Source organism: Ideonella margarita, from assembly GCF_038066635.1.
Lineage (GTDB): Bacteria > Pseudomonadota > Gammaproteobacteria > Burkholderiales > Burkholderiaceae_C > Ideonella > Ideonella margarita.
This window is the reverse complement of sequence record NZ_JBBUTI010000011.1, coordinates 55,130-112,800: the sequence shown is the minus strand read 5'-3', so window position 1 is coordinate 112,800 and position 57,671 is coordinate 55,130. Positions and strand designations below refer to the sequence as shown.

Sequence of the window (57,671 nt, the reverse complement as noted above, 5' to 3'; positions counted from 1 at the left end):
CGGCCCGGGCGCGATTATCGGTGTCTGAGACGCAGTGCACAGGCGTGTTGCCTACAATCACGGCTTGACCACACAACACTTTCTGCGCCTGCAGGGAACTCTGCATCCGCACATGACTCGATCATCCTCCATGTGGCAACGACGACATTGGCTGGCCGCTGCCGGCGGCCTCGCACTCACCCCCGCTCTGCCAGCCCTGGCGCAATTCAGGGTTGAGATCTCCGGCGTCGGCGCCACGCAGCTGCCGATCGCCTTGCTGCGCTTCCGCGATGAAGCGTCGGCGCCCCAGGCGATTTCCCCGGTGATCCGGGCCGACCTGGAGCGCAGCGGCCTGTTCCGCTTCGTCGACACCCCGCTGCAGATCGACGAAACCGGCCTGCCGATGTATGCCGACCTGCGCAGCCGCGGCGCCGATGCGCTGGTGGCCGGCTCTGCCACCAAGCTGGTCGATGGCCGGTTTGATGTGCGCTACAAGCTCTGGGACGTGGTGAAGGGTGCCGACCAGGGCGGTCAGAGCATGGCCGTGCCGCCGGCTGACCTGCGCCTGGCGGCCCACCGCATCGCTGATGCCCTGTATGAAAAGCTGACGGGTGAGAAGGGCGTGTTTGCCACGCGCATCGCCTACGTCACCAAAGGCGGTGGCCGATACACCCTGCGCATTGCCGACGCCGATGGCGAAGGCGGCCAAGTCGCCCTGACCAGCCCCGATCCCATCATCTCGCCCGCCTGGTCGCCTGATGGCAAAGAGCTGGCCTACGTGTCGTTCGAAACCCGCAAGGCCGTGGTCTGGGTGCAAGACACCTCCACTGGCGCACGCCGCCAGGTGGCGAACTACAAGGGCTCGAACTCGGCCCCGGCCTGGTCGCCGGATGGCCGCACGCTGGCCGTGACGCTGTCGATGGAAGGCGGCTCGCAACTCTTCCTGCTGAACCGCGATGGCAGCCAGCCGCGACGCTTCACCCAGAGCCAGGCCATCGACACGGAACCCGTGTTCAGCCCGGACGGCAAATTCGTGTACTTCGTGTCTGACCGTGGCGGCTCGCCGCAGATCTACAAGCAGGCCGTGGCCGGCGGTGGTGCCGAGCGCGTCACCTTCAACGGCAGCTACAACATCAGCCCGGCCATCAGCCCGGACGGCCGCACCCTGGCCTTCGTGCAGCGCCAGGGTGGCAGCACCTTCCGCGTGATGACGCTGGACCTGGCCAGTGGCAACAGCCAGGCCGTGAGCGACACCAGCGATGACGAAAGCCCGAGCTTTTCACCGAACGGCCGGTTCATCATCTACGCCACCCGTGCACAGGGCCGCGAAGTGCTGATGACCACCACGCTGGATGGCAAGGTCAAAACCCGCCTGCTGACCAGCGGGCAAGACATCCGTGAGCCGGTCTGGGGCCCCTTCGGGCGCTGATCAGCCGGTCACTCCATTTGATCCAATTCGATTCGCTTCGATTCAATTCTTTCCTCTCCAAAAGGGACTCCACCATGATCAAGACCTCCTCTTCCCGCCTGGGTTTGGCTTCCGCACTGCTGGTGGCCCTGCTGGCTGCCGGTTGCGCCTCCAGCGTCAAGCTGGACGGCCCGGCCCCGGTTGAAAACCGTGACGCCAACGCAGGCGCCAATGCCAACGCCGGTGCCAACGCAGCGGGCAATGCCCAGAGCAATGTGGCTACGGTTGATCTGGGCGCCAAGTCGGCGGCCAACGGCGGCGCTGACCGCATCGTCTACTTCGACTTCGACAGCTTCGTGGTGAAGGACGAGTACCGCGGCGTGGTGGAAACCAATGCCAAGCAACTCAATGCCAATCGCCAGAAGCGCGTGAGCGTGGAAGGCCACACCGACGACCGTGGTGGCCGCGAATACAACCTGGCCCTGGGCCAGAAGCGTGCCGAGGCGGTGCAGAAGTCGCTGACGTTGCTGGGCGTGCAAGCCTCGCAAGTGGAAGCCGTGAGCTTCGGCGAAGAGCGTCCGGCGGCCACCGGTGCCGACGAAGCCGCCTGGGCCAAGAACCGCCGTGCTGAACTGAAGGACCGTTGAGATCATGTCGGCACGCAGCCTGATGCGCCACGCCGCCCCGGCCTTGCTGGCTTTGGCGGCCCTGGTGGCCATGACCCCGGCGCGGGCCGGCTTGTTTGACGACGACGAGGCGCGCAAGGCCATCCTGGACTTGCGCACCCGCCTGACGCAGGGCGACGAGCAGCGCGTGGCCATGGCCGCGCAGCTCAAGCAGCTGACCGAGCAACTGCAGCAGTTGCAGCGCAGCCTGCTGGACCTGAACAACCAGCAGGAGCAGACCAAGGCCGAGGTGGCGCGCTTGCGTGGCCAGGACGAGCAGCTCGCCCGCGACGTGGCCGAGATGCAGCGCAAGCAGAAGGACATCGTGGTGGGCGTGGAAGACCGCATCCGCAAGCTGGAGCCCCAGCCGGTGTCACTCGATGGCCGTGACTTCACGGCAGATGCCGATGAGAAGCGCGCCTACGAAGACGCGATGGCCGGTCTGCGCAATGCCGATTTCGACAAGGCTGCGGCTGCCCTGCAGGCCTTCCTGAAGCGCTATCCGGCCAGCGGCTACGTAGATTCCGCGCGTTATTGGCTGGGCAACGCCCAGTATGGCCAGCGCAACTACAAGGACGCCATCGCCACTTTCCGCGGTTTTGTCTCGGCAGCGCCGGACCACCTGCGCGCGCCCGAAGCGCTGTTGGCCATGGCCAACAGCCAGGCTGAAACGAAAGACACCAAGACCGCTCGCCGCACGTTGGAAGAGCTGATCAAGCTCTATCCGAAGTCGGAGGCTGCGGCCGCCGGCCGTGAGCGCCTGCCGAGCCTGAAGTGAGCGTTAGCACCGTGGCGGGCTTGCCCGCTGTTGATGACCCCGATCTGGAGCGCCGCTTCGGCGGATTGCGCCGCCTCTACGGTGATGCCGGCTACACCCGGCTGCGCGCACTCCGGGTGGCGGTGGTGGGCTTGGGCGGCGTGGGCTCCTGGGCGGTGGAGGCCCTGGCCCGCAGTGGCGTGGCGCAGCTGGTGCTGATTGATCTGGACCAGGTGTCCGAGTCGAACATCAACCGGCAGATCCAGGCTGTGGGTCGCACCGTGGGCCAGAGCAAGGCCGACGCGCTGGTCGAGCGCATTGCTGACATTCACCCCGGCTGCGAATTGCTGGTGGTTGAAGACTTCGTCACGCCCGAGAACTGGCCAGCCCTGTTGCCGGCCGAGGTGGACGTGGTGCTGGACGCCTGCGACCAGGTGCGTGCCAAGGCGGCGCTGGCGGCGTGGTCGCGTGCGGCCAAGGTGCCGCTGGTGATGTGCGGCGCGGCCGGCGGCAAGCGCCAGGCGCAGGCGCTGGAAATCGACGACTTGTCAGCAGTGACGCATGACCCGCTGCTGGCGTCGCTGCGCAACCGGTTGCGCCGTGAGCATGGCGCCCCGCGCACCGGCCGCATCGGTGTGCGCTGCGTGTTCTCGCGCGAGGCCGTGGCGCAGCCCGAAGGTGCTTGTGATGTGGATGGCAGCCTGAACTGCCACGGTTATGGTTCCAGCGTGACGGTGACGGCCAGCTTCGGCATGGCCGCCGCAGGTGAAGTGATGGCGCTGGGCCTGGCCATCAAGGTTCCTGCAAAAGCTGAAATCTGAAGAAAACTTTGCGCGTTTCAGAATCTGTGTAATAATCATAGGCTCTGCCGCGAAGGGGTTGTTAGCTCAGTCGGTAGAGCAGCGGACTTTTAATCCGTAGGTCACTGGTTCGAATCCAGTACAACCCACCAAGCCTTCAGGCCTCAAAAACCTTCAGGCAAAACGCACAGCAGATGCGGGCTCTTAGCTCAGTTGGTAGAGCAGCGGACTCTTAATCCGTAGGTCGAGTGTTCGAGTCACTCAGGGCCCACCAAAATTGGAAAAGGACTTGTCGAAAGACAAGTCCTTTTTTCATTAGTCAGCCGCAACTGGCTGGCAAGAATTCCCCTCACGACTCAACTCCATCCCTTGCGTGCCGATAAACGCTTAACGGCGCCAACGTTCCCGGGCTGACCAGGCCGGCCACCAGTTGCCGATCAAAGGGATGGGTATGCGAGTTGCGATGGGAATTTCGGCGAGGCTGCTGTGCGTGGTGGCCGTTCTGGTGTCCGGCCTGCTGGCCGTTGGTGCGCTGGCATTTGTCAATCTGCAGGCGGTCTCGGAAAACGCTGACCTTGCCGAAAACCGGCGCGTGCCGCAACTCAATGACATCGCGCAGGTGGAGTTGAACATCACGCGGGTGTCATTGCAGTTGCGCCATGCCATCCTCGCTCGCACGCCCGAGGAGCGACGTCTGGCGCTGGGGGACATCGGTGCCAAGCGCGTCTTGATCGACAACGCCCTCAAGGATTACGCCGCTCGCCTGGACACCAAGGAAGGCCGTCAGCGCTTTGAGGCCTTGCCCGCGCTGGTCCGGAATTTCTGGGAGGCGGGTGAGGCCAATCTGGCGCTCATCCAGGCTGATCGCAAGGACGAGGCCTTTGCCTACTTGGTGGATAAAACCATTCCGGCTCGCAACAAGCTGCTGGTGGTGCTGGATGACACGGTGCGCTACCAGACGCGTGAGCTGTCCGGGGACATTGCACAGATCAACGACGCGGTTGGCACCACCTTGCGTGGGCTGGTGCTGGCATTTGCCGTGCTGAGTGCGGCGCTGGTGGCGTTTGCCTTGTGGTTGCGCGCCACCTTGAAGCTGCGCGTATCAGCGGCGCAAGGCGTGGCCGAGCGCGTGCGTGACGGTGACTTGAGCGGCGCAGTGAACGACGCCGCCCGCGATGAGTTGAGCCCCTTGCTCAGCGCGTTACGAGACATGCAGAACTCACTCACCGAGGTGGTGCAGAACGTGCGGCAAGGTGCTGAAAGTGTGTCCAGCGCGAGCGCGGAAATTGCGCAGGGCAATGCGGATTTGTCGTCGCGTACCGAGCAGCAGGCGAGCGCCTTGCAGCAAACGGCGGCCACCATGGCGCAGCTGGGCACCACGGTTCAGCACAACGCACAACACGCCTCCGAGGCGAACCGCCTGGCCGCAGAGGCCGCGAAGGTGGCTGCAGAAGGCGGCACCTTGATGAGCGAGGTGGTGTCCAACATGGGCGGTATTTCAGATGCTTCCCGCCGCATCGGCGACATCATCACCGTGATCGACGGCATTGCCTTCCAGACGAACATCCTGGCCTTGAATGCCGCCATCGAAGCAGCGCGAGCTGGCGAACACGGCCGTGGCTTTGCTGTCGTGGCCGGTGAGGTGCGTGGCCTGGCAGCACGCTCTGCTGCTGCGGCCCAGGAGATCAAGCACCTGGTTGCGACCAGCGTGGACCGGGTCGACCAGGGCTCGAACCTGGTGGCCAGAACGGGGCAGACCATGGAAGACATCGTCCGCTCGATCCAGCGGGTGACGGACATCATGGAAGAGATCAGCAGCGCCAGCCAGGAGCAAAGCCGCAGCGTGGTGGAGGTGGGGCGGGCCGTCGAGCAGATGGACCAATCCACGCAGGCCAATGCGGCACTCGTGGAGCAAGCCGCCGCGGCGGCCGAGAGCATGCGCAGCCAGGCCACCGGCCTGGTCGCTGCGGTGTCGGGTTTCAGGTTGCAGATGCACTGAGCGGACGCCTGCACCCGCGGAGCAAGCATTCCCCGCAGCATCCGATATAGAGACGTAGAGGATTCCTCACGTCCCAAGACAGGTCGTTTCCATGACCTGCCCACCTTCATTCAATGAAGCGCCATGACCTCATCGAACTCGCCTGCCCGAAAGCCTTCTGCCGCCAGTACGCCCTTGCTCTTGCGCCCGGGTGTGTACTTCTTCAGGAACCTGCGGTTTCCGGCCAAGGCGGCCGTCATCCTGACGTTCCTGGTGCTGCCGATGCTCCTGACGCTGGCCGTTCTTGTGGCAGACCGCCGTGCGGCCTGGCAAGCCACCGAGGCTGAGCGCACCGGTCTGGCCGCGATCCAGCTGGTGATACCGGCCACCGAGGCCACCCAACTGCTGCGGCGTGGCTTGATCGACCAGGCCAACGGCGTCGAGCGACCCGATCTGCCGGCCATCCGGGCAGCCTTCCAGCAGGCGTTGGACGCCTTGGACGCGGAAGGCAAGCCGAAGCTTGCCAGCCTGGGGGGCGCTGATGACCACTGGAAGGCGGTGGCGGAGGCGCGTCAGGCGACGGCGAACCAGGCCGCCGGCCTGAGTGCCGATGAAGTGCGCAAGCCCTTCGTGGCGCTGAGCCTGGCGCTCGGTGAGCTGACCCAGCATCTGGTCGATGAAAGCGGCCTGGCGCTCGATCCCGAAGGCGATACCTACTACCTGATGTTGGCCTCCACCGTGCACCTGCCCGACATGCTGGAGGGCATGGGTCTGACGCGGGGTGCCGTGGCCAGCTACATCAAGACGCCGCAGGCGCCGCAGCTGATGGTCGGGGCCACCCGCCTGGCGATCGACCGTGCCACCCTCGCGAAAGTGGAGGAAGACCTCCGGCACGCCATCAGCTTCAACCCCAGCCTGGAGCGGTTCAAGCTGGCGCAAGGCCTGACTGGCGCGCGCAACTACCTGAAGGCCGCAGAGGCGGTATTGAAAGATCCTGCGCCCGATGCAGCACTGTCAGCGTCGCTGGTCAAGGATGCGACCGTGGCCATCAAGGAGCTCGGCCAGACACAGCGTGCCATTGCCGCTGAGCTTGATACCTTGCTGAAGGCGCGTGCCGATCGGTTTGTGCAGCGCACCGTGATGGGGTTGAGCGTGGTGTTGGTGCTGCTGGCGGGTGGCCTCTATTTCTTCTACAGCTTCTTCCGCGTCATGCAGTCGGGCATGAAGACCATCGTGCGGCGCATGCATGCCATGGCCGCCGGTGACTTGACCGACACCTTGATCCCGAAGGGCAAGGACGAAACCGCCATCCTGATCGGTGCGCTGGCCAACATGCAGACTTCGCTGCGCTCGACCGTGCGTGAAGTGCGCGAGGCGTCGGAGTCGATCATCAACGCCGCGAACGAGGTGGCCACCGGCAGCATGGATCTGTCTCAGCGCACCGAGCAAGCGGCCGCCAACCTGGAAGAAACGGCGTCGGCGATGGAGCAGATCGGCACCACCGTGGCGAGCACCACCGACGGCGCTGCCAAGGCTGCGGGTGTGGCGACCGACAATGTGAATCTGGCGCGCCAGGGCGGGCAGGTGATCAGCCAGGTGGTCGGCACGATGTCGGAGATCCAGGAATCCAGCCGGCGCATCGGTGAAATCATCGGCGTGATCGACGGCATCGCGTTCCAGACCAACATCCTCGCCCTCAATGCGGCCGTCGAGGCGGCCCGGGCGGGTGAACAAGGGCGCGGCTTTGCCGTCGTGGCCAGCGAGGTGCGTTCACTGGCGCAGCGCAGCGCCGACGCCGCCCGCGAGATCAAGCAGCTGATCCTCAGCAGCGGTGAGCGCGTTGAGGTGGGCAACCGCATCGTCCATGAAGCCGGCACCACCATGAAGGCGATCGTCGACAGCACGGGCCACGTCGGTCAGCTGCTGCAAGCCATCGCCACGGGCGCGCATGAGCAATCGTCCGGCATCGCCCAGGTGGGCCTGGCCATCAATGAGCTGGACCAGATGACCCAGCAGAACGCGGCGCTGGTGGAGCAGACGGCGGCAGCGTCGTCAGCGATGCGCCAGCATGCACAGCAGCTCGCCAGTGCGGTCAACGCGTTCAAATTGCCGGCCTGAACCGGGCCCGTTGAGTCAGAAGAATTCGACGTTGGCGTTCGGGTTGTCAGCCGCGGGCGCGGCCTTTGGTGCGCTTACCGCCGGCGCGTTGGGTGCAGCTGGCTCAGCTGCTGCCTCGGCCAGCGTGCGTGGCGCGGTTTCGTAGGTCACCGCGTCCAGCTGGAAGCTGCCGAGCACGGTTTCCAGCTCCTTGCCCTGCTCGCCCAGATTGGCGGCAATGCGGGTCAGGTCACGCGCCATCACGGCGTTCATGGCTGACTGCTGATTCAGTTTCTGCATCGACGCGGTGACGCTGGCGATGCTGCCTGCATGCTCGCGCGTGTCGGCGGACAAGGTTTCGAAGGCTTGACCCACCTGTTGCACCGAGTTGAGGATCTGGCCCATCGTGAGGTCAGCTGACTTGACCAGCTTGGTGCCTTCGTCGATGGTGTTCATCGAGTTCTGGATCAGCGCGCGGATGTCTGACGCGCCGGCGGCTGCACGTTTGGCCAATGCCCGCACTTCGCTGGCCACCACCGAAAACCCGCGCCCGGCTTCGCCTGCACGGGCGGCCTCGACCGCGGCGTTCAAGGCCAGGATGTTGGTCTGAAAAGCGATGCCGTCGATCAGCGTGACGATCTCGGCGATCTTGCCCGAGTCGGCATGGATGGCCTGCATCTTGGTCATGACCTGGCTGAACAGCTCGGCACCGGCTTCCGCACGGCCGAGCGCTTCGTCCGAGACCTGCCGGGCCGCGGTGGCCGCGTCGGCGCTCTCCCCCACGATCATCGAGATCTGCTCCAGGCTCATCGCGCCCTCACGCAGTTCAGTCGCGGTGAGTTCGGCGCCGTCGCCCAGGGCGCGGCTGTTGTAGCTGATGTCACCGGAGGCATTGCGCACACCCTGCGAGGCCTGGGAGGCGGCCGTCACGGCCAGCGCCATGCGCTCCTGCACGCTTTTCAGCTTCTTGCCTAGCTCGGTTTCCGCGCGCACGGCGCCCAGGTTCAGCCGGATCTGCTCACCCCGGCCCATGGCCTTGACCAGGAAGTCGACGTCGCGCCGTTCGTCGTCGCGAAGTCGGGCCCGGGCCGTGGCCACCGACAGCCACAAGGCCTGCGCCAGCACGGCCAGGCTGGGCAGCCAGAGGGCCATCGCGGTCGGGTCACCGGGCAGCGCACCGGTCATCGTCAGCACCACGGGCGCGGCCGCCAGCCACACCCCGGCAGCCACTTGCAGGCCCATTTGCTGCAAGCTCGGCATGACGCTCAGCACGCCCATGGCCATCACCAGGTAGCCGGCTTGCCCGCTGCCCAGTATCAGCCAGCACGGCAGGGTACCTGCCAGCGCCAGCCCTACTGGCGCATCAGCCCCCTGACGAGGCCAGGTACGGCCACGCAGCCAGAACGCCAGCGGCGCGCAAGTGCCCACCAGCCAGCCCAATGAAGTGGCAGGTCCGCCCCATGCCGACCATAGCGATGCAGCGGCATGCAGCAGCATCAGCAGCGCCAGCGGCGAGCGGGGGACAGCAGCGATGGATTTGAGAAACATGGCGCGCGGGCCCGGCGATTTGTATTTCGGCAGGTTAGACGGGTGGTGGCCGCTCAAAGAGGCAATCAGGGCCGTGATAGCAGCGGTCCTCGATCGATCGATCTGTTTGTCCGGGTTTGCGGCGCGCGTGCTGCTGAATTCAGATGGAATTAAGGTGGGCTGAAGGTGTACGGGAAGGCAGGCGCGGAGACTTCCGGTTGTAGTTTCAATCTGACGTCCAGCGACGCCCATCCATGACACATGGCTCTCTGCTTCAGCCTTCGCCCGTCAAGGGCGCATCCCAGTTTCGTGGGCATGCCTTGCAAGTGCTGCGCCTCGCCACCGTGCCCTTCCATACCCAACTTGACGCCCATGCAGCCATGCGCCGCCTGCAGGAGCCTGATTGCAGCGCCGCTGATCTGAAGCTGGCACTGCTGTCCTTGCAGCGCCCTGTCCAGCTGATCGAGCAGGCGCTGGACGCCCACGGCTGTGATCTGTCGCAGGCCTTGGGGGTGCCCACCCAGCCCTGGAGCGACTGGCTGCGTGAAGACCTGCATCAGCTCGCGTCCGTGGAGGTGTCGCCTGTGCCTGAGCTGTCGATGCGGCCGGCGGGCCTGGCCACCGGCATGATCGACTGCCTGGGCTTGCAGTACGTGATGATGGGCTCGACGTTCGGTGCGACCTTCCTGGCCGATCAACTGGCGCGCAGCGGCGATGAGCGGGTGACAGCGTCGCGCTACTTCCAGCATGTGGGTTCGTTGCGCATCCACTTCCAGGGCTGGAGCCACACCTTGAACGGTCTGCTTTACAGCCAGCAAGAGCTGGACTGCATGGCCCAAGCCGCCTGCCGCGCCTTCTCGTTGTTCATCGACGCCTTGCCGGAGCGGCCATGATGACCCAGGGCGCGCGCGCGGCGGTGGTGCTGGGGGCTGATTCGGTGCTGGGCCAGACGGTGGTTCGCACCTTGATGGACGACGGCTTCCATGTGTATGCCACCGGCCATTCGCCGAATTACCTGGGCGTGCTGCGGCGCATGGGCGCCACGCCGGTGCAACTGGATCCGGCCTGCGACAGCGATGTGTTCGGGTTGTCGCGCCTGCTCGGCATGCTGCATCCGGCGGTCGAGGTGCTGGTGCATTGCGCGGCCGCCGATGTGGACATCCGCGCGGCCATCGACGTTCATCCGCATGAGCGCGGCTGCGTCGCCAGCCGCGGCGGCCTGGCCTGCGAGCGGCACTTTCTGGGCTTGACCCAACTGGTTCAGCTCTTGTTGCCGGCCATGCGTGCCCAGGGCCGAGGCCGCATCGTGCAGGTGAGTGGTGCGATGCGGGCCGGCACCACGCCGCAATCGGCCTGGGTTACGGCCAGCCAGAGCGCGCTGACGGTGTGGCTGGCCTGCCTGCGCATGGAGCTGCTGCCATTTGGCGTGCACGTGGTGCAGATTGGCATGCCGCCGCCCGGTCGATTCCCGTACCGCCGGGCCTTCGGCGAGAAACCCGGCATGGGGCTCGCCATGGTGGCTCAGCTGCTGCGCCAGGCGGTGCGCGCGCGCTCCCCGGCGGCCCACCTGACGCCGGGTTGGCAGCACCGGGCCGGCCAGCTCATCCAGCAAACCCTGGGGACGCGAGCTGCCTTGTGGTGTCGTGCCCGATGGCCGGTGAAACAGGCCGGGCGGGTCGACGCCGATGAGACGCGCCCGCAGCGCCAGCCGCTGCCCGACGAAGTGGATGTGCATGACCTATTCCATTGAGCGAGATGGGCCCGCCATCTGGCCCGGCCCGGCACTGCCGCCCATGCGCGTGCAACTGGAAGGTTTGACGGCCGCGGATGCCAGGACCTTCGGTACTTTTGTGCACCACCTGTTTGAAGACCACGGTGCCCGCTGGCAGTTGGTGGACAAGGGGCCGGTGGATGTCCGGGTGTCGCCGCCCATGGCTGCCAGGCAACGCTCCTGGTGGAGACAGCGCCAAGCCTTGCCGGTGGTGGTGCTCGACCCGGGCGAACTGGTGCCGACGGCGGGCGTGGTGGTGATGCTGCGGCCCCTGTCGTACGCCACCTTCAGGTTGGTGGCCGAGGTGATTCACCGCCACCAACAGCAGCGCCATGTGGCGGCCTTGGTGGCGGAAAGCCATCGCCGCTTTTCACTGGCGTCCTGGCCGCCGGACGACGCCCTTGCGCCCGGGCTGCCGATGCTGCGGGTCGTCAACATGCTCAGCGTGCGTCCGATGGGTGTGCGCAGCCTCGCTGCGGCCAGCGGCTTGCCCGTGGCCGATTGCCGGGCCTTGCTCAGCGAGCTGCTGTTGTCAGGCAGCGTGGTGGTCTCGCGCTGAGCCAGATCGGTTCGACACGAAATATTCGGCGGGGGCTTGCCAAAGCTGCTGAATCTGTCCTAGAATGCAAGGCTTGACGGGACGCGTGATTTGCAAATAACCACGCGGCTTTCAAAAAGAATTTGGTGATGTGCAGCAATGCACTCCCTTCCAAAAGAAGGGCTCTTAGCTCAGTTGGTAGAGCAGCGGACTCTTAATCCGTAGGTCGAGTGTTCGAGTCACTCAGGGCCCACCAAACATATCGTGTTGAAGATCAACGGCCTGACGGCAACGTCAGGCCGTTTTTCTTTGTCCGGCCCTTTTCTGCGTCCGCTTCTGCGTCGGCCGCTTCAGCGCCACAACACCTGCACCTCCAGCCACCGCCCTTCAGGCGCGGCCCGTGATCGGGGTGCGCCATCGAACCGACCCGACGAGGCGCGCAGGCTGGTGGCCTGCTTCCCGGTGTCCTTGCGTCTCTGTCGTCCAGGCGCGCGGTGCTGTTCGCCAGCGCACAGGCGCGCCGGGTTGAGCTGGGCCCTGGGGCCTCACTCTGCGCTGATGTTGCCCTTCTTCACCACGCTGGCCCAGGTCTGGCGCTGCTGGCTGAAAAAGCCGCTGAACTCCTGGGGCGTCATGGTGTAGACCTCGGCGCCTTGCGCCACCAGCCGTTCGCGCACCTCGGGCGAGCGGATGATGCGGGTCAGCTCGGCCGACAACTTCTGCAGCGCCGGAGCCGGAAAGTTGCGTGGCACCAGCAGGCCTTGCCAGGTGCCTGACTCGAATCCGGTCACGCCTTGCTCGGCGACGGTGGGCACCTGGGCCAGCAGCGGCACCCGGCTTGATTTGGACACGCCGATCACCTTTAGCTTGCCGCTCTGCACATGGGGCAGGGTGGCCAGCATGCCGTTCATCAAGACCTGCGTCTGGCCGGCGATGGTGTCCTGAATCGATTGCGAGCCGCCTTTGTACGGGATGTACTGCCAGCTGGCGCCGGTGGCCTGCTCGACGGCTGCGCCGGCCAGGTGCGGTGCACTGCCGATGGCGGTGACGGCGAAGTTCAGCGGCTCGCGCTGGGACAGTGCCACCAGCTCCTTGAGGTTGTTGGCCTTGACCGACGGGTGCACCACCAGCAGGTGCGGCGAGTAGGCCAGCATCGTCACGCCGCGCAGGTCTTTCGCGGGGTCAAACGGCAGGCGCTTGTAGACCGACGCAGAGATGGCCAGCGCCCCCACATCACACAGCAGCAGGGTATGGTCGTCGTTCGCCTTGGCCACCGCGTCTGCCCCGGTATTGCCATTGGCGCCGGGCTTGTTCTCGACGATGACGGTCTGGCCCAGCGCCTGCTGCAACGGCGTTGCCAAGGCGCGGGCGATGATGTCCGAGGAGCCACCCGGCGTGTAAGGCACGATGATGCGGATCGGCTTGGTGGGCCAGGCCGGGGCGGCCTGCTCCACGGCCAGGGCGTTGAGCGACAGGCCCGTGCCTGCCGTCAGGGCGGTGCAGGCGAGAAATCGGCGGCGTGTGGTGGTCATGCTGTCTCCTGTGTGTTGTGGTGTATCTGTCCGCGCTCAGCCTGTGCTCAGACCGGCCGTCCGCCGCGCTGCAGCAGCCAGGCTGGTGCGTCTTGCAGGCACACCGGCCGCAGGAAGCGCGACAGCGCGGCATCGCCCACCGAGGTGCTTTCCGGGCGGGTGCTGCTGGGCCACGGGCCGCCGTGTTGCTGGGCTGCCGTCACGGCCACGCCGGTGGGCACACCGGCGAACAGCACGCGGCCGGCGATGGCCATGGCGCCGCGCACCAGGGCGCGGTGGTCAGCGGTGTCGGTATGGGTGCCCCACAGCGTCACCGTGAGTGAGCCGCCCACGGCCTGCAGCACTTGCAGCGCTTCGCTCACATCGGCGGCGCGCACCACCAGGCTGCTCGGGCCGAACACTTCTTCGCGCAGGGCGGGCGTGGCCACGAAGGCCTGCGCGCTGGTTTGCGCCAGCACCGGGCGCGGTGGCTGGTCGGCAGCGGCGGGCTCGCTCAGCAAGAGCGTGGCGCCAGCTTCTGCCCAGTGGCCCACGCCGGCCTCAAACGCGCCGCGCATCGCGCGGGTGAGCATGGCGTGCGGCTGCTGGGTGGCCAGCGCCGTGCGCAACTGCTCGACAAAGCTGTCGTTGATCGCTCGGCCGCCGTCGCCATCGATCAGCACGATCACGCCCGGGTTGGTGCAGAACTGTCCGCAGCCCAGCGCGATGGAGCCGGCCAGCGTCGTGGCCAGGGCAGCGCCGTTGGCCGCCAATTCCGCCGGCGTGGCCACCACCGGGTTGACCGAGCCCAGTTCGCCGAAGAACGGAATCGGCCGGGGCCGCGCAGCCGCTTCAGCCGCCAGTGCCGCGCCGCCCTGGGTGGAGCCGGTGAAGGCACCTGCGGCGATGGCCGGATGGCGCACCAGGCGCACACCCACATCACGGCCGCCGCCTTGCACCATGCCGATCAACCCGGCGGGCAGGCCTTCGGCCTTCAGCACGCGTTGGCACAGCGCGAACACGGCCGCAGACAGCAGCAGGTGGCCGCTGTGCGCCTTGATCACCACGGGGCAACCGGCGGCCAGCGCCGAGGCGGTGTCGCCGCCCAGCACCGAGAACGCAAACGGGAAGTTGCTGGCGCTGAACATGGCCACCGGGCCCAGCGGCAGGCTCCAGCGCTGCATGGCCGGGTGCCCGGCGGGTGGCGGGCCGGCCACGGCGGGGTCGTCGACCCGAGCGAAGCTCTCACCGCGCTCGGCGATGTCGGCAAAGCGGCGCAGCTGAAAGGCCGTGCGGTCCAGCTCACCGTTCAGGCGGCCGGCACCCAGCGCCGTTTCCTGGTCGGCCAGCGGCACCAGCACCTCACGCTCGGCTTCCAGGCCGGCGGCCAGCGCGCGCAGCAGCTTGGCGCGGGTCTCGCCGGTGGTGGTTTGCCAGTCGGCAAAGGCGTGTGCGGCTGCACGGCAGTGGGCGTCGAGTGCTTCCGGGGTGGTGGCGTCGACGTGACCCAGCACGTCGCCGGTGCGTGCGTTGATGGCGTTCAGAACTTGTGTCATGGGATGGGGTGAGCTCGGTCTGTGAAGGCGGGGTTCAACGCACCAGGCAAGGGCGCTTGTTGTCGAACTGCCAGCCGGGAATCAGGAATTGCATGGCCATGGCGTCGTCGCGCGCGCCCAGGCCGTGCTGCAGGTACAGCTGGTGGGCCTTCTCCACCTCGACCATGTCGAGCTCGACGCCCAGGCCCGGCCGACTGGGCACGTGCACATGGCCGTCGATGATCTGCAGCGGATCCTTGGTCAGGCGCTGGCCGTCCTGCCAGATCCAGTGGGTGTCGATCGCCGTCACCTTGCCCGGCGCAGCCGCGCCGACATGGGTGAACATGCCCAGCGACACATCGAAGTGGTTGTTCGAATGCGAGCCCCAGGTCAGGCCCCAGTCGCGGCAGGTTTGCGCCACGCGCACGCTGCCGGCCATGGTCCAGAAGTGCGGATCTGCCAAGGGAATGTCGACGCTCTGCAGGCTGAGCGCATGCACGAACTGGCGCCAGTCGGTGGCGATCATGTTGGTGGCCGTGGGCAGGCCGGTGGCGCGCCGGAATTCGGCCATCACCTCGCGGCCGGAAAACCCGCCTTCGGCGCCGCACGGGTCTTCGGCATAAGCCACCACGCCGCGCATGCGCTGGCCCAGGCGGATGGCGTCTTTCAGCAGCCAGCCGCCGTTGGGGTCGAGCGTGACGCGGGCATCGGGGAAGCGCTCATGCAGGGCCACCACGGCGTCCACTTCGGCATCACCGGCCAGCACGCCGCCCTTGAGCTTGAAATCGTTGAAGCCGTAGCGGGCGCGGGCGGCTTCGGCCAGGCGCACCACGGCGTCGGGCGTCATCGCGGCTTCGTGGCGCAGCCGGCACCAGTCGTCAGCGTCGTCCGCTTCATCGGCGGGGCTGGCGTAGGGCAGGTCGGTCTTCGAGCGGTCGCCCACAAAAAACAGGTAGCCCAGCATCTCGACGCTGTCGCGCTGCCGGCCTTCGCCGAGCAGGTCGCACACCGGCAGGCCCAGGTGCTGGCCGAGCAGGTCGAGCATGGCCGATTCAATGGCGGCCACCGCATGGATGGTGATGCGCAAGTCGAACGTCTGCAGGCCCCGGCCGCCGCTGTCGCGGTCAGCGAAGGCCTTCTGCACGTTCTGCAATACGTTCAGGTGGTGGCCCACGTACTGGCCCACCACATGGGCGCTGGCGTCTTCCAGGGTCTGGCGGATCTTCTCGCCGCCGGGCACTTCGCCCACGCCGGTGCGGCCCGCGCTGTCGGTGAGGATCAGCAGGTTGCGGGTGAAAAACGGCGCGTGGGCGCCCGAGAGGTTCAGCAGCATGCCGTCGCGCCCGGCCACCGGGATGACGCGCAGGGCTGTGATGCGGGGGGTGTCGTGTACCATGGGTGCTGTCAGTCCGCGGTGATCTTGCGGGTCTCGATGAGTTGCTTCCAGCGGGCGTTTTCGCGCGCCTGGAAGGTGGTGAATTGTTCAGGCGTGTTGCCCACGATTTCCAGGCCCACCGCGGTGAACTGCTGGCGGACCTTGGCATCCGCCAGCGCGGCCGTCAGTGCTTCGCCCATGCGGCTGCGCACATCGGCCGGCAGGCCCTTGGGCGCCACGATGGCTTGCCAGGAATACACGTCCACGCCCTTCACGCCGGCCTCGGCCAGGGTGGGCACGGCGGGCAGCACGGCAGAGCGCTTGTCGCCGGTCACGGCCAGGGCCTTCAGCTTGCCCGCGTTGATGTGCTGCAGCACCGCATTCACGTTCTGGAACGAGGCTTCCACCTGGCCGCCCAGCAGATCGGAAATCGCCGGGGCGCCGCCCTTGTACGGAATGTGCAGCCCGCTGGTGGCGGTCTGCAGCCAGAACAACTCGATGGTGAGGTGGTCGGACGAGCCGTTGCCCGACGAGGCGAAGCTCATCTTGTCGGGCGTCGCTTTCATCTGCGCGATGACCTCGGCCACGCTCTTGAGCGGTGAGGTGGCGGGCACCACCAGCACGTTCGGCGCCTGCACCAGCACCGACATCAGATCGAAGTCTTTGCTGGCGTCGTAGGCCACGTTTTTGAGCAGATGCGGCGCCACCACCAGCGGCCCCAGCGACGTGACCATGAAGGTATGGCCATCGGCCGGTGAACGCTTGACCTGCGTCGCACCGATGGTGCCCGTGGCGCCGGCCTTGTTCTCGACGATGAAGGTCTGCCCCAGCCGCTCCTGCAGCTTGGTGGCCACGGTGCGCGCCACCGTGTCGGTGGAGCCCCCCGGCGGGAAGGGCACGACCAGGGTCACGGGTTTGGCGGGCCAGGCCTGGGCCGCGGCCACTGTGGCCAACAGGCTGAAACCGAGGGCTGCGAGCAAGCGCTTCATGGGGTTGTCTCCGTCTGGTTGTGAGTGCGATGCAGGCAGCGCTTATTGCGCGCCGAGCGGGGCCATCAAGGCACGCAACTCTTCCACCTCGGCGTGATGCAGATCGCTCAGCGGCGGGCGCACCGGGCCGGCCGAGTGACCCGCGATGGCGGCACCCGCCTTCACGATGGACACGGCATAACCTTCACCCTTGTTGCGCAGCGCGATGTAGGGCAGGAAGAAGTCGCGGATCAGGCGGTCGCAGGTGGCGGTGTCGCCAGCGGCATGGGCGTTGTAGAAGTCCATCGCGGTCTTCGGGATGAAGTTGAAGACGGCCGAGGAATACACCGGGCAGCCCATCGCCTTGTAGGCGCCGGCAAACAACTCGGCGGTCGGCAGGCCACCCAGGTAGGCGAAGCGTTCACCCAGCGTCTGGCGGATGGCGACGAACTTCTCGATGTCGCCGAAGCCGTCCTTGAAGCCGATCAGGTTGGGGCAGGTGTCGGCCAGCACTTGCAGGCTGGCGGGCGTGAGGCGGCAGGCGCCGCGGTTGTAGACCACCACACCGAACTTGACGCTGCGGCAGACGGCCTGCACGTGGGCGATCAGGCCTTCCTGGCTGGCTTCGGTCAGGTAGTGCGGCAGCAGCAGGATGCCCTGGGCGCCCAGGCGCTCGGCCTCTTGGGCGTATTGGATGGCCACGCGGGTGGCGCCACCGGCACCGGCCAGGATGGGCGTGCGGCCGCGGCAGGTGTCGAGCGCCACGCGGATCACGTCGCTGTACTCGCCCGGCTCCAGCGAGAAGAACTCACCCGTGCCGCCGGCGGCGAACAAGGCCGATGCGCCGTAGGGCTGCAGCCATTCCAGGCGCTCGGCGTAGCCCTTGGGCTCGAAGTTCAGCTGCGCGTCGAAGTCGGTCAGCGGGAACGACAGCAGACCGGATTCGAGGACTTGTTTGAGTTCTTGGGGCGACATGGCGATCTCCGTTAAGTGATACGTCATCGTACAACATACAACCAAGAGATCCTAATTACATTTCCTCAGGGTTTGCCTGAGGTTTCAGGCTTTCGGGTTCAGCCGCGTGCGTCGGTGGCCGGGGTGGCGCTGGCGGTGACCTGGCTGCGGCGACGGCGTTCGCGGCTGTTGCCCAGGTGGGTGCGCATGGCCGCGCGGGCAGCGTCGGGGTCACCGGCGGTGAGGGCGTCCAGGATGCTTTCGTGCTCGGCATTCACCCGGCGCAAAAACACCTGGCGCTGGGTGCGCGCTTCGTCAGATTCATCGTCCAGCCGGGCGCGCGGGATGAGTTGCTTGCCCAGCGCGTTCATGAACTGCACGTAGTGGTCGTTCTGCGTGGCGCGGGCAATCTCGAGGTGGAACTGGAAGTCGGCGGCCACGGCGTCTTCACCATGCTCGATCGCCTCGGCCAGCTGGTCCAGCGCCTGGCGCATCGCCAGCAATTGCGCTTCGGTGCGGCGTTGGGCGGCCAGCGCGGCGGCCTCGGTTTCCAGGCCGATGCGCAACTCCAGCACCGCGATCACCTCCTGCAGCGTGCCCATCTGCGCGGGGCGGATGCGAAAGCCGGGCTCCTCCGTGCGCTCGGCCACGAAGGTGCCCACACCGTGCCGGGTGCTCACCAGCCCGGCCGCCTGCAGGCGCGAGATGGCCTCGCGCACGACGGTGCGGCTGACCCCGTACTCGGCCATCACGGCCGCTTCGGTGGGCAGCTTTTCGCCCGGCGGAAGACGACCGTCCTGAATCCGAACTTCCAGGGCGGCCACCAATTCCTGCGCCAGGGTACGGGAACGGCGACGGGGCAGGGTGAGCTCGGACATGGGTGGGTGCGCAGGCGATGAAGGAAGGAGGTGGGGGCTATTGTCCGGGATCTGAAAGCGCTCTTGGCCACGCCGCGCCATTCACAGCGGCGTCAGCAGGCCCCCAGTGGCGAAGAAGCTGTCGAGGTTGTCCACCACCAGATCGGCCATGGCCTGCCGGGTCTCTTCGGTGGCGCTGGCCGCATGCGGCATCAACACGGTGTTGGGGGCGGTGCGCCAGGCCTCATTGATCGCCGGCTCCTGCTCGAACACGTCCAGCCCGGCACCGGCGATGCCGCCGCTGTGCAGCGCGGCCAGCAGCGAGGCTTCATCCACCACGCTGCCACGCGACACGTTCACCAGAAAGCCGCGCGTCCCCAGGGCGGCCAGCACGTCGGCGTTGATCAGGTGGCGCGTGGCCGGCCCACCCGCGGTGATGACCACGAGGAAATCGCTTTGCCTGGCGAGGTCGGTCAGCACCGGCACATGGGGCCAGCGGCAGCCCGCCACGGCGTTCCGGGTGTGGTACGCCACGTGCATGTCGAAGCCGTCCGCGCGGCGGGCGATCGCCTGGCCGATGTGCCCCATGCCCACCACGCCCAGCCGGGCGCCACTCACGCGCCGGCCCAGGGCAAAGCGGTTCAAGCCGTTCCGGGCCCACTCGCCGCTGCGCACGTACTGATCGGCTTGGGTGACGCGCCGGGCCGTGGCCAGCAGCAAGGCCCAGGCAGCATCCGCCACACATTGGTCCAGCACGCCGGAGGTGCTGGACACCGCCACCCCGCGGGCCTTGAGTTCGCCGACCGGCAGGCGGTCCAGCCCGACGCCGAAGTGGCTCACCACCTGCAGTGCGGGCAGGTGCGGCAGCAGGGCGGCCTCAAAGCCGATGGCGGCCGAACTGGCAATGGCGACAAAGCGCTGGCCCTCCCTGCGCAGGTAATCGATGGGGTCTCCCTGGGCCTTCAGATGCGTGACCTCGAACCGCTCCGCGAGACGGTCTTCGAGCGCGGGAATCAAGGGGCCGGTTTGCAGCAGGGCGGGGCGCATCGTGGGCGATCTGGGGTTTGGTGGGGCAGGGCGGCGGCTGGTTGATCAGCCTCCGGATGATGATGTCATCATACAACTCGACCTGTTTGGGGTGCCGATGTCTGTTTGCATGGGATTTACCCGAGTTAACAGCGCAGCGCAAACCGATAAAGTGCGCTCTGGTTGTCAGACAACCTATAACTCAGTCACTGGAGACCCCCATGCGCCGTCGTTCCGCCTTGATCTTCTCTGCCTCGCTGATGGGCCTGAGTGCCGCACCGGGTGTGGCGCTCGCCGACGAGGCCTGGCCCGCTGCCAAGCCCATCAAGCTGGTGGTGCCGTTCGCGGCCGGCGGCACCAGCGACATCCTCGGGCGCCTGCTGGCCGAGAAGCTGCAGGTGGCGCTCAAGCAGACGGTCATCGTTGAAAACCGGGCGGGCGCGGGTGGTGTGGTCGGGGCTGACGTGGTGGCCAAGTCGCCGGCCGATGGCTACACCTTGCTGCTGGGCACCGTGGCCAGCCACGCCATCAACCCGGCCATGCGGCCCAAGATGCCCTACGACGCCAGCAAGGATTTCGCCTTCGTGAACCTGCTCGGCAGCATCCCCAACGTGTTGCTGGTGGGCACCGATCAGCCCTACAAGTCAGTCAAGGACCTGATCGCGGCGGCCAAGGCCAAGCCCGACACCATCGCATTCGCCAGCGCCGGCCAGGGCAGCTCGCAGCACATGTCGGGTGAGATGTTCAAGCTGCTGGCCGGCGCTGACCTGGCGCATGTGCCCTACAAGGGCAGTGCGCCCGCCATCCAGGACGTGATCGGCAACCAGGTGCCGTCCAGCTTCGAAACCGTGACGGTGGCGCTGCCCCACATCCAGAGCGGCAAGCTGCGCGCGCTGGCCGTCACCACCACGCAGCGGGCGGCTGCTCTGCCGCAGGTGCCCACCATGCAGGAAGCCGGCGTGCCCGCGTTTGACGTGGCCAGCTGGCAGGCCATCTACGCGCCGGCCGCCACGCCGCCCGCAGTGGTGAACCGCCTGAACGCGGAGATCGAGAAGATCCTCGCCTCGGCCGATGTGAAGGCGCGCATGGACACCCTGGGCATGAGCCACCAGGTCAACACGCCCGCCCAGTTCCAGGAATTCAGCCGCATCGAGCTGCTCAAGTGGCAGCGCGTGGCCCGCGAAGGCAAGGTCACGCTGGATTGAGTGGCTGGCCCGCGTCTGTTGCCCGTCTCCCCTGATTGAAAGTTTTCCCGTGACTGCCCTTGCTCCCTCGCCGCTGACCATTGCCATGCACCCGGCCGACCACGTGGCCATCGTGGCCAACGACGGCGGCTTGCCGGCAGGCACCGTGTTGCCGGCCGGCATGCCGGGCGCCGGGCTGATCCTGCTCGACGCCGTGCCGCAAGGCCACAAGGTGGCGCTGTGTGATCTGCCTGCGGGCGCTGAAGTGCGGCGCTACAACGTGCCCATCGGCACTGCACGAACGGCCATCCAGGCGGGCCGCTGGGTGCATGAAAAGCTGCTGGACATGCCGGGCGCCCGTGCGCTGACCGGCCTGCCCATGGCCACCCAGCCCGCACCTGTGGCGGCGGCACTGACGGGCCGCACCTTCATGGGTTTTCGCAATGCCGATGGCTCGGTGGGCACGCGCAACCTGCTGGCCATCACCGCCACGGTGCAGTGCGTGGCGGGCGTGGTGGCGCAGGCGGTTCGGCGCATCGAGCGCGAGTTGCTGCCGCAGTTCCCGAACGTCGACGGCGTGGTGGGCCTGGAGCACAGCTATGGCTGCGGCGTGGCCATTGACGCACCGGACGCGATCATTCCGATCCGCACCCTGCGCCACATCAGTCTGAACCCCAACTTCGGCTGCGAGGTGCTGGTGGTCAGCCTGGGCTGCGAAAAGCTGCAGCCTTCGCGCCTGTTGCCGCCTGGCAGCTTTCCCATTCGTGATGGCCGCTCGGCCGAGGATGGGCCCGACACCGTGTGCCTGCAAGACGCGGCGCACATCGGCTTCATGTCGATGCTCGATGACATCGTCGAGCGGGCGCGGCCTGTGCTGGCCCGCCTGAACGCCCGCCGCCGTGAACCCGTGCCGGTGAGCGAGCTGGTGGTGGGTGTGCAGTGCGGTGGCTCGGATGCGTTTTCAGGCGTGACCGCCAACCCGGCCGTTGGCCATGCCGCCGACCTGCTGGTGCGTGCTGGCGCTACCGTGATGTTCAGCGAGAACACCGAGGTGCGCGACGCCGTTGAGCAGTTGACCAGCCGCGCGGCGAGCGTGGCCGTGGCCGAGGCCATCGTCCGCGAGCTGGGCTGGTACGACCGTTACCTGGAGCGCGGCCGGGTCGACAGGTCGGCCAACACCACGCCGGGCAACAAGGCGGGCGGCTTGTCGAACATCGTCGAGAAGGCCATGGGCTCGATCATCAAGAGCGGCAGCTCGGCGATCTCGCATGTGCTGGCACCCGGTGAAAAGCTGCGGCGTGATCAACGCGGCCTGGTGTTTGCCGCCACGCCCGCCAGCGACTTCATCTGCGGCACCTTGCAACTGGCCGCCGGCATGAACCTGCATGTGTTCACCACCGGTCGCGGCACGCCGTATGGCCTGGCGGAATGCCCGGTCATCAAGGTGGCGACGCGCTCAGAACTGGCTCGCCGCTGGCATGACCTGATGGACCTGAACGCCGGTCGCATCGCCGATGGCGAGCAGACCATCGAGCAGGCCGGCGAAGCCTTGTTCGAGCTGATGCTGGCCGTGGCCAGCGGTGAAAGAACCTGGGCTGAGCAGCACCAGCTGCACAACGCGCTGGTGCTGTTCAACCCGGCGCCGGTGACCTGAGGCCGCGGCGCAACCGCCCTCAATACGTCAGCTGCTGCTCCACATCACTCGCGCGGCGCCGGGCCAGCGCGAGGTTGGACTTGACGCGGTCGAGCACGTAGTAAATGAACACGCCGGGCTTGGACTTGACCAGCCGGATGATGTGGTACTGCTTGCCCAGGGTGATGAGCATGTCCTCGATGTCGTCGTTCAGCCCGAGCTGGCGCATCGTCTTGAGCTTGGCCCGGACGACCTCGGTGTTGCCGGCGGCGGCCATTTCAAGGTCGACGCCGGTGCCGGCTGAGCCGAGCATCATGCCGCTGTCGGAATCGACGATGGCAGCGCACAGCGCGCCATCGGCCAGCAGCAGGTCGGCGAGTCCAGTTTTGATGGAGAAGGTCATGTTGGCTTTCTTCAGGGTTGGGGAAAGGGTGAGCGGCGCCACGTCAGCGGGTGTCCAGCGCATTCAGTTGCACCCGGACCATGCCGAGCGTGGCGCGGGTGTCGCAGCACACCGCCACCAGCACGGGCTGTCCGTCCACGTGCGCCATGCGGGCCACCACGCGCCCGGCGTCGCCTTCAACCACCAGGCATTGCAGCGGGCCGGCGCCGGTGGCCAGCGCAGCGGCGCTGCCGAGCGCGCCCAGCGAGCTGACGATGGCGGCCAGGCGGTCGGTGTCCAGGTCGCTGCGCGCGGCGTGCGCCCATGCCAGGCCGTCCGCCGACGCCATCAGCACGCAGTGCGCGCCGTCGATGTCATTGAGCAGGAGGTGGGTCAGGCGATGAGCCTGCGGGTGTTCAGAGGCGGTCATCGGGGCGAAGTCTTGGCGAATGGGGCAGACGGGCCGGCACTGGTTTCGGCTTGGTCATGACTGTCGGTAACTGCCAGCGCTGACAGACCCGCCTGAGCCTCGGCGAGGTCGATCACGGCGCTCATCAGCGCCAGCACTTGCGGCCGCTCGCGGGTGTCTACCGCCATCACTGGCAGCGCCAGACCCGCGGCGGCCAGGGTGGCGGCTACCGCGTCACCCAACTTGTCGGCTTTGGCTTGGTGGCCGGTGCGACTCAAACCCACCACGCAGGCGGTGGTTTGCAGCTCATCCTGCAGGTGATGCAGTACCAGCCCCAGATCGGCCAGCGGATCGTCGCGCTCGCCATTCAGCAGCACGATGATGCCGGTGGCCCCACGCACCAGAACGGGCCAGAGGAAGCTGAAGCGGGCTTGCCCGGGCATGCCGAACAGGCGCACCCGGCCGTCGGTGCCCAGGGCCAGCTCGCCGTAGTCCAGGCCCACGGTGGTGGTGGACTTGCCTAGCCCCAGCTCGGTGCTGGTCACCTCGGTGGACAGGGCCGGCACCTCGCTCAATTGCCCGATGGCGGTGGTCTTGCCGGCACCCGGCGGGCCGGCGAAGACCAGTTTCAGATCGGTCTCGGCGGGTGGCTGACGACGCTCAGGGCTGGTCATGCACCAGCCCCAATTGTTGGCGCAGGCGTGCCAGCAGGCCGAGGCGCTCCGCCGGGATCCGTGTCCGAGACGTGGTGGTGCGGGTCTCCGGTGCGGCGTCTGCTGAAACGGTTCGGTTGACGGTGCCTGTGACAGGGTGGCTCACCTGGGCCGACAGCGTCGGCAGCTGGACAGACAGGGGCCAGCGTTCTGCATACAGGTCCACCCGCAGACATTGATGCGAAAGCATGTCGCGCAGAAAGGCCAAACAGTGTGATGGCGGCACGCCGCTGAGCGTGACGAGGTGTGGAAGCGATAGATGGGTATTGGCCAAAAACGGGGACAGTCTGTAAGCCCAGGTGTGGCGAGCCATGAGGCTGGCGCTGGGCCAGCGGCAAAGCTTGAAACGGTGCCAGACCAGATCGCGCATCGCCTCGGGTGGGAGGACAGTTACCGGCGAGCCTGGCGCGAACGGCCCTGTGGTGGCCGAGCGCAACGTTTGCAGGGTGTCAATGCACGCCAACGCCTGGGGCACGTTGCGGGGCAGCGCACGATCTGCCAGCTTGACCGTGCTCATGGCTGCACCTGCGTCAGGTGCAGGATCAAACAGCCAGACGCGGAACGGGATGGTGGCCGTGATGGGCAACAGGCTCGGCGCGATCGGGCCACCGACGATGCATGCATCAGCTGGCGGCGCCGACGCCAGGATCCAGCGTTGTCCCGTTGGGCTTTGGCGTGTACTCACCTGCCCAATCAGGTTTCGTTGTAGTTCGGCGGAGAGGCGTATGCCCCAAATGCGCAGTGGTGGCCACGCTGCCGCGTGGGTTGTTAACGTGGGGTCGGAATGGCAGGTCAACAGTGATTCCTTGACGTCAGGCGTCCGCCGCTGCGGTGTGAGCGTCAATGATCTGCGCGCACGGGCCATGCTGTCGAGCGAGGTCCTTAGGTCCCTGGATTCGGAAAAACTCGCGCCCCTGACCGTACGGGTGGCGTTGTCGCGTCCGGCATGGGCAAGGACGGTGCCCGGTGCAGGGCCTCAAGCAAACGGCGAGCGAGTTGATGCGTGTGCTCCGCGTGCGCCGACGCGCAGACGTAGAACATGGCGCTGGCCCAGCCGGTCGGAATGGCTTGTCTCAGCAGGCCTGCCGTGGAATGGCCAGCGAGGGCTGCCGTAGGCAGTACGCCAGCGCCGACCCCCTGGCGCACCATGTCGATCAGGCAGTCGTGACTGTCGACCTCAAGGCGCACGTCCAGTCGCTTCCCGATGCGAGCGGCTTCTTCATGCAGATGCCTGCGCAAGGCTGGCGCTGAGCGCAAGGTCACCAAAGGGGCCGCGAGGGCTGCTGGCCATTGCGGCGCCGCCATGCCGTCAGGAGTGTTGGCGCTGATCAGCAGGTACTGTGCTCGCCTGTACGGCAGGCAGAGCAGGTCGGGCAGCTCGGTGCGACAGGTTGTGATTCCGAGGTCTGCCTTGCCTTCGAGGACCGCCAACGGGATGTCCGCGTCAACTGCTTCCTGCACGCTCACCCGAGCACTTCGCTCGTCACCGAGAAAGGCGCCGATGTCGCGCGTCAGCGCTGGTCCAATAACCATTTCGCTGACGCTGAGCTGTATGTTCGACCGCAGACCGGCGCGATGTTCCGACAAGGCTGATCGCATCATCGACAGCACCTGGATGCAGCGGTTGGCGTGAGCCACCATCACGGTGCCCGCATCGGTAGGAAATACGCCTTGCGCAGTGCGATCAAATAGCCTCACCCCCAGCGCATCTTCGAGATTTCTCAGGCGCAGACTGGCCGAACTGGGCGCCAGACAACACGCGCTGGCTGCCTCGGTGATGCTGCCATTGCGGGCGATGGCCACCACCAGTTGCAAGTCAATGTCGTTGATTCTCATGCGTGATTCAGCGATGTCCTGGCCACATCTCGATGCCCGGTTCATGGCAGGGTGTGTCACCGCATTCTGCGTGGGCTGAGGTGGCATCCAGCGACCGAATGCCCTGCCAAGCGTGACACCCTGGCTGCAACTGCGTGAGCGATGTACACGGTTGTTTCACCAACCTGGGCGCTTGGTGGTTTGGCGGTCATGCAGCCAGCAGTTGCTGCACCGTTCCGGCATGGTCGGCACGCAGCTTGTCACCGACAAAGGTGGCAAACAGCGAGGCAGCCAGAGGGATAGGCCCGCCGCCCACGAAGACAGCATGCAGGCCGCCACCGTCGTGGTGCACGCCATGCAGCACGCGCTGCAATCGACCCGCGGCCAGGTCTGCACGAACGAGCGCCTCAGGCACCAGCGCGATGCCTAGCGCTCCGAGTGCGGCATTTCGCATGGCCTGCCGATTGTCTGCACCCACGCGCCCCTGCACCACCACCTCCTCAATGCCATATGCCGTGTGCAAGCGCCATAGATTCCTGCCATCGGCGGTCGGCGTGATGACGCAGGCATGGTCGGCCAATTGCTCGATAGCGGTTGGCCTGCCCCGGGTGCCCAGGTAGACGGGCGAGGCCACCAGCAGGTGATGGTTGGTGGCCAGTCGTTTGGCGACCAGGCCAGAACTGACCAAGTTCCCGCGGCGAAGCGCCACGTCAATCCGGTCACCAATCAGGTTGACGTTGCGATCGCTCAGCAACAGCTCCAGCCGCAAGTCTTGGTAATAGCCAAGGAACTCATCGAGCCAGGCTGCATTGAAGAAATCGAAGAAGTCGACGGGTGCGGCAATGCGCAAGGTGCCTGCCGCGCTTTGCGTCTTGGCGGCAAGCATACGGCTGGCACTCGCCATCTTGTCGGTGGCGTCCTTGCAGTGATCAAACAGTAACCGGCCAGCTGGCGTCATGGCCATCTGGCGGGTGGATCGATGAATGAGCCTGACACCCAAGGCTGATTCCAGGCTTTGCACTCGGCGACTCAGGGTGTTGGCGGGCACGCCCAGCGCACGCGAGGCCTCGGCATAGCTCCCCGACTCGATGACGCTGATGAAACTGGCCAGTTCGTTGTAATCGATGAGCCTGGTCATGGCCGCCCCGCACTGCGGCAGGCTGCTGGCAAGGTGCAGCGCAGACTGACAAGGTCGAACAGAGGTGGTGCTGCAGGTGGCAAGGCCGGGGGCGCGCGATGATCGGACCGCATCATGGTGCAAGGCTCGGAAGTGAGTGAATGCAGCGAGTCTGACCACCTCATGGCGCTAGAACTGACGCCTTTTGGCATTGATGAACACTTCTTGCCGGCGACTTGCAACGCGGTGTTGCGGGCGTTGCAACGCGCGCGCCTCGTCAAGCGCAGGGTTGAGCGTGCGCCATCAGTTGTTTCAGGTTCAGCAACTCGATCCTTCGGTAATGAACGCGCAGGGTGCCGTCCTTTTCCCAAAGCTTCAGTTGTCGGTTCACGCTTTGACGCGACACGCCCAGCGATGCCGCCAAGTCGTCTTGCGACATGTTGACGAAGTGCGACCGATATGGCTCATCCTGAGATCGATGGTCTATCGCCAGAAGTCGGGTTGCCAGCCGGACTGGCAGCGGGTGAAGGATGACATCGTCGATCCACGCCATCATGACCCGCAGCCGGTGGCTGAGCAGTTTGGTGAAGGCCATGTGGATGTCCGGCCTTCTCGCGATCAGTGCATGGAATTCCGACGCCGGAATCACGGCAATTTCGGCAGGACCGACCGCCTGCACGTGATTGAAGCGAGGCAGGGCGCTGAAGAGTGAAATGTCGCCGAACCAATGGCCCGGTTCCAGCACCGAGACCACCGCTTCCGCGCCATTCGGTGCCAAGACGCTGACCCTGAGGGTTCCACGGACGACACCGAACAGCGCCTCAGCAGGGTCGCCGCTCTGGCACACCCATTGGCGATCTTCCAGCAACTGTCGCTGCGCAAGAAGCAGCAACTCTTGTCGAACCTCGGGTGGCAACAACAGGTCTGCTGCCAGCAAGGGCCTGGTTGCGTTTCGAAGGCTGTCTGAGGGCATGTGGTGGCTCGCCGGTTGGTGTGCGATTGGCTACAAGCAGCGCGATGGACGGAGGAGTGAATTCCATCGATGGTTCTTTTATTTCGCGCCATCCCTCCCGAAAATTCTATTCCTTCCTGCCATCCGGGCTGCTCCGTGACCGGGCAGCCGTTCCCCAATTCGCCGCGTTCGCGTCTGCCGGGCCGGCGTTCATCGCATGAAGTACGACATCACCGATCTCAAACTGCTGCTGGCCGTGGCTGATTCTGGACACGTCATTGCGGGAGGCGCTGCGTGTTGCTTGACTGCTTCGGCAACCAGGCTTCGCTTGCAGCACCTGGAGGCTATGCTCGGCGCGACGCTGTTTGACCAGCACCCGCGCGGCGTGACGGCCACGGTGGCCGGTGTCGCCCTGATCGAGCATGCGCGGCGCTGCATGGCCGCCTTGAATGCCCTGCGCATCGACCTGGCTCGGCATGCCGATGGCGTCACTTCACGTCTGCGACTTGTGACCACGCCGTCCTGTGCAGGGGTAAACATGGTGGATGGCCTGCGCGCCGTCTTCGCCGATTGCGCCGGACTGACGGTGACCGTGGAAGAGCATCCGGCCAACCAAGTGGTGGCATTGGTGGCCAGTCACGGTGCGGATGTGGGTGTGCTCGACTTGGACCTGCACCACGACGACATGCTGGTCTGCGCCGACAGCCACGTCGAGCACGTTGCGCTCATCCCCAAGGCCTGGTATCCGGCCGTGAAGCTGCAGGTGGGCCTGGACGATTGCCGCTTGTGGCCGCATGTCGTGCTCAACCATCGTTCGGCAATTCAGCAATTTTTGGCGTGTGGGGCATCTCAGGACAACGGTATCCGGCATGCGCTGGACATTCGCGCCACCGTGCCTAGCCACGCCGCCATGATTGCGATGGCGGAGGCCCAAGTGGGGGTGGGTGTGCTGCCCCGTAGCGCGTTGCGCCATCACCAGTTCGAGCGCACCCGCATGGTGGCGTTGGATGCTTCTTGGGCCAGTTGGCCAATTCGCCTGTGTGTGCCTCGTCGTTCGGGCCACTCCGTTGCCGGGGGGCTTGCCTGCGCGTGAGAACAATATTTTATTTGAATAGGTTTCAAGTGTTTCTGCTTGCGCATGTTGGTGTGTTGATATTTCAAGCTGAATGCTTTTGACGTGTTTCCGTAAATATCGTTTCTGCGTGTTGGTGCAAATGATGTAGTGAGTTGAAATTCCCGGTCCTGCCGAGGGGTAGGTTTGTGGGCTTGATGTTTAGAATTAAATTCTGCTGAGCTTTATCGGCGGTTTCAACTATATTGGTAAAGGTAAAAAGTGAAATTGATTAAATCTTGGAGATATGTCGCATGCGTCGGCGCCTCTTTGGCTATATCTGGGTGTGGTGGCGGATCCTCGGGCCAAGTCGCACCTGCGACGCCAGATGTTCCGGCTTCAGCGCCTGCGCCTGATGCCGCCGCGACACCCGCCTCCGGTGCTGCCTCGGCGGTCGTTGCAGCCCCGCCCCCTGCCGCGTCCGCGCCGGAAACCCCCGCAGTCACTGCGGCGGTGGTTCATCAGGTCTTTGGTCAACTGCGCAACGAACTGCACGGCGAAGGCAAGTGTTTGACGCTGAACGACGACCGGAGGTCGGTCGTGTTCGCGGCGTGTGCTGGCGCCGAGGCGCAAATGTGGACCATTGGGCCTGCGGGGCAATACCAGAAGATCCGCTCCGCACTCAACAGCACCAAGGGCGAGGCCATCTGCCTCGGAACGCCTGCCAATGGCACTCAGCCTGGTGACGTCACCATGTTTCCTTGCAATGGTTCGGCCAGCTTTTCGTCACAAATCGGCTGGCCCACCATTACCACCGGTGCGAACGGCCGCCTCGCGTTTTCAAACTCTTATCGAGGGCAGGGGGGTGGTTTGCTCAGCGCCATGCCAGAAAGCGATCGGGTAGCGCTGGTGGCAAAGCCTTTGGAGGCGGAAAAATGGTGGCACTTTGAGGGCAGCATCGAATCGCGCAAGCGTCCTGTGGTCGGGGAAAAGACGGCATTGCTCGTCGTCGGCCATTTTGATGGGGATGCCGCACCAGCGCCGGAAAGGGTGCGCAAGGCCGTGCTGGGTGATGGTGCGGATTTCGCATCGCTGTCACATTTTCTGTCCTTGGCTTCACGTGGGAAATTGACGCTGAAGGGGACCATGCTGCCTGGTGTTTCGCTGGGGCCGAAACAAACGGACTGCGACCACAATGCGATGGTTGCGAGCGCAGCGAAGGCGGCGCGCGCCAACGGTATCAATCCCGAAGACTTTGATTACATCTTCGTTGAAACCTCACCATTGAATTGCGGCTGGGCAGGTATTGCGGCGGTACCTGGTCGCTTCGTGGTGTCTGCAGGCACTGGCTACAAACCATGGGTATGGACGCACGAATTTGGGCACAGTATGGGGTTCTCCCATCCAGTGTCGTTGCGGGACTGCCCGGCGGTTGATGGTGCGGTGAGTGTCGGTGATCGATGCACGGTGGGCAAAATAGACGACCCCACCGACACGGTGGGTGGCGGTGGGCTTCGGCTATTCCCGGTGGACTATCGCTTGTACGCCGGCTGGTTGACCGACCAGGAAGTTCCAGTGATCTACAAGCCAGGCGCGTACCGCTTGGGCGTGCTGGGCACCGAGGCGCCCATTCAGGGGTTTCGTATTCCTCGATCGGACGGCAGCTACCTGATCCTGGAATACCGTCAAGCGCAGGAGGGTTTCGAGAATTGGCCGGCCAATTCGGCGTTCACACGCGGCGTCATCGTGCGAAGCATGACCTACACCAGCAATGGCCTCATCAACGCCTTGGTGGATGCGACACCTGCCAGCGGCGGGGGGATGACCGACAGTGATGTCACGCTGTTGCCCGGTGCCTCGCTGAGGGATGAGCTGGCGGGGAAGCTGCTCATCGTCGATGCGGTTGATCCTGCGGGTGCCTCGATCCGGATCCTGGATATCCCGGCCCACTGAACCCCTCGGCAACAGGTCTGCATGGGCACGGTGACCGTCATCGGCAGCGGAAGCTGGCAGCCGATTCCACGTCACCGCTGCCCACGTAGCGGGCCACGGTGGGGTAAGCGCACAGCGGCCGCGTGCGGTTGGCGGGCCAGCTGGCCGGCACGTCGGCATTCACGCCGCCCGCATTGCCGGCGCCGCGTGCGCTGGCGGTGATGCGCTCAGGGGCCTGGCCAGCTTCCACCCAGGCGACGATGGCCGAGACCAGGTCGAACTGGTCGGTGGCTGGCCCGCCCGAGCAATGGCCCATGCCGGGCACCGGGAAGTAGCGCAGGAAGCTGCCGGCCTGGCCGCCATTGGCGGCAGCCACGGCATCGACCCAGCGGGCGGTGTCGTTGGCGGAAAAGATCGCGTCGCTCACGCCGTGGAACACCAGCACCTTGCCGCCTCTGGCCTTCAGGGTGCTGAGCTCGGTGGGCTTGGGAGGCGTCATGAAGCTCATCGCCGATTCGGTGTACGTGCTGTTGGTGGCGTTGATCTGCGCCACCAGTTCGTCGATGTTGGCCGCGAGCGAAAACGCCGGGCCATTGAAGCCCGCCACCGGCGCCGGTGGCACCTTGAAGATATGGCCGACCGAGCCGGAGTCGAGCGCCAGCGGCGCGGTGAACATCCAGAAGCCGATGCCGGCCGCACCATGGCCACCGTCAAACGGGAAGCTGCTGTAGACCGGCGCGCCCGTGCTGGTGAGAGTGCCGCTGAAGCGCGGGCCGATGGCCGCCTTCTGCGCGGTGGTGAGGCAGCTGCCGTCGCGCTCACCGGTGCAGGTGGGCACGTCGCGTTCGAAGCTGAAGCTGCGCTGGCAGGCGGCGGTGTCTTGAATCAGGCCGTCTGTGGCGCCATCGAGTGCATCGCATTTGGCCAGCACGGCGTTCGAGAGCGCCTGGCGCTCGGCCGGCGTGAAGGCGGTGTTCAGGTCATCGGCTTTGGTGGCCACGCGGGCCAGGCGCTGTGCGCTGGCGATGTTGGCCACCGCCGCCTTGGGCAGGTTGAAGCCGGGGGCGCCGGCCACGAAGCCGTCGTAGTCATCGGCATAACGCGACGCGGCCACCAACGCGTGGCGGCCACCGTTTGAGCAGCCACCGAAGTAGGAGCGATCAGGCAACTTGCCGTAGGCCTCCTCGATCACCGACTTGGCCATGGGCGTGAGCTTGCCCACCGCCTGGTAGCCGTAGTCCAGCCGCGCTTGGGGGTCGATGCCGAAGGCCGGGCCGGCGGCCGCGGTGTGGCCAGCGTCTGAGCTGAGCACCGCAAAGCCCTGCAGCAGCGCGTGGGTGGTGACGCCGCCACCAAAGCCGCCGGTGGCGGGCAGCACGCGGCCATCGATGCCGCCATTGCCCTGGTGGAAGAAGCGGCCGTTCCAGGCCAGCGGCAGTCGCATTTCAAAGCCGATGGCGTAGGGCTGGCCGTCGACCGGGCTGGTGCGCGGCAGCATCTGGCCGGTCACCAGGCAATGCGCGGGCACCTCATTGGCGCCTGCCTTCAGCGTGCCGGCGGCCAACGAGGTGCTGCCCGTGATGGTGGTGCCGGGCAGGGCCGCCAGCTTCAGAGTGAGTTCGGTGCAGGTGCCTTGCAACGTGGCCGGGCGCGCGGCACCCGTGGCCGCGCCAGCTGCGGAGGAGGCCATCGCCATTGCGGCGCATGCAGACACCGCCTGCGCGGCCAGCCAAGCCGCATCGGCGGCACGGCGGTTTTTCAACGGGGCGGTGTTGCGAAGCGAGCGGGCAGGGCGCATGGTTGTCTCCGGTGCTGGTGTGGTCACCAAATTCGAGTGGAGCGCCCAATTTACTTACTTGTTTGAACTAAATAGAGGAGGAAAACCCCATGTGCCGGCCATGAGGCACGGCATCCATCTGATTCAGAAGTAAAACAAAAAAGCCCTGCCTGGCCGGTGGGGCAAGGCAGGGCCAGGCAGCCCGATCAGGGGCTGCAGCAAGCATCAAGATCTCAGTAGCCTGCGGGATACACAGTCTGTGCGTTCACCTGGATGGGCGCCCCGATGCCGGCGCCGTACTGCTGCATGCTGGCCATCGGGAACATCAGCCGCTCAGCCGCCGGCAGCTTGTAGGCCACCACTTGGTCGATTGCCGCCTGGGTGTAGGTGATGCCCCACATGTCGAACACCGGGCGCATGTCGCGACCGATGATGCGTGACATGCCCACCAGCAGGAAGTCATTGCCGCCGATGTTGTCCGGGTAAGTGGCGTAAGTGCCAAAGCCGAGGCTGGCTGCGTTGTTGGCCCAGTTGCTCTTGGCCAGCACGAAGTTGCGATCAAGCAGGTACAGCAGCGTGTACAGCTCCCATCCGTCGCTGAAGACATCGCCGTGGTAGTGGCGGTTGAACTCCACCATCTGGCGATAGAACTCCAGGCGGGGCTCGCTGTTGGCCGCATAGCCGGTGTCGCCCCACAAGGCGGTCTTCATCGCGTTGACCGGGTCGTCGGTGGCCAAGGCGGCTTTCATCATGCCCAGCGCGGTGGGCAGGTGGCCCTTGTGAATGAGCGGCTTGGCCGGCGCTGCGTTCTTGTTGTAGCTCATCAACTTGTGCAGCGGGAAGATGTTGTTCGACACCTCCGTTGACTGGCCGCCGTAGATGTTCAAGTGTCCGCGTTGCAGGTTGTGGCCGATCTCGTGTGTTTCACCCCAGCCCAGCGGATCCAGCGACCCGCCCTTGTCGAACGGGTTGCCGGCGCAGGCGCCACCGCACAGCGAGTAGTTGTCAAAGATGGCGTGCTGCATCGATTCGCGGCGGTGCTGCGGCCCGGTGCAATCCCATCCCTGGGCCTTGCAGTAGGCGCTGACCGTCGGCGTCAGCTTGAAGGTCTCCGGGTTGGCGGCATTGAAGCCGGCCAGCTCGTAGGTGTCCTTGATCATGTATGTCCAGATGTCGGATGCCAGGTTGGGGAGACTGTCGCCATAGCTGGACAACGTCTTCTTGATGCTGGGGACCGTGGCGTGCACGGTCAGGAAGTCGGTGCTGATACCCACCCAGTTGGTCGGCGTGCTGGCCAGCTCGGCCTTGAACGTGGCCACTTGCGCCGCATCGTTCGGGTTGCGCAGCACCGGGTGCGTGATGACACCGTCCACCTGCACCGTGACGGCCGGTGCGCCACTGGCTGCGGCCACAAACAGGTACATCGGGCCGCCGAAGGGGCTGGTCAGTGTCACTGTCTTGCCTGGCAGCAGTGGCACACGCGGGCTGCCCAGCAGCGTCGGCCGGTCATAGGTCTGGTAGACGCGGGTAGAGTCACGCAGCATGTTCAGGCCCACCGTCACGCTTTGCGTGCCGGTGTCGGTGCGCTGCAGGGTCACGGTGCGGCCCGGCATCACATACAGCCCGGTCATGTGCTCGCGTGAGCCAGTCTCCTGCGACGTGGTGCTCACCAGGCGCGAGATGGTCGGCGTGCTGCTCGGGAACAGGGCCGAGAAGTTGCCCAGGTTGCGTGCGACCGCATTGGTCGGGCGATTGATGTAGGCGGTGAAGTCCGAGAAGTAGGCCTGGAAGAAAGCTTCGCGGTTGGCCAAGCGTGTCATCGGATAGCTGACCTGCTCACGGTACTTGTCGCCCAGTACCACCAAGCGCTTTTCCAGCCCATACCCTGGCTGCGAAAAGATGGCCACGCCCTTGGTGTCGAGCGCACGCAGCTGGTCGCGGAGTTTCTGGCCCGGGCCGGTGAATTCATTGATCAGCGCGGCATCTCCCGGTCGGTTGCCATAGCGCTCGCAGTACAGGCGGCTCACATCTTCAACGCAACCGCTCCAGTCTGTGGTCAAGCTGGAGGGCTTTTCGACCCGTTGCATCAGCTTCATCCAGTCAGAGAGATTGGCTGGCGCCACGGGTTGGCTGGCAGGTGCCAGATTCTTGAGACCATCGTAGGTCCAGTAATTGGTGGTCAGGTCCAGGCCGAAATAGTCCATCAGGCGGGCAGACAGTCCGTTGTTGATTTCGGTCTGGTGCAGATACATCACCGGTATGCCGCGTGCCTGCGCGGCCAGCACCGCGTTCATCACGGTGTCGGCGTTGTAGGCAGCCGGGAAGTTGTCGGGACCGCTGACATTCGGGCCCTGCTTGCGGCCAAGGATCAGCAGATCAGCGCTCTTCAGGCAGGCGTCGAGCTTGTCGCCGTCGCAGGTGTCGTCCTTGGTGTCCTTGCCCACCGTGGCGGCCGTGGTGGCCACCCCGTTGATCGTGACACCCTGAATGTGGTTGGCGAGCCAACTGCGGACGCGGGGCTCCTCATTGGCCCCGCCCGACTGGTCACCGGGCAGGTGGGCCGTCACGATCTTGAGTTTGTCGAGGTTGCCGCGGCCGGTCAGCCAGATGATGGTGTTGCGCATCACGCTGTCCATCGCTGCATTTCCGGGGCTTGAAAGCGGATTGGCGCCGATGGCCACATAACGTGCGCCTGTTTCGGGTGCCACGCCAGCCACCCCGAGGACCTTGCCCGCGCTGGGGGTGTTGTCGGCAAAGCTCCAGTTGCTGGTCAAGAAGGCATGGTTGCGGCTTTGGTCCAGAAAGTTGAAGACGGCCGAGAACCGGTATGGTTGCCACTCGATGGCGCCCACGCTGTTGGCATTGGCACTGCCGTCGGCATTCAGGCCGTAGATCGTCTGGCGCACGGCGGCATAAGCGGTCATCACCGACTGCAACTCGCTCAGCATGGCGGCCTGCGCGGTGGCCAGCGTCAGGTCCTTCGAGTTGCCGGTGCGCAGGGCAGCGGCCAGTGCGCCCACCTGCGGGTCAGCCGCCACCGGTGGCGTGACCGGGTCGGTGGTCACGGGGGTCGTGGTGACAGGGGCCGTGGTCACGGGCGGCACGGCCGGTGCCGGGGTGTTGTCGCTGCTGGCGCTGTCGCCACCGCCGCCACCGCAAGCGGCCAGCAGCAACAGCAGGCAGGTGGCTGTCAGGGCGGGCAGGCCGCGGGTTGAACGAACGGCGGGTTGGCCGTGAGATGGCGGTCGTTGTCGGTACATCGTGGTGGTCCTGGGTGGGTGAATCAAGGGCGTGGCACGTGGTCGGTGCCAGTTGCTTCAAGGCGAGGCTTCGGTCCGCACAGGTCCGGTGCATTTCTGTACACACCCTGCACCGCAATGTGTATACAAACTTGGCACGAGGGTTGCGTGGGACGTCTCATGAACGCCCCACGACCCCAACTTGCCAACGCCGTGGAAGTGATCGACTTGACCAAGCGTTATGCGCAGGGCAGGCCGGCTGTCGACGCGATCAATCTGCGTATCGCCAGTGCCAGTTATTGTTGTCTTCTGGGCCCTTCGGGCTGCGGCAAGAGCACCACGTTGCGCATGATTGCCGGCCACGAAAATGTGTCGTCCGGTGACATCCTTCTAGAGGGCAGAAACATCACTGATCTGCCCGCTGCCTTGCGCGGAACGGCGATGATGTTTCAGAGCTTTGCGCTGTTTCCGCACCTGAGCGCGCTCGACAACGTGGCCTTCAGCCTGACCATGAAAGGCGTGGGCAAGGCCGAGCGGAAAAAGCGTGCCGCCGAGCTGCTGGAGCGCGTCGCCATGGGCCACCTCGCTGAGCGCAAACCGGCCGAGTTGTCAGGTGGGCAGCAGCAGCGCGTGGCGCTGGCGCGCGCGCTCATCACCCAGCCACGTGTGTTGTTGCTCGATGAGCCATTGTCAGCACTCGACCCTTTCCTGCGCATCCAGATGCGCGCCGAGTTGCGGCGCTGGCAGAAAGAGTTGGGGCTGACCTTCATCCACGTCACCCACTCGCAGGAAGAGGCGATGGCGCTGGCTGACACGATGGTGGTGATGAACCACGGCGTGATCGAGCAGGTGGGCAGCCCGCACGAGGTTTACAACCGGCCCGCCAGCGAGTTCGTGGCGCGCTTCATGGGCGGCCACAACGTGATCGACACGCCGCACGGCCGGGTGGGTGTGCGCACCGACCAGATGCTGGTGCGGCCTGAAGCCGCCAGCCTGCCCGCCGGCCCCCACAACCTGCAGGCCGTGGTGACCGATGTGGAGTACCAGGGCACCTATGTGCTGCTGGGCCTGCAGAAACCCGGCGTGGTGATGAACGCCGCCACCACCGCCGAGCTGAGCGTGATGCTGCCCGAGGCCACCTTTGCGCGCCAACCGCACGCGGTGGGTGACGCGGTGCAACTGCACTGGCTGCCTGAATCGGCGCATGCGCTGGCGCGCTGAGTGCCCAGCCCTCGTCTGACGAACCTGTCTTTCAACCTTTCCCCAACCCCCTGCACAACCCCTCAGGAGTTTCCATGGCTGATGATTGCAACGACGTTTCCGGGCCAGCCGCGCCCTTGCAGCGCCGCACCCTGTTGAAGGGCACCGCCGGCATCCTGGCTTCGGGCATGTTCCCGGCCGTGCATGCGGCTGATCCGATCGTGCTGCGCTACCTGGGCACCGCGGTGAACCAGGACAAGGCCATCGGAGAGAAGTTCGAGAAGGACACCGGCATCAAGATCCAGTACGTCGCCGTCACCACCGACGACGTCACCAAGCGCGCCGTCACCGCCCCCAACAGCTTCGATCTGATCGACACCGAGTACTTCTCGCTGAAGAACATCGTGCCCACCGGCAACCTCAAGGGCATCGACACCAAGCGCATCAAGAACGCCGACAAGATCACGTCACTGTTCACCACCGGCATGGTGGCCGGCAAGGCGGTGGGTGACCAGGGCACGGCGCCCAAGAAGGTGATCTACCTGGAAGGCGAAAAGAGCAAGGTCTTCGCCAAGGCGCCGACCCAGTTCATGAGCCTGATCCCGACCGTCTACAACGCCGACACGCTGGGCATCCGCCCGGACCTGATCAAGCGCCCGATCAGCTCGTGGGCCGAGCTGCTGAACCCCGAGTTCAAGGGCAAGGCGGCCATTCTCAACATCCCGTCGATCGGCATCATGGACGCGGCGATGGTGGTGGAAGCCATGGGCCTGTACAAGTACCCCGACAAGGGCAACATGACCAAGAAGGAAATCGACCTCACCATCAAGGTGCTGATCGAAGCCAAGAAGGCCGGCCAGTTCCGCAGCCTCTGGAAAGACTTCAATGAGTCGGTGAACCTGATGGCCTCGGGCGAGGTCGTGATCCAGTCGATGTGGAGCCCCGCCGTGACGGCCGTGCGCACCAAGGGCATCGCCTGCAACTTCCAGCCGCTGAAAGAGGGCTATCGCGCCTGGGCCGCCGGTTTCGGCCTGCCGGCCACGCTCTCGGGCAAGAAGCTCGATGCCGCGTATGAGTTCATCAACTGGTTCCTCGACGGCTGGGCTGGCGCCTACCTGAACCGCCAGGGCTACTACAGCGCCGTGCTCGACACCGCCAAGGCCAAGATGGACACCTACGAGTGGGCCTACTGGATGGAGGGCAAGCCCGCCGCCCAGGACATCAAGAGCCCCAAGGGCGACGTGCTGGCCAAGAAGGGCGATGTGCGTGACGGCGGCAGCTACGAGGCCCGCATGGGCGGCATCGCCTGCTGGAACGCGGTGATGGACGAAAACGCCTACATGGTCAAGAAGTGGAACGAGTTCGTGGCGGCCTGACGGGCACCTGCCACCACCCCTGCCACCACAAACTTCGCTGGAAGTGATCACCTGAATGAGCGCAGCACCTACGTCTTCACGGCCTGCGGCCGGTGCGCCGGGTCGCCAATTGGCGGCCTGGTGGCAGGCCCTGCCGCTGGCGCTGGTGTTTGCGATCTTTTTCCTGGTGCCGCTGGGGCTGGTGCTGATGGTGAGTTTCTGGAACTACAACCAGTACGAACTGCTGCCCGGCTTCACGCTCGACAACTATCTGGCGGTGTTCGAGGGCTGCGCCTCGGGCGATGAGCTTTGCGTCACTTTCAAGACGTATCTGTCGACCTTCAAGTTCTGCCTGCTGGTGTGGCTGCTGACGCTCATCATCGGCTTCACGGTGTCGTACTTCCTGGCCTTCCATGTCACGTCGGCGTCGGTGCAGATGGTGCTGTTCGTGCTGTGCACCATTCCGTTCTGGACCTCCAACGTCATCCGCATGATTGCCTGGGTGCCGCTGCTGGGCCGCAACGGCTGGGTGAACGACATGCTGCTGGGGGCAGGGTTGGTGCAGCAGCCGGTGGAGTGGCTGCTGTTCAGTGATTTTTCGGTGGTGCTGGCATTCGTACACCTGTTCACCACCTTCATGATCGTGCCCATCTTCAACAGCATGATGCGCATTGATCGCAGCCTGATCGAGGCCGCCGCCGACAGCGGCGCCACCGCCTGGCAAACCCTCTGGCATGTCATCGTGCCGCTGTGCCGCACCGGCATCATCATCGGCTCGATCTTCGTCATCACCATCGTGATGGGCGACTTCGTCACCATCGGCGTGATGGGCGGGCAGCAGATCGCCTCGGTCGGCAAGATCATCCAGGTGCAAACCTCCTACCTGCAGTTCCCGCTGGCAGCGGCCAATGCGGTGGTGCTGCTGGCGCTGGTCTTGATGATCATCTGGGGCCTGACGCGCCTGGTTGATATTCGCAAGGAATTGTGACGTGAGCGCCACTTCAGGTTCCGCCAGCCCCGCCCAGCTCACGCCGCTGCCGCGCACCCAGCGCCCGATGGCGTTCTGGTTGCTGGCGCTGTTTTTCGCTGGCTACGTGCTGTTTCTTTATGGCCCGATGCTGGTCATCGTCGTGCTCAGCTTCCAGGGGCCGGAAGGCGGGCTGACGTTTCCGATGCGCGGCTGGTCCTTGCACTGGTTTCGTGAGTTGGCGCAGGGGCTGGGCGTGGTCGACATCGGTGCGGCGCTCTGGCGCTCGCTCGGCCTGGGCCTGGCGGTCATGGCCGTGACCATCGTGTTCTCGGTGCTGGCAGGGCTGGCGTTTCGCAAGCCGCTGCGCGGGGCCAATGCCTTGTTCTTCACCGTGGTGGGTAGCCTGATCATGCCGTCGATCATCGTGTCGCTGGGCATCGGGCTGGCGTTCCGGCTGCTCGACGGTGGCTTCAAGTACGTGCTGGACTGGCTGGGCTGGCAAGACGCACTGGAGGGCTACGGCACGGCGCTGGGCATCTACACCTCCGCGCTGGGCGCCCACCTGACCTGGACGCTGCCCTTCGGCCTGCTCATCATGTTTGCCATCTTCAACCGCTTCAATCCGGCCTATGAAGAGGCCGCGCGCGACCTGGGCGCCACGCCCTGGCAAACCTTCCGCCATGTGGTGCTGCCGCTGATCGCGCCCTCGGTGGTCGGCATCGGCATGTTCGGCTTCACGCTCAGCTGGGACGAGATCGCCCGCACCTCGCAAGCCATTGGCGACGTGAACACCTTGCCGCTGGAACTGCAGGGCCTGACCACCACCGTCACCACGCCTGCCATCTACGCGCTGGGCACGGTGACGATGGTGGTGTCGTTCGTGGTGATGGGCCTGGCCATCGGCCTGTTTGCGCTGCTGAAGCGCCGCCCGCACCGCGCCTGAGGCCCGCTCGCACCATGCGCCATCTGCTCATCCTCAACCCGAACACCACGGCGTCGGTCACGGCGCTGCTGCAGCAGCATGGGCAACGCGCGGCGGGCACTGATGTGCTGGTCAGCACCGCCACCGCGCGTTTTGGAGCGCCCTACATCGCCTGTGAAGCCAGCTACGCGGTGGCCGGCCATGCCGTGCTTGATGCCTGGGCCCATGCCTTGATGGCCACGCCGCGAAGTCTCCAATCCCGCCCCCGCCCAAGCGCCGTGCTGATTGGTTGTTTTGGTGACCCCGGCCTCTGGGCCCTGCGCGACAGCAGCGACGTGCCGGTGACGGGCCTGGCCGAAGCCGCCTTCACGGCGGCGGCGGCCCTGGGCCCGTTTGCCGTCGTGACCGGCGGCGCGCGCTGGCGCCCGATGCTGGAGCGGCTGGCCGGTGCGCTGGGTTTGAGTACTCAGCTGGCCGGCATCCACACCGTGGCGCCGAGTGGTGCGCAACTGGCGGCTGACCCGGACGCCGCCGTGGCCCTGCTGGCGGAGGCCTGCCGGGAAGCGGCAGCGCGATGGCCGGTGAAGAGCATCGTGCTGGGCGGTGCAGGCCTGGCCGGCATGGCCGCGCGGGTGCAGGCGCGTCTGCAGGCGGATGTGCAGGCGGATGTGGGCGTGCCCGTGATCGACAGCGTCGAAGCCGGTGTGCGTCATGCGCTCGCCCTGCCGGTCCAGTCGGACAAAGCCAGCGGCTTCGTCTGCGGCTGGCAAGGGGTGTCGGTCGACATGACCGCGATGGGGCCCACAGCGCCCGGCCGCCCGTGATTGGGCTGCCCCACCTACCCGGCGATCACGCAAAGGGCTAAGCTTCGGCGCCGCAGTCGTGTTGACTGCGGCAGTCAGCGAGATGCTCATGTTGTATTCCCGTTGGGAGGGCCGCTGCGGTGCCACACCGCCGAGCCTGCCCGCCTTCCACCGCCACAACCGGGCCCGCGTTTGAGCACGCCCATCAGCGCGCCCTCGGGCTCGTCCGGGGCCTCCACCCATGCCGATCAAGGCGGCACGGGTGTCTGGCGCTTTGGCGATTTCGAGTTGCACGTCGACGACCGGCGCCTGCTTCAGGCCGGGCAGCCGGTGCACCTGCAGGCGCGCGCGCTGGACTTGCTCGTGGCGCTGGTAGAGCGGCAGGGCCAACTGCTGCGTCGCAGCGACATCCTCGATACGGTCTGGGCCGGTCTGGTGGTTGAAGACAACAACATCAACGTCCAGGTGAATGCGCTGCGCAAGGTGCTGGGGCGCTCGGCCATCGTCACGGTGCCTGGCTACGGCTACCGCCTGGGCGCGGCATTGCTGCCGGTGGTCGTTGGCGCCGGTACTCCAATGGCTGCACCAACCCAACTTCCATCGCCATCGCTGGCGGTTCCCCAGGCCCTGGATGAAGCCGGCGCCAGCCCCGCGCCCGACGGCCCGAAGCAGCGCTTCATCAGCCGCCTCAGCCAATCCGCCGATCTGCTGTTTGGTGACTGGCCGCAGCCGGCCCCGCCCACCGAGTGAAGGCCGGGCAGCGCGCCCACACCTCACAACTCGTTGCAATGCCTAAGGTTTTCTGAAGCCGGGCTAAAGGATTTTTGCGGACGAACTTGCCACAGTGGTGGCAGGTTTGCAGCGCGCTTGGCGCCTGCAGCGCGCGGCCATGGCAGTGCGCGGCACGACGCGGTGCAGCCTGCCATCGAGACTGAATCAGCTCGATCGCCCTGTGCCACCTCACGCCTGTGCCTTGCCATGATGACGTTGTGCCTGTCTTGCCTTGCCGCCTTCGGTGTGCGGTTTCAGCCGTGAGCGGGCCGCCCACCTTGCCGCGTGCGGTGTTGACGCTCTCCGAGTTCAGCGTGGTCGGGCCGGCAGGCGTGCCGGTCGACCAGGTGTCAGCGGTGTTGCCGGCGTTTGGCCTCACGGTGTTGCTGGGGCCGGCGGGGGCGGGCAAGTCAGCGCTGCTGCGGGCCTTGTCAGGCCACCTCGGCGACGACGGCCTGTTGTGCAGCGGCCAGGCCACCTTCAACGGCCTGCCGCTTGGTGCGTCGAGCCGCCCGGTGCGGGTGTGCGCCACCGACGCGCCGGTGCGCCCCTCATTGCGAGCCTTTCTGATGGACGCACGACAGGTGCCCACGCCACATGCCGGCTTCCGGCAGGCGCCGTGGCTGGCCACCTGGCTGGCGCGTCTGGGCCAGCACCGCCTGGTGCCTGCGCTCGACGCGCCGGTGTGCAGCCTGGCCCCGGCGGATCAGCGCATGGTGATGCTGCTGCGTTGCCACTTGCTGGGCGTGCCGCTGTTGCTGGTCGATGACCTGATGACTGATTTGACCGAGGCTGAAGCCGCCCCGCTGCTGCGCTTGTTGCGCCAGCTGGCGCGGCGCATGGCGGTGCTGCTGGCCACCCGGCACCGGGGCCATGCGCTGGCATTGGCCAGCCATGTCTTGTGCCTGGAGCAGGGCCGCCTGGTGCAGGACATGCCCGCCACGCGCTTCTTCGCCCGTCATCGCCAGACACAGCGGCCACTGCGCGCGCTGGAGCCCATGGCGGCGCGCCCTGCATGGGGCCCTGAAGGCTTGAACTGGCAATGGCCGCAGCGGCTGGGCGCGCTGTGCCTGCCGCACCCTGTGCGGGGGCTGGCCTTCGCCGCGCTGCAGCGACAACTGGCGGAGCTGGGCGTGACGCGCCTGGTGCCGCTGTGGCCTGGGCCCGTGCCCCCGGCGTCACACGCCGTGGTGGTCAGCCCGCTCACCGCCCATGGCCTAGGCAGCGATACCTTGATCGGCGGGGCGGCCTTGCCCCCTGACGCCGAGCTGGCTTCAATCTTCACGCGGCTTGATCAGTGGCTGGTGGCTGGCGATTGTGTGGTGCTGGTGAGTGCCAGCGCCTTGCCGGGCCGGCGTGGTGAGCCCGTTCACTCCGGCCGTCTGCTGTCGGCCTACCAGCATTGGTGCCTGCGGCGGCAAGCGCAGCCGCTGGGGCTGGCCAGTTGATGGTGTCTTGCGAATCGATGCTGTTGTCTCAGGAAACCCAGGCCTCGAACGTGGCCAGCTCGGCGGATGCCTTCCACTTTGGCGGTTTCCAGTTGCAGCCCGACGAGCAGCGCCTGCTGCACCACGGCGAGCCCGTGACGCTGCAGACCCGCGCGCTGGATGTGCTGACGCTGCTTGTCAGCCAGCCGGGGCGGCTGATCACGCGGGCTGATCTGCTGCGGCGGGTGTGGCGCGGGCTGGTGGTTGAAGACAACAACCTGAACGTGCAGATCTCGGCCCTGCGCAAGGTGCTGGGCAAGAGCGCCATCGCCACCGTGCCGGGCAAGGGCTATCGCTTCAACTGGCCGATTCGCCGCGGGCCGTGGCTGCCGCGGGCAGACGCGGTGCCGCCGGCGTTTGTTCCGGCGCATTCACCCGCGCCCGCCACCGAGCCGGCGCAGCCAGTGGCTGCTGGTGCATCCACCACCCCTGCGCCCGTGCAAGGCCGGCCCGACGCCGGCCCCTGGCCCACGCTGCTGGGCCGCCAGCACGAGCTGACCCAGCTGTTGCGCAGTTTGCGACAGGCGCAGTGGGTAAGCCTGGCTGGCCCGCCCGGCGTGGGTAAAAGCCGGCTGGCCCAGGTGGCTGCCTGGCGCCATGCGGCCGCCACCGGTGTGCCCGCGGCCTGGGTCGACCTGGCGCCGGTGTGCGCGCTGCAGGATGTGGTGCTGGCCGTGGCCGCAGCCTTGAACCTGCCCCGGGGCCATGACCTGGATGACCCCTGGTGGACCTTGCGGCAGCAGCTGGGCGGTATGGCCGCCTTGCTGGTGCTGGACAACGCCGACCGCCTGCCGGCCGAGCTGGGCGCCGTGCTGGCCGGATGGCTGGCCGGTGCGCCCGGCTTGCGCGTGCTACTGACGCGGCAGCGGCCTTTCCACCAGCGCGGCGAGCTGGTGTGTCGCCTGGATGGCCTGGCTCTGCCGCCCGGTCGTTCGGCCGGCCTGTCGATAGGCGAACCAGAGGACACCGACCCACATGCCCTGGCTGCGGCCCTGGCCGTGCCCTCGGTGGCGCTGCTGGTGCAGCAGGTGAAGCTGGCCGATGCCCGCTTCGAGCCGCAGGCGGCGGACCTGCCCGCCCTGTGCGCCCTGGCCCATGCGCTGGACGGCTGGCCGCTGGCGCTGGAGCAGGCTGCAGCCCGTGTGCCAGCGCTGGGCCTGGCGGCCTTGCCGGCCTTGATGGGCGAGCGCCTGAATCTGCTCACCGCCACGCCACCCAGCCGCCTGCAGCACAGCCACCCGTATCAGCCCACTGCTGTGCGCAGTCTGCGGCGCGCCGTGGAGGCCAGCCACGCTCGCCTCACGCAGCGCCAGCAGCGGCTGTTTCGCCGCCTGGCCGTGTTTGAAGGCAGCGCCGATCTGGCCCTGATGCAGCAGGTGGTGAGCGACCCCCTGCCGGCGGTGGACGCATCCGGCGTGCCCGCCTGCCACGGTCTGTCTGTGGACCTGGTGCGGCGTGTGGCGATCGACGAGTTGCAGCTGGACGATGCCGCCGTGGCGCTGGAGCTGGCCGCCTTGGCCGATGCCTCGGTGCTGCAAACCCATCCGGCAGACGCGGACGGTGAGGCCCCGAGCCGCAGCGGCCTGTGGCGCAACATGCGCGCGCTGGCGCTGGAGCTGGCGGTGGCCAGCGGTGAGATGGCGGCGCTGCAGCACGCCCATGCCGCAGCCCTGGTGCGCCAGGCCAAGGGTTGGCTGGAAGCGCGGCACACCGGGCGCCTGCCGCACCAGGGCGTGGTGCAGCGCTGCCAGCAGGCGCAGGGCCACCTGCGCCAGGCCTGGGCCTGGGCCAACGGCCGCCATCACCCGGACGACATCCTCGCGCTGGTGCATGCCTTGTGGCTGGCCAGTGAAGGCCATGACGACACCTTGCAAACCACCTGCCTGCGTCTGCTGGAGCGGCGTGCGCCGTGCGCCGTCGGCCTGCGCCTGTGGGCTGATCTGTGCCTGCCGCCGGCAGGGGCGCCGGGGGCGGGCATGGGCGGCGCCACGACGAGCACGCTGCACAGCGCCACCCAGGCCTTCGTGGCGTTGTCCCGTGCACAGCTGCGGGCACTGCACGGGCCACACCCTCACCCCCACACCGCCCTGGACCTCAACTCCGAAATTTCCCCCCAGGCCAGCCGGCACCTGCACCACGCGCTGTGCGCCCGTGTCGTCGTGTTGTGCCGCAGCGGCGAGATCGAGCGCACCCGCCCACTCTGGTTTGAAGCCAACCGGCTGCGCAGTGCCGACTGGCCGGCGCTCGACCAGCTGGCCGGCGCCACCGCCGACATGGCCATGCAACAGGCGGTGTGCGCCCTTGAAACCGCCGAGCCCGATCAAACCCCTGACGCGCACGACGCCTCCGACGCCCTCGCCCAAGCCACCCAGCGCCTGCTGCTGCTTGCCCACCAGGCCGGCTGCCATTGGCTGGTGGGGGCGCTGCACTGGCTCGACAGCCTGGTGGCCACCCGCGCCTGGCCCCAGGCGGCCACCCTGGCGCACCGCGTGAGCCAGCAGGCCGCCGCGGTGCAGCCACCCGCCTGGGCCGGCCGCCTGCACCTGGCCTGTGCGGCGGCCTGGTTGGGTGCGGGCCGCAAAGGGGCCGCGCGCCAGGCCCTGCGACGCGCCTGGCAGGCCCACGAGCAAGCCGGCTTGACGGCCCATGGCCAGCCGGGTTGGTGGCTACACGCCTGGCTGGCGCTGCTGGACCAGCGCCTGGACGACGCGGCCCTCTGGCTGGGCCTGACGCCGCTGGATCCCTTGTCGCGCTGGCCCCATCCACCCCATTCACCGCAGTCATCGTTGCCGCCGCATGCGCACCACCCTGCCCAAGCGGCACTGGCCCAGGCCGCGCTCACCCCGGACGCGCTGGCGGCGGGGCGCCGCGCCGTTGGTGCGATGGACGACATCGAGCTGACGGCGCGGGCGCTCCAGGCCCTTGAGGACCAGTCATGAGCGCGGCGCATGTGGCCCTGGTGGTTGGGGCGGACGGCCCGGTGGGGCGCTGGGTGACGCAGTCGTTGTGCCACGAGGGCTGGCAGGTGTATGCCACCACCCAGCACGCTGACGACGTGCTGTTCCTGCGCGCTCTCGGGGCCACGGTGCTGAGCCTGGACCTGGCCTCGGCTGATTCGGTGCAGAAGCTCAGCCAGTTGCTGCTGGCCCTGCACGTACCGCTGGATGCCTTGGTGGTGTGCACCGAGCAATCGCTGTTTGGCGCCGTGGGGGACGTGGGCATGGACGACGTGCATGCGCACTGGCACCGGCTGTTCGCCGGCGCTGCCGATCTGGTGCAACGCCTGCTGCCGGCGCTGTGGGCGCGCGATGGCCGCATCGTGGTGCTGGGGGCGCCGGCCGGCACTGCGCGGCGGGCCTGCATGACCTGGCACCTGGCCGCACGGCATGCCCTGTCGAGCTGGCTCGCCGGCGTTGAACCCATGTTGCGCGACAGCGGCGTGGGGGTGGTGGAAGTGCACCCGCCGGTGTTCGTGGGCGATGAAGCGCTGCTGGGCCTGAATACGGCGCTGCAGCGCGCAGCCGGGGGGGATTTCCGCGATCTGCTGCAACGGCAATCCACCCGTTGGCTGGCGGGTGCGCGGCCCGGCCAACCCCGTGCCAGCCCTGCCGACGTGGCCGATGTGCTGGTGCAGGCGGCGATGGCGCGTTGGCCGCGCCGGCGCTATATGGTGCACGGCTACCCGCATGGCCTGGCGGCCAAGCTCTGGCAGGCGGCCCGCTGGGGGGCCCGCCGCCTGGGCTTGCGGCGCAAGCCACCGGCGCTGGCCGCGCCGGTGAGCACCCTGTTCACTGAAACCCTGCCCGACCCGTGAAACCACGGGCCCGAGCAGGGCGCTCAGCCTCAGAGCTGCGTCTTGAAGTAGCTGAACGTGCGCACGAAGGCGCCGCGCAGCCGCTCCATTTCGGCCAGCACCTGGTCCCAGCCTTCGTCGCCGGTGGCCCGCAACTCGCGGTATTTCTCGGCGGCCTCGCCGGACTGGCGTCGCAGCAGCACCAGTTCGCCCGCCAGGCACTCGCGGGTGTCGGCGCTCGCGGCCTTCAGCCGCAACTCCAGCACGTCGATCTGGCGGTTGAGTTCCGCCAGTTGGCGCGCCAGGGTGGCGGTGTAGTCCTCGCGCTCGACGCGAAAGCCGTGAACGGCACTCATGTGCTGGCCTTGTCGATGGACTGGCGCAGGCGCGTCGAGGCGGTGTTCATGCCGGCCTCGAACTCACGCCAGCGCGCCGAAGCTGCGGCCTTCATCTCGGTCAGCTTGGCCTCGGCGCCCTTCAGGTCGGTCTGCACCGTCATCATCTGCTGCTCCCACTTCGTCTTGGTCTCGCCGGTCAGGGTGCTGCCCTTTTTCTCCAGCGCGATGACGTCGTTGCGGGCGCGGGTCATGTCGGCTTCGGTGCGGGCCATGAAGGTGCTGCGCATCGCGCTGTCGTCGGTGTAGACGAAGCTGGGCAGCGCCTTCAGGCTTTCCTTCGTGGCGCCGGCCATCACCAACTTGCCGTTCTGGTTCTGGATCTGGCTCACCGGCACGGCCACGTCATGCCGGCCGATGCCGATGAAGCCCCCCGCGCCGACAATCACGTATGACACATTGCGGTCCGGCGAGATGATCAGGTCTTCGATCTTGCCGATCTTGGCTCCGCTGCTGCTGACGACCTGCTTGCCCATCAGCGTCTTTTTCACGCTCCAGCCCGACGCCGCCTGGGTGGATTCGGTGACGCTGACGCCGACCGTGGTGGTGGTGCCAGCCACTTGCGCGGCTGCCCAGGGTGACGCGAACAGCAAGCCAGCCAACAATCCAATGACCGGCACAAACAAAGCTTGTTTCATGGTGTCCTCCTAAGGTGAAGAAGCCCATGGTCGGGCCGCAAGGCGGCGGCCGTCTGTTCGTCAACGCACCTGTTGTGCCGGCAGCAGCACGCGGTGGTGCAGCGGCAGATCGGGCTGGTCCAGATTCAGCCATTGCCCGGGGGGCAGCTCGGCGCTGGCGGGGTCGTCGGCCCAGGCGGTGCCCGCGGGCTGGGCACCCGCTTCCAGGCTGAACCGCAGCAGCCGGCCACGGTGCCGCAGGGTCAGCGTCAGGCCCGGCCAGTCGGGCGGCAGGCAGGGCATGAAGCGCAGGCGGGCGTCAGGCCCCTCGCTGCCTTCCAGTTGCAGGCCGCACAAGGTGCCCACGGCGGCGCGGTACATCCCGGCGGCTGAGCCGGTGTACCAGCTCCAGCCGCCCTGGCCGGTGTAGGGGGGCTGGCTGTACACGTCGGCGGCCACGGCATAGGGCTCCAGCCCGTACACCGGCCCCTGCACCGGGTGATTGGCCCGGTGCGCCGGGCTGAGCCAGCGCCAGGTCTGCCAGGCCAGGTCCGCCCGGCCCAGTTGCGCCCAGGCCATCACGGCCCACACGCCGGCGTGGTTGTACTGGCCGCCGTTTTCACGCACACGGGGCGGGTAGGCCTGGATGTAGCCGGCGTCTGGATGGGCATGGGCCAGCGGCGGGGTCAAGAGCTTCAGCAGGCCGGCGTCGTTGTCGGCCAGCAGGGCCTGCGCCGACGCCATGGCTTGTTGCTGACGCTCTGGCGGGGCCGCGTGTGACAGCACCGCCCAGCACTGGGCGATCAGGTCGATGCGGCATTCGGCGTTGGCGCTGCTGCCCAGCGCCGAGCCGTCGTCGAAGAAGGCGCGCTTGAACCAGGCGCCGTCCCAGGCGCCGGTGGGCGCGTCGCTGGCCAATGCGGCGCGCCAGCCATCTGCGGCGCTCTGCCAGCGCTCGGCGCGTTCGTTGTCGCCCTGTTCCCGGGCCAGCGCGGTAAATGGCGGCACCAGGCTGCACAGGAACCAGGCCAGCCACACCGATTCGCCCCGGCCTTCGGGGCCGACGCGGTTCATGCCGTCGTTCCAGTCGCCGCCGCCCATCAGGGGCAGGCCGTGCGGGCCGATCTTGAGGCTGTGGTCCAGCGACCGGGCGCAATGCTCATACAGGCTGCCTTGCCGGTCTTCGGCGCGCTCCGGCTGGCCGGGCACGCTGTACAGGTCTTCGGCACCTTCGGGCACCGGGGGACCGTCAATGAATGGCACGCTGCAGTGCCAGATGGCGGTGTCGCCGGTGCCCTGCACGTAATGCCAGGCGGCATGCGGCAGCCACAGCAGGTCGTCGCTGAAGCGGGTGCGCACGCCTGCGCCGCTGTGCGGGTGCCACCAGTGCTGCACATCGCCCTCCACGAACTGCCGGGCGGCGGCGCGCAGCACTTGTTCGCGCAGCAGCGCAGGCGCGGTGATGACCAGCGCCATGGCGTCTTGCAGCTGGTCGCGAAACCCGTAGGCGCCGCCGGCCTGGTAGAAGCCGGCGCGGCCCCACAGGCGGCAGGCCGTGGCCTGGTAGAGCAGCCAGTGGTTCACCAGCGCATCAAACAGCGGGTCGGGGGTGGCCACCTGCACCGCGCCCAGCAGCTTGTCGAGCTGTGTGCAGGCCTGGTCGGCCGCCAGGTGGGGCGACACGTCACTGGCTTGGCGCGCCAGCGTGCGTGCTTCGGCCGCTGTGTGCCCATGGCCGAGCGTGAACACCAGCCCGGCCGCCGCACCCGGGGCCAGGCGCACCCGGACGCCCAGGGCCGCGCAGGGGTCAAGCCCATGGCCGCAGCGCTGGCCGAACTGCTCGGGCAGCACGGCGTGGCCACGGAAATCAAACAGCTCGCGGCGATCGCAGGTCCAGTCGGTCAGGTCGATGGCCAGTCCGTCGTCACGGCCCAGCGTCACAAAAGCCGTGTGGCCGCCAAACTGGTCGTGGTTGTCACACTGCGTGGCCAGCAGCATGCGCGCGGCGGCCGGCCGGGTGGCGTCGTTCGCGGCGGGGTCGGTGGGCACCACGGTGCGCAGGCCTGAAGGCAGGTTGGGTGCGCTCGGCCCGTGCGGCGTTGCGGCGGCTTCGGGCTCGGTGGCGTAGCCCACACTGGTGGTGACCGATTGCCGGTCGATGCGCACCGAGCCCATCAACAAGTCGATCAGGCCGACCACCCGCAGATGCCGGGCGTGGCTGCCGTGGTTGTGCAGCTGCACATGGATGCGCTTGACGGCGTGCACCGGATCAACGCTGAACGTGACATGCGTTGACAGCTGCTCTTGCCGATGCTGAAGGCTGCTCAGGCCCGGTTGGTGGCGCACGCGGTAAGGCACTGGTGCGCTGCCGGGGCCGGGGCCGAGGTTCCACACGTCCAGGGTGGCCAGGTCTTGCAGCCAGAAGTGCTCGCCGTCGAGATCACCCAGCCGGTCGTTGTTCCAGGGCGTGAGCTGGTGCAGGCGGCTGTTGCCGGCCCAGGTGCAGCTGGCGCCGGCTTCACTCACCAGCGTTCCCAGTGCCGGGTTGGCCAGCACATTCACCCACGGGCGGGGCGTGGGCCGGGTGGCACTGACGTGGCAGGTCCAGGCCCCGTCGTCAGCATCAAATTCACCCACCGGCGGCAGCGCCATTTCGGTGGCCGGGCGGGGGCTGAACAGGGCCACATGGGGGAGGGTGTCGCGGCGCTGGCGCGCCAGCTCATGCCACACCACCAGGTCGGCCATGTGCTGGGCCAGCGGCCGGCCATCGGCATGCAGGGCCACCCGTGCCAGGCCAGCCAGCGTGGCTTGCTCGTCGGCGCTCAGGTCGGTGGCCTGCAGCACGCTGAAACCACTGACCCGGTTCGGTGCCTCCGCACTGCTTTCCTGGGCATGGCGTTCACGCAGGGCCATCAGATCGCGCTTCAGCGGTTGCAGGTAAGAGCGCGGCTCACTGTTGATGACCACCAGATCCACCGCCACGCCGCCCCAGGCCCAGCGGTGCAGGCCCTGCACCAGCGTGCCCACCAGCCGCAGGCCGGGCACGGCTGACACGGTGATCACGATCAGCGGCCGGTCGCCCGACAAGCCGAAGCGCCACAGCAGCCGCCGGTCAGACACCGGAGTGATGGGCGCCGGGCGGGTGTGCAGCTGTACCAGCAGCGTGGTCAGCGTCTGCACGGCCACCAGGTCTTCGGCCGACAGGCGCATGTCGCGCAGCCGAAGCGTGGCCAAGGTGGCACTGAGCTGCGACGAGCGCTCCAGGCCCGTGGCCTGGCGGTAGCGGTCAACCAGGGCGTCGAGCGTGCCGCGGTCACGCGCGGCGGCCGTGGCCAGGGTGAACTGGGTGGTGCCGTGCGGCGGCAGGTTCACCCGCATGGCCAGCGCGGCCACCGGGTCCAGCCCGGTGGGGCAGTTGCCGGCGGGGGTGGGGCCGTCGTCGAACTCGGCCAGCACCTCCCAGGGGCGGTGCAGGCGGCCGGCCCAGCGGCTGCGGTCGGCGTTGGCGCGCACGTCGAGCAGGTTGCCATCGGCATGGGCCAGGAAGTGCACGGCGAACATCGGCGCTTCCTGCTCACGCCGGGCGCCTCGCGCAAAGTGCAGCGCCTGGTCATGCGGGTCCCAGTCGGCGCGGATGAACAGGTTGGCGAAGGCCGGGTGGGTCTCGTCGGCGCGGGCATCGCTCAAGGTGGCTTCGAAGGCCGACAGCAGCTCCAGCGACATCGGCTGCGACGAGGTGTTCCACAGCTCCACGCGGCGCAGCTCGACATCGTCTTCCGGGCTGACCCACACCGTGATGCGGCTGCGCAGGTGCGGCCAGGTGGCTTCCAGACAGATGCGGTCGGTGTGGAACTGGGCCGAGTAGCTGGCGGCCGGGTCGCCCGCCGGGTGACGGGTGAGCGAGATCGGCGTTTCGCCGGGGTGGCGACGCAGGTACAGGAAGCTGCCGCAGGCGTCTTGCAGCGCGTCGTCGCGCCAGCGGTGCAGGTCGATCATGCCGAGGCGGCTGAAGCCGGCGCCGTTCGGTCGCACGGTGACGCTGTAATGCCCGTTCGACAGCATCTGGGTACGTTGCAGCGCCTGGGCGCCGGGCACCACTTCGCGGCTGCTGCGCTGCACCTGCCGGGCCATGGCCAGGCGGGCCAGGCCGGCCACCGGGTCTTGCAGGCGGGCCACCTCGCGCGGCACGCGCTCTTGCAGCAGCGAAGCCACCGCAGCCAGCCGCGGGTCGGCCATCGCCCAGCGGCGCGGCTGCCCGTTCAGCAGCACGTTGGTGATGGCCACCAGCGTCATGCCCTGGTGGTGAGCCATCCAGGTGTTGACCAGCACCACGCGGGCGCTGCCGTCGCCGCTGTCGATCTGCCGGCTGGCGGTGTAGTCCATCGCTTCGATGAAGCCCCACGGCCCGCGGGCTTGCAGCCCTTGCAGCCGGCGCAGGTTGGCCACCGCCGCGTGGGGCGACAACATGGCCGCCAGCGCGCTGGCATAGGGCGCCACCACACGCTCATCGGGCGGGGTGCGGTGCAGGGCCAGGCGGGGCACGCCCTGGGGCGCGTACTGGTAGGCCAGGGTGCGGTCGGCCGCCGCGTAGGCGCATTCACTTACGCCCCAGGGCAGGCCGTGCAGGGCACCGAAGTCGCGCTGTTCCCGCACCGCCATGCGTGCGGCGCAATCCAGTGCCGTGCCTTGTGGCTCTTCCAGCACCAGGGTGGGCATCAGGTACTCGAACATCGAGCCCGACCATGAGCGCAGCCCGACGTCGTGCAACGTGGCCTGAAACGGCCGCCCGAGCGCCGACCAGTGCGTGGCCGGCACATCGCCCTTGGCAATGGCCCACAGGCTGGCCAGCCGGGCTTCCGAGGCCAGCAGGTCGTAGTGGCCGCTGTCGAGCTGTTGCTCGTCCACCCGCCAGCCGATGTGCAGCAGGCGGCGTCGGATGTCGTACAAGAAGCTGAAGTCGGCACCCTCGGCCCAGGCCCGGCAGCGCCTGGCCAGCTGGCGCAGCGTGGCCTCCAGGCCATCAGGGGCCGGGCTGGGCAGGTGGGTGGCGGTGTCGTCACAGGCCTGGGCCACGGCCAGCAGGTGGCCGCACAGGTTGCCGCTGTCCACGGTCGACACATAGGCCGGTGCCAGCGTGGCCAGGCTGCCGGTGTCGATCCAGTTCATCAGGTGGCCACGTTCGCGCGGCAGCTTGTCGAGCGTGTCGAGCGTGGCGCCCAGCCGGCTGGCGAGCTCTTCGGGCGTGATCCAGCCAAACGCCCGCGCGCAGCACATCGACAGCAGGTACAGCCCGATGTTGGTGGGCGAGGTGCGCTGCGCGATCATCGTGCGCGGCATGGTCTGCACGTTGTCTGGCGGCAGGTGGTGGCTGGCCTCACCCACATGCTGGGCGAACCAGGCCCAGGTGTTGTGGGCCACGGTTTGCAGCCAGGCGCGGTCGGCGTTGTTCAGGGGGCGCCGGGGCCGCACGGGCCGGCTGGCCCAGGCGATCCACAGCGGCGTGCCGATCCACGACAAGCCCAGTGCCAGCGCCAGCCCCGGGGCCGGGCCGGGGCTGCCGGCGCGTCGCGCCAGCAGCATGGCGGCGGTCACGGCCACCGCAGCGGCCACCACCCTGGCGTGGCGCTTCAGCAGTGGCAGCACGCCGCGGGCGGCCTGGGCTTCGGCCGTGGCGGCGGTGGTCCATTGCAGCAGGTGGCGGTGGCTGACGTGGGTGCGCCAGAGTGCCTTGCCCTGGGCGTCGAGCAGCAGGGCTGATTGGCGCCACCACAAGGCCACCTGCCAGGCGGTGGCCAGCAGGCTGCGGGCCAGCTCGGCGCCGGCTTCGCGCAGGAAGTGGACCAGCGCGAGGTCATCGCGGCTCGGGGCCAGGCCGGCCACGGCGCCCAGCACCGGGCCGAGGCCAAAGGCCGCCAGCATCAAGGCCAGCACGGCCCACGGCGACACCGGCCCGCCGGCCAGTGTAATCAGCATCAAGGCCAGCCCGCACGGCGGCACCAATGAGCGGCGCAGGTTGTCGAGCACCTTCCAGCGGTCGAGCGCGTGCAGCCCTTTGCCGGCCGGGCCGAACAGCAGCGGCAGCAGTTGCCAGTCGCCGCGTGTCCAGCGGTGGGTGCGTGAGGCGGCCACATCGGCATGGGTGGGCGCGGGCTCGATCAGGGCCACGTCGCTGACGCTGCCGCAGCGTGCCAGGCAGCCTTCCAGCAGGTCATGGCTGAGCACCTGGCCGTCCGGCATGCGCGCGGCCAGCACGGCGTGCACCGCGGCCACATGCATCAGGCCCTTGCCGGTGAAGCTGCCTTCGCCGAACAGGTCTTGGTAGACCTCGGAGGCGACGGCGTTGTAGGGGTCGCTGCCCACGGCGCCGGCAAACAGCCGGTGAAAGCCGGTGGCGGTGCTGTGGCCCTGGGCATCCACCGGCCAGGCCGTGACGATGCGCGGCTGCAGGATGCCGTGGCCGGCCACCACGCGCCGCTTCTGCAGATCGACGCGCGGCAGGTTCAAGGGGTGTGCCGCCAGGCCCACCAGCTCACGCAGTGCGCCAGGGGGCAGGTCGGTGTCGCTGTCGAGCGTGATGAGCCACGGCGTGTTGGCGGCGGGCTGTGAGGCCACGCCCAGATCCACGAACGGCGATGGCGCGGCGCTGCCCGCCAGCAGGGCCACGAGTTGTTCGAGCTTGCCGCGCTTGCGCTCCCAGCCCATCCAGCGGTGTTCGGTGGGGCACCAGGTGCGGGCGCGGTGCAGCAGCAGGAAGCGGCGCGGGCGCGCCTGGGCGGCTGTGGGCGCGGCATCGGGCTCCAGCCCGGAGCGCGTGTGGCCATGGTGGCGCGCCTCCAGCGTTTCCATGCAGGCCAGCGCCTGGGCCAGCAGGGCCGCATCGTTCGGGCTGTGCTCGGTGTCAGCGTCGGCAAAGTCGGTGAGCAGGGCGAACTGGGCATGCAGCTCGCGGTTGGCCAGGTGGTGGCGTTCCAGCCGCTCGACCAGCGTCTGCAGCATGCCGCCTTGGGTGAGCATCGCCGGAATCACCACCAGCACCCGCGACTCCGGCGGAATGCCCTGGGCCAGCGCCAGGCGCGGCAGGTGGGTGGGCGGCACCGACTCATGGATCATCCGGTAGAGCACGGCCATCACCACTTCGCTGGCCGGCAGCATGGCCAGCAGGCCGCACAGCGCGACCAGCGCGGCCCAAGCCCAGCCGTGGCCGAGGGGCGGGGGCGCACCCGGGTGCAGCAGCAGCCAGGCACTGAGGGCGGCGGTGCCCACAGCCAGCGTCAGCAGCAGGGTGGGCAGGATGCCGGTGCGGCGGCCATCGGGCCGGGCACTTCCCCAGGCCACACGCATGCCCAGCTGCCGCTGGAACGTGGCGCAACCGGCGCCGTGCAGCCAGTAGCCAAGCGCGTGGGAGGGGGGCGGGCTGCCGGTGCTGTCAGCGGGCAGGGGCGCGGCGGCCAGTGCCAGCAGGCTGACGGCCACCTCGCTTTCCGAGCGTTCACTGCGGCGCGCCAGACGCTCGATGGCGTGCAGGGTGCTGTCCTGGGTGTCGTCGCGCTCCATGGCGAACGGCGCCCATGCCAGCAGCACCTGCATCAGGGGGCTGGCCTGGGCGATCAGCCCGCGCCAGTCGGCGCTGCCCAGCAGCTGCAATGAGCGGATGGCATTGCCCACGCTCTGGTTGTGCGCGGCCTGTTCGGCTTGTTGCTGGGTTTGCGCCAGCGCGGGCTCGGGCAAGGCAGCGGCCAGTGCGCCACGCACGGCTTCGCGGCCCTGGCCGCCCTTGAAGGTGCCGGTGTCGGAGTCGGCATGCAGGCGCTGCATCACCTGCAGCGCAAACGGCCGCAGCACACCACGCGCGGCAACCCGCTGGAACAGCGCTTCGGCCAGGGGCTCGCCGTGAGCCAGCTGGTCGCACAGTTCGTGGGCGGCTTCGCGCGCGGCTTCTTCGGCGGCCACTTGTTCCGCCAGGCGGCGCAGGTTTTCCACCAGCACCACGCGCAGGGTGGTGGGCAGCGCCCACAGCTCGCCCTGGGTCAGCGGCCGCACGCTCTGGTAGGCCAGCAGAAACTCGACCAGCAAGGCGGGCTCGAAGGCGCTGTCGGCATGCGACACATAGGCCCAGGCGATGGCGTAGACGCGCGGCAGGCCGGCCAGCGGCCCTTCCTTGAGTACCGGCAGGCCGCGGAAATAGCGGCGCGGCAGGCCGTCATGCACCTCGCGTGTTTGCGCCACCACGAGGTGGATGTTGTCGAGCAGCCATTCACCGGCCGGGCTGACATGCCGGCCCAGGCTTTCCTGCCGGGCGATGTAGCGGTGCGCCGCATGCAGCACGCCGATGTTGTCGCGCAGCCTTGGAAAAAAAGGCCGAGCCCGGCCCGCCTTGCCGGGCGCACCATGGCTGAGGGCCAGCGCATGGCCTTCAGCGCAGAAGCCGGACGCCCCCAGCAGTTGTGCACGGATGGGGGGCTCCAGCAGCCCCCGCGCGGGTTCCAGCCAATGTGCTGCGGTGTCGGGGGCGGCTTGTTGCCAGGGCCAGTGCGACGGCCAGAGGCCGGCGCTCAAGCGGCCAGCCAGAGCAGGGCCGCCAGGGTGGCCGCGAGCGCCGCCAGCGTCGAGACGAAGCGGGGCGAGACAAAGGCGTCCAGTCCTTCGGCATAACCCCGCACGCCGTGCATCCGGCCACGTGCGCCGCGGCAGTGATCGATGTGCTGCGGCAGGCGGGTGGGGTCTGGCTGTGGTGGGCGGGGTGGGAGGCGGCTGCTGCTGCCCGGTGCTCGGGCCGGTGGGGCCGGATGCGGTGTCTGGTGAGGCCAGCCAGGATAGGGAAAGATCGAACGATTGGGCCACATGGCAAGCTCCTGGAAGTCAGGGCTTGAGCGTGGGCCCGGGGCCGGCAGATGTCTGTCCGCCACCGTACCCTGAGCGGCTCAGGGCGCTCAGCCACAACAGATTGAACAGGGGGCGTACGGCCGGTTGCAGTGCCGCCTGCCAGCCGGCGCCGGCGGCCCAGCGCAGGCCGCTGCGCAACCGTGGGCTGGCCAGGACGGCGCCGGCCAGCGCTGCCACTGACACCGCCGCGCAGGGGTGGGCCACCACGCGGTCGGCCAGGTTGCGCCGGGCCAACTCCAGGCCCCAGCGCGCCATCGCCGCCAAAGGGTGGCCGCTGGCGCCCAGTGTCAGGGTGTCGGTGGCGGCGTCGTCGCGGGCACGGGTTTCGTTGTCGTCGGGATGCGCGTTGGGCGCGAGCGCGTCCTCGGGCAAACCGCCCGCAGGGTGTCGCTGCGCCAGCCAGCGCGCCATCGACAGGCGGGAAGCGTTGAGCTCCCGGAGCGGGTCAGCGGCTGTCACGCAGCAGTGCCCAGTCGGCGGCAGCTTGTTGTTGCCACACGGCCCAATGGCGGCTCCACACGGCGT

Annotated in this window: 45 protein-coding genes and 3 tRNA genes (1 of these 48 cut by a window edge); 25 read left to right on the top strand and 23 right to left on the bottom strand. The window is 67.3% G+C overall.

Annotated features, from left to right (window positions below):
* Positions 1-112: 112 nt before the first annotated feature.
* The 8 genes from tolB (at position 113) to AACH00_RS15780 (ending at position 7,705) form a co-directional block, all read left to right on the top strand.
* Entirely contained in the window at positions 113-1,408 is a 1,296-nt protein-coding gene (tolB, locus tag AACH00_RS15815; RefSeq protein WP_423221949.1) for a Tol-Pal system beta propeller repeat protein TolB, read from the top strand.
* Positions 1,409-1,482: 74 nt separating this feature from the next.
* Positions 1,483-2,034, top strand: a complete 552-nt coding sequence (pal, locus tag AACH00_RS15810; protein WP_341400131.1) for a peptidoglycan-associated lipoprotein Pal — start codon at positions 1,483-1,485, stop codon at positions 2,032-2,034.
* A gap of 4 nt (positions 2,035-2,038) precedes the next feature.
* A complete protein-coding gene (ybgF, locus tag AACH00_RS15805) occupies positions 2,039-2,830 on the top strand; it encodes a tol-pal system protein YbgF (protein WP_341400130.1) in 792 nt (263 codons plus the stop codon).
* A complete protein-coding gene (locus AACH00_RS15800; RefSeq protein ID WP_341400129.1) occupies positions 2,827-3,630 on the top strand; it encodes a tRNA threonylcarbamoyladenosine dehydratase in 804 nt (267 codons plus the stop codon). Before ybgF ends, AACH00_RS15800 begins: the two co-directional genes overlap by 4 nt.
* A 55-nt stretch (positions 3,631-3,685) precedes the next feature.
* Positions 3,686-3,761 (top strand) — tRNA-Lys (locus tag AACH00_RS15795).
* A gap of 46 nt (positions 3,762-3,807) precedes the next feature.
* Positions 3,808-3,883, top strand: a tRNA-Lys gene (locus AACH00_RS15790).
* 171 nt (positions 3,884-4,054) lie between these two features.
* Positions 4,055-5,608 carry a methyl-accepting chemotaxis protein gene (locus tag AACH00_RS15785; RefSeq protein ID WP_341400128.1) on the top strand — a complete coding sequence of 518 codons (1,554 nt, stop codon included), beginning with the start codon at positions 4,055-4,057 and terminating at the stop codon, positions 5,606-5,608.
* A gap of 123 nt (positions 5,609-5,731) precedes the next feature.
* On the top strand, positions 5,732-7,705 hold the full coding sequence (locus tag AACH00_RS15780) for a methyl-accepting chemotaxis protein (RefSeq protein ID WP_341400127.1): 1,974 nt from the start codon (positions 5,732-5,734) through the stop codon (positions 7,703-7,705).
* A 15-nt stretch (positions 7,706-7,720) separates the two neighbouring features.
* Here the strand turns inward: AACH00_RS15780 and AACH00_RS15775 are convergent, their stop codons facing one another.
* Positions 7,721-9,232, bottom strand: a complete 1,512-nt coding sequence (locus AACH00_RS15775) for a methyl-accepting chemotaxis protein (protein ID WP_341400126.1) — start codon at positions 9,230-9,232, stop codon at positions 7,721-7,723.
* A gap of 233 nt (positions 9,233-9,465) precedes the next feature.
* Here AACH00_RS15775 and AACH00_RS15770 point away from each other — a divergent pair, with 233 nt between their 5' ends.
* The 4 genes from AACH00_RS15770 to AACH00_RS15755 all read left to right on the top strand — a co-directional run bounded on the left by AACH00_RS15770 (position 9,466) and on the right by AACH00_RS15755 (position 11,776).
* On the top strand, positions 9,466-10,104 hold the full coding sequence (locus AACH00_RS15770; RefSeq protein ID WP_341400125.1) for a biliverdin-producing heme oxygenase: 639 nt from the start codon (positions 9,466-9,468) through the stop codon (positions 10,102-10,104).
* Positions 10,101-10,961, top strand: a complete 861-nt coding sequence (locus tag AACH00_RS15765; protein WP_341400124.1) for an SDR family NAD(P)-dependent oxidoreductase — start codon at positions 10,101-10,103, stop codon at positions 10,959-10,961. The genes AACH00_RS15770 and AACH00_RS15765 overlap by 4 nt, the downstream gene beginning before the upstream one ends.
* Positions 10,945-11,541, top strand: coding sequence for a DprA-like winged helix domain-containing protein (locus AACH00_RS15760; RefSeq protein WP_341400123.1), 597 nt, complete (start codon positions 10,945-10,947; stop codon positions 11,539-11,541). Before AACH00_RS15765 ends, AACH00_RS15760 begins: the two co-directional genes overlap by 17 nt.
* Positions 11,542-11,700: 159 nt before the next feature.
* Positions 11,701-11,776, top strand: a tRNA-Lys gene (locus tag AACH00_RS15755).
* Between the two features lie 289 nt (positions 11,777-12,065).
* On the opposite strand, the gene AACH00_RS15750 is transcribed toward AACH00_RS15755, so the two are convergent.
* The 7 genes from AACH00_RS15750 to AACH00_RS15720 form a co-directional block, all read right to left on the bottom strand.
* Positions 12,066-13,052: a Bug family tripartite tricarboxylate transporter substrate binding protein gene (locus AACH00_RS15750; RefSeq protein WP_341400122.1), complete on the bottom strand. Its 987-nt coding sequence runs from the start codon at positions 13,050-13,052 to the stop codon at positions 12,066-12,068.
* 47 nt (positions 13,053-13,099) lie between these two features.
* On the bottom strand, positions 13,100-14,587 hold the full coding sequence (locus tag AACH00_RS15745) for an aldehyde dehydrogenase (NADP(+)) (protein ID WP_341400121.1): 1,488 nt from the start codon (positions 14,585-14,587) through the stop codon (positions 13,100-13,102).
* Between the two features lie 34 nt (positions 14,588-14,621).
* Positions 14,622-15,962, bottom strand: coding sequence for a glucarate dehydratase (gene gudD, locus AACH00_RS15740; RefSeq protein WP_341400120.1), 1,341 nt, complete (start codon positions 15,960-15,962; stop codon positions 14,622-14,624).
* Between the two features lie 8 nt (positions 15,963-15,970).
* Positions 15,971-16,930, bottom strand: a complete 960-nt coding sequence (locus AACH00_RS15735; RefSeq protein ID WP_341400119.1) for a Bug family tripartite tricarboxylate transporter substrate binding protein — start codon at positions 16,928-16,930, stop codon at positions 15,971-15,973.
* Between the two features lie 42 nt (positions 16,931-16,972).
* A complete protein-coding gene (kdgD, locus tag AACH00_RS15730; protein ID WP_341400118.1) occupies positions 16,973-17,884 on the bottom strand; it encodes a 5-dehydro-4-deoxyglucarate dehydratase in 912 nt (303 codons plus the stop codon).
* Between the two features lie 98 nt (positions 17,885-17,982).
* Positions 17,983-18,741 (bottom strand): FadR/GntR family transcriptional regulator, encoded by a 759-nt coding sequence (locus AACH00_RS15725; protein WP_341400117.1) that lies wholly within the window; start codon positions 18,739-18,741, stop codon positions 17,983-17,985.
* Between the two features lie 81 nt (positions 18,742-18,822).
* Positions 18,823-19,767 (bottom strand): 2-hydroxyacid dehydrogenase, encoded by a 945-nt coding sequence (locus AACH00_RS15720; RefSeq protein WP_341400116.1) that lies wholly within the window; start codon positions 19,765-19,767, stop codon positions 18,823-18,825.
* 200 nt (positions 19,768-19,967) lie between these two features.
* Between AACH00_RS15720 and AACH00_RS15715 the strand changes: the two genes are divergently transcribed.
* Complete coding sequence (locus AACH00_RS15715; protein ID WP_341400115.1) at positions 19,968-20,951, top strand: tripartite tricarboxylate transporter substrate binding protein; 984 nt, start codon at positions 19,968-19,970, stop codon at positions 20,949-20,951.
* 85 nt (positions 20,952-21,036) lie between these two features.
* On the top strand, positions 21,037-22,584 hold the full coding sequence (garD, locus tag AACH00_RS15710; RefSeq protein ID WP_341400178.1) for a galactarate dehydratase: 1,548 nt from the start codon (positions 21,037-21,039) through the stop codon (positions 22,582-22,584).
* Between the two features lie 19 nt (positions 22,585-22,603).
* Here garD and AACH00_RS15705 read toward each other — a convergent pair whose 3' ends face one another.
* The 7 genes from AACH00_RS15705 to AACH00_RS15675 form a co-directional block, all read right to left on the bottom strand.
* Positions 22,604-22,966 (bottom strand): hypothetical protein, encoded by a 363-nt coding sequence (locus tag AACH00_RS15705; protein WP_341400114.1) that lies wholly within the window; start codon positions 22,964-22,966, stop codon positions 22,604-22,606.
* 43 nt (positions 22,967-23,009) lie between these two features.
* Entirely contained in the window at positions 23,010-23,375 is a 366-nt protein-coding gene (locus AACH00_RS15700) for a roadblock/LC7 domain-containing protein (RefSeq protein WP_341400113.1), read from the bottom strand.
* The gene (locus AACH00_RS15695) at positions 23,372-24,028 is read right to left on the bottom strand and encodes a GTP-binding protein (RefSeq protein ID WP_341400112.1); all 657 of its coding nucleotides are present in this window, start codon (positions 24,026-24,028) and stop codon (positions 23,372-23,374) included. Before AACH00_RS15695 ends, AACH00_RS15700 begins: the two co-directional genes overlap by 4 nt.
* Positions 24,015-24,584: a hypothetical protein gene (locus AACH00_RS15690; protein WP_341400111.1), complete on the bottom strand. Its 570-nt coding sequence runs from the start codon at positions 24,582-24,584 to the stop codon at positions 24,015-24,017. Before AACH00_RS15690 ends, AACH00_RS15695 begins: the two co-directional genes overlap by 14 nt.
* 365 nt (positions 24,585-24,949) lie before the next feature.
* Complete coding sequence (locus AACH00_RS15685; protein ID WP_341400110.1) at positions 24,950-25,948, bottom strand: LysR family transcriptional regulator; 999 nt, start codon at positions 25,946-25,948, stop codon at positions 24,950-24,952.
* Between the two features lie 142 nt (positions 25,949-26,090).
* Positions 26,091-27,020, bottom strand: coding sequence for a LysR family transcriptional regulator (locus AACH00_RS15680; protein ID WP_341400109.1), 930 nt, complete (start codon positions 27,018-27,020; stop codon positions 26,091-26,093).
* A 256-nt stretch (positions 27,021-27,276) separates the two neighbouring features.
* Positions 27,277-27,936, bottom strand: coding sequence for a Crp/Fnr family transcriptional regulator (locus AACH00_RS15675; protein WP_341400108.1), 660 nt, complete (start codon positions 27,934-27,936; stop codon positions 27,277-27,279).
* A 232-nt stretch (positions 27,937-28,168) separates the two neighbouring features.
* Here AACH00_RS15675 and AACH00_RS15670 point away from each other — a divergent pair, with 232 nt between their 5' ends.
* Together AACH00_RS15670 and AACH00_RS15665 are read left to right on the top strand one after the other, a co-directional pair.
* Positions 28,169-29,044 (top strand): LysR family transcriptional regulator, encoded by an 876-nt coding sequence (locus AACH00_RS15670; RefSeq protein WP_341400107.1) that lies wholly within the window; start codon positions 28,169-28,171, stop codon positions 29,042-29,044.
* A 471-nt stretch (positions 29,045-29,515) separates the two neighbouring features.
* Entirely contained in the window at positions 29,516-30,955 is a 1,440-nt protein-coding gene (locus AACH00_RS15665) for a carbohydrate-binding protein (RefSeq protein ID WP_341400106.1), read from the top strand.
* Between the two features lie 37 nt (positions 30,956-30,992).
* Here the strand turns inward: AACH00_RS15665 and AACH00_RS15660 are convergent, their stop codons facing one another.
* Both AACH00_RS15660 and AACH00_RS15655 read right to left on the bottom strand, forming a co-directional pair.
* Entirely contained in the window at positions 30,993-32,732 is a 1,740-nt protein-coding gene (locus tag AACH00_RS15660) for a tannase/feruloyl esterase family alpha/beta hydrolase (RefSeq protein ID WP_423221948.1), read from the bottom strand.
* A 212-nt stretch (positions 32,733-32,944) separates the two neighbouring features.
* Positions 32,945-35,971 (bottom strand): ImpA family metalloprotease, encoded by a 3,027-nt coding sequence (locus AACH00_RS15655; RefSeq protein ID WP_341400105.1) that lies wholly within the window; start codon positions 35,969-35,971, stop codon positions 32,945-32,947.
* 159 nt (positions 35,972-36,130) lie between these two features.
* Between AACH00_RS15655 and AACH00_RS15650 the strand changes: the two genes are divergently transcribed.
* The 9 genes from AACH00_RS15650 (at position 36,131) to AACH00_RS15610 (ending at position 47,272) form a co-directional block, all read left to right on the top strand.
* A complete protein-coding gene (locus tag AACH00_RS15650) occupies positions 36,131-37,171 on the top strand; it encodes an ABC transporter ATP-binding protein (protein WP_341400104.1) in 1,041 nt (346 codons plus the stop codon).
* Positions 37,172-37,245: 74 nt separating this feature from the next.
* Entirely contained in the window at positions 37,246-38,526 is a 1,281-nt protein-coding gene (locus AACH00_RS15645) for an ABC transporter substrate-binding protein (RefSeq protein ID WP_341400103.1), read from the top strand.
* Between the two features lie 55 nt (positions 38,527-38,581).
* On the top strand, positions 38,582-39,493 hold the full coding sequence (locus tag AACH00_RS15640; RefSeq protein ID WP_341400102.1) for an ABC transporter permease: 912 nt from the start codon (positions 38,582-38,584) through the stop codon (positions 39,491-39,493).
* A 67-nt stretch (positions 39,494-39,560) separates the two neighbouring features.
* Positions 39,561-40,418, top strand: a complete 858-nt coding sequence (locus AACH00_RS15635) for an ABC transporter permease (RefSeq protein ID WP_341400176.1) — start codon at positions 39,561-39,563, stop codon at positions 40,416-40,418.
* 14 nt (positions 40,419-40,432) lie between these two features.
* Positions 40,433-41,221, top strand: a complete 789-nt coding sequence (locus AACH00_RS15630; RefSeq protein WP_341400101.1) for an aspartate/glutamate racemase family protein — start codon at positions 40,433-40,435, stop codon at positions 41,219-41,221.
* A 171-nt stretch (positions 41,222-41,392) separates the two neighbouring features.
* Positions 41,393-41,950 (top strand): winged helix-turn-helix domain-containing protein, encoded by a 558-nt coding sequence (locus tag AACH00_RS15625; RefSeq protein ID WP_341400100.1) that lies wholly within the window; start codon positions 41,393-41,395, stop codon positions 41,948-41,950.
* 281 nt (positions 41,951-42,231) lie between these two features.
* The gene (locus tag AACH00_RS15620) at positions 42,232-43,419 is read left to right on the top strand and encodes an ATP-binding cassette domain-containing protein (RefSeq protein WP_341400099.1); all 1,188 of its coding nucleotides are present in this window, start codon (positions 42,232-42,234) and stop codon (positions 43,417-43,419) included.
* A 17-nt stretch (positions 43,420-43,436) separates the two neighbouring features.
* The gene (locus AACH00_RS15615) at positions 43,437-46,397 is read left to right on the top strand and encodes an ATP-binding protein (RefSeq protein WP_341400098.1); all 2,961 of its coding nucleotides are present in this window, start codon (positions 43,437-43,439) and stop codon (positions 46,395-46,397) included.
* The gene (locus tag AACH00_RS15610) at positions 46,394-47,272 is read left to right on the top strand and encodes an SDR family NAD(P)-dependent oxidoreductase (protein WP_341400097.1); all 879 of its coding nucleotides are present in this window, start codon (positions 46,394-46,396) and stop codon (positions 47,270-47,272) included. Before AACH00_RS15615 ends, AACH00_RS15610 begins: the two co-directional genes overlap by 4 nt.
* 29 nt (positions 47,273-47,301) lie before the next feature.
* Here AACH00_RS15610 and AACH00_RS15605 read toward each other — a convergent pair whose 3' ends face one another.
* The 6 genes in view from AACH00_RS15605 to AACH00_RS15580 are tightly spaced (at most 60 nt apart) and all read right to left on the bottom strand, a layout consistent with a single transcriptional unit that may run on beyond the window.
* Positions 47,302-47,607 (bottom strand): sll1863 family stress response protein, encoded by a 306-nt coding sequence (locus AACH00_RS15605; protein WP_341400096.1) that lies wholly within the window; start codon positions 47,605-47,607, stop codon positions 47,302-47,304.
* The gene (locus AACH00_RS15600) at positions 47,604-48,284 is read right to left on the bottom strand and encodes a PRC-barrel domain-containing protein (RefSeq protein ID WP_341400094.1); all 681 of its coding nucleotides are present in this window, start codon (positions 48,282-48,284) and stop codon (positions 47,604-47,606) included. Before AACH00_RS15600 ends, AACH00_RS15605 begins: the two co-directional genes overlap by 4 nt.
* Positions 48,285-48,344: 60 nt before the next feature.
* Entirely contained in the window at positions 48,345-56,819 is an 8,475-nt protein-coding gene (locus tag AACH00_RS15595) for a GH36-type glycosyl hydrolase domain-containing protein (protein WP_341400093.1), read from the bottom strand.
* Positions 56,816-57,106: a hypothetical protein gene (locus AACH00_RS15590; protein WP_341400092.1), complete on the bottom strand. Its 291-nt coding sequence runs from the start codon at positions 57,104-57,106 to the stop codon at positions 56,816-56,818. Before AACH00_RS15590 ends, AACH00_RS15595 begins: the two co-directional genes overlap by 4 nt.
* A gap of 16 nt (positions 57,107-57,122) precedes the next feature.
* Positions 57,123-57,605: a hypothetical protein gene (locus tag AACH00_RS15585; protein WP_341400091.1), complete on the bottom strand. Its 483-nt coding sequence runs from the start codon at positions 57,603-57,605 to the stop codon at positions 57,123-57,125.
* Positions 57,592-57,671, bottom strand: partial view of a hypothetical protein gene (locus AACH00_RS15580; RefSeq protein WP_341400090.1) — the 3' portion only. Its footprint extends 337 nt past the window's final position; 80 of the gene's 417 nt are visible here — the last part of the coding sequence; its start codon lies beyond the right edge, outside the window — the gene reads right to left on this strand; its stop codon occupies positions 57,592-57,594. Before AACH00_RS15580 ends, AACH00_RS15585 begins: the two co-directional genes overlap by 14 nt.

What these genes read in the sequence shown, in the direction of transcription:
- tolB (WP_423221949.1), top strand. Translation starts at nt 113, where the DNA reads ATGACTCGATCATCCTCCATGTGGCAACGACGACATTGGCTGGCCGCT.
- pal (WP_341400131.1), top strand. Translation starts at nt 1,483, where the DNA reads ATGATCAAGACCTCCTCTTCCCGCCTGGGTTTGGCTTCCGCACTGCTG.
- ybgF (WP_341400130.1), top strand. Translation starts at nt 2,039, where the DNA reads ATGTCGGCACGCAGCCTGATGCGCCACGCCGCCCCGGCCTTGCTGGCT.
- AACH00_RS15785 (WP_341400128.1), top strand. Translation starts at nt 4,055, where the DNA reads ATGGGTATGCGAGTTGCGATGGGAATTTCGGCGAGGCTGCTGTGCGTG.
- AACH00_RS15780 (WP_341400127.1), top strand. Translation starts at nt 5,732, where the DNA reads ATGACCTCATCGAACTCGCCTGCCCGAAAGCCTTCTGCCGCCAGTACG.
- AACH00_RS15775 (WP_341400126.1), bottom strand. Translation starts at nt 9,232, where the DNA reads ATGTTTCTCAAATCCATCGCTGCTGTCCCCCGCTCGCCGCTGGCGCTG.
- AACH00_RS15770 (WP_341400125.1), top strand. Translation starts at nt 9,466, where the DNA reads ATGACACATGGCTCTCTGCTTCAGCCTTCGCCCGTCAAGGGCGCATCC.
- AACH00_RS15765 (WP_341400124.1), top strand. Translation starts at nt 10,101, where the DNA reads ATGATGACCCAGGGCGCGCGCGCGGCGGTGGTGCTGGGGGCTGATTCG.
- AACH00_RS15760 (WP_341400123.1), top strand. Translation starts at nt 10,945, where the DNA reads ATGACCTATTCCATTGAGCGAGATGGGCCCGCCATCTGGCCCGGCCCG.
- AACH00_RS15750 (WP_341400122.1), bottom strand. Translation starts at nt 13,052, where the DNA reads ATGACCACCACACGCCGCCGATTTCTCGCCTGCACCGCCCTGACGGCA.
- AACH00_RS15745 (WP_341400121.1), bottom strand. Translation starts at nt 14,587, where the DNA reads ATGACACAAGTTCTGAACGCCATCAACGCACGCACCGGCGACGTGCTG.
- gudD (WP_341400120.1), bottom strand. Translation starts at nt 15,962, where the DNA reads ATGGTACACGACACCCCCCGCATCACAGCCCTGCGCGTCATCCCGGTG.
- AACH00_RS15735 (WP_341400119.1), bottom strand. Translation starts at nt 16,930, where the DNA reads ATGAAGCGCTTGCTCGCAGCCCTCGGTTTCAGCCTGTTGGCCACAGTG.
- kdgD (WP_341400118.1), bottom strand. Translation starts at nt 17,884, where the DNA reads ATGTCGCCCCAAGAACTCAAACAAGTCCTCGAATCCGGTCTGCTGTCG.
- AACH00_RS15725 (WP_341400117.1), bottom strand. Translation starts at nt 18,741, where the DNA reads ATGTCCGAGCTCACCCTGCCCCGTCGCCGTTCCCGTACCCTGGCGCAG.
- AACH00_RS15720 (WP_341400116.1), bottom strand. Translation starts at nt 19,767, where the DNA reads ATGCGCCCCGCCCTGCTGCAAACCGGCCCCTTGATTCCCGCGCTCGAA.
- AACH00_RS15715 (WP_341400115.1), top strand. Translation starts at nt 19,968, where the DNA reads ATGCGCCGTCGTTCCGCCTTGATCTTCTCTGCCTCGCTGATGGGCCTG.
- garD (WP_341400178.1), top strand. Translation starts at nt 21,037, where the DNA reads ATGCACCCGGCCGACCACGTGGCCATCGTGGCCAACGACGGCGGCTTG.
- AACH00_RS15705 (WP_341400114.1), bottom strand. Translation starts at nt 22,966, where the DNA reads ATGACCTTCTCCATCAAAACTGGACTCGCCGACCTGCTGCTGGCCGAT.
- AACH00_RS15700 (WP_341400113.1), bottom strand. Translation starts at nt 23,375, where the DNA reads ATGACCGCCTCTGAACACCCGCAGGCTCATCGCCTGACCCACCTCCTG.
- AACH00_RS15695 (WP_341400112.1), bottom strand. Translation starts at nt 24,028, where the DNA reads ATGACCAGCCCTGAGCGTCGTCAGCCACCCGCCGAGACCGATCTGAAA.
- AACH00_RS15690 (WP_341400111.1), bottom strand. Translation starts at nt 24,584, where the DNA reads ATGAGCACGGTCAAGCTGGCAGATCGTGCGCTGCCCCGCAACGTGCCC.
- AACH00_RS15685 (WP_341400110.1), bottom strand. Translation starts at nt 25,948, where the DNA reads ATGAACCGGGCATCGAGATGTGGCCAGGACATCGCTGAATCACGCATG.
- AACH00_RS15680 (WP_341400109.1), bottom strand. Translation starts at nt 27,020, where the DNA reads ATGACCAGGCTCATCGATTACAACGAACTGGCCAGTTTCATCAGCGTC.
- AACH00_RS15670 (WP_341400107.1), top strand. Translation starts at nt 28,169, where the DNA reads ATGAAGTACGACATCACCGATCTCAAACTGCTGCTGGCCGTGGCTGAT.
- AACH00_RS15660 (WP_423221948.1), bottom strand. Translation starts at nt 32,732, where the DNA reads ATGCGCCCTGCCCGCTCGCTTCGCAACACCGCCCCGTTGAAAAACCGC.
- AACH00_RS15655 (WP_341400105.1), bottom strand. Translation starts at nt 35,971, where the DNA reads ATGTACCGACAACGACCGCCATCTCACGGCCAACCCGCCGTTCGTTCA.
- AACH00_RS15650 (WP_341400104.1), top strand. Translation starts at nt 36,131, where the DNA reads ATGAACGCCCCACGACCCCAACTTGCCAACGCCGTGGAAGTGATCGAC.
- AACH00_RS15645 (WP_341400103.1), top strand. Translation starts at nt 37,246, where the DNA reads ATGGCTGATGATTGCAACGACGTTTCCGGGCCAGCCGCGCCCTTGCAG.
- AACH00_RS15640 (WP_341400102.1), top strand. Translation starts at nt 38,582, where the DNA reads ATGAGCGCAGCACCTACGTCTTCACGGCCTGCGGCCGGTGCGCCGGGT.
- AACH00_RS15635 (WP_341400176.1), top strand. Translation starts at nt 39,561, where the DNA reads ATGGCGTTCTGGTTGCTGGCGCTGTTTTTCGCTGGCTACGTGCTGTTT.
- AACH00_RS15630 (WP_341400101.1), top strand. Translation starts at nt 40,433, where the DNA reads ATGCGCCATCTGCTCATCCTCAACCCGAACACCACGGCGTCGGTCACG.
- AACH00_RS15615 (WP_341400098.1), top strand. Translation starts at nt 43,437, where the DNA reads ATGCTGTTGTCTCAGGAAACCCAGGCCTCGAACGTGGCCAGCTCGGCG.
- AACH00_RS15610 (WP_341400097.1), top strand. Translation starts at nt 46,394, where the DNA reads ATGAGCGCGGCGCATGTGGCCCTGGTGGTTGGGGCGGACGGCCCGGTG.
- AACH00_RS15605 (WP_341400096.1), bottom strand. Translation starts at nt 47,607, where the DNA reads ATGAGTGCCGTTCACGGCTTTCGCGTCGAGCGCGAGGACTACACCGCC.
- AACH00_RS15600 (WP_341400094.1), bottom strand. Translation starts at nt 48,284, where the DNA reads ATGAAACAAGCTTTGTTTGTGCCGGTCATTGGATTGTTGGCTGGCTTG.
- AACH00_RS15590 (WP_341400092.1), bottom strand. Translation starts at nt 57,106, where the DNA reads ATGTGGCCCAATCGTTCGATCTTTCCCTATCCTGGCTGGCCTCACCAG.